Source organism: Shewanella sp. NKUCC06_TVS (assembly GCF_019345515.1).
Lineage (GTDB): Bacteria > Pseudomonadota > Gammaproteobacteria > Enterobacterales > Shewanellaceae > Shewanella > Shewanella oncorhynchi.
In genome coordinates this window covers 1-57,671 of the sequence record NZ_JAHKQX010000011.1, presented here as the reverse complement: position 1 = coordinate 57,671, position 57,671 = coordinate 1, and the positions used below count along the sequence as shown (strand labels likewise).

Below are 57,671 nucleotides of genomic sequence, written 5' to 3'. Positions count from 1 at the left end.
TATCGATGGCATGACCATCGAAGCCTTCCCGCTTTGGGTGCAGCAAGGCGGTTGGCAACAGTGTAAATCTCAACTTGAGTTAGGTGAATATCAACCCTCAGCAGTCAGACGCGTAGAGATCGACAAACCCAATGGCGGTAAACGCAAACTGGGTATCCCTAACGTCATTGATCGTGTGATACAGCAATCAATTGCTCAAATTCTCACGCCGTTGTTTGACCCGTCCTTCTCGGCTAATAGCTTCGGCTTTAGACCGAATAGGAATGCCAAACAAGCGGTCTTGCAAGTCAGGAATATCATCAAACATAAACGCAAATTTGCCGTCGATGTTGATCTGTCCAAGTTCTTTGATCGAGTAAATCATGATCTCTTAATGACTCAGTTAAGGATCAAGGTACAGGATAAGCGTCTGCTGGCGCTTATTGGTAAATACCTGCGTGCTGGCGTGATGATCAACGACCAATTTGAAGCAAGCTTCGAAGGCGTACCTCAGGGCGGCCCACTCTCACCATTACTATCAAACATCATGTTGGATAGTCTGGATAAAGAGCTGGGAAGCAGAGGGCATCACTTCGCCCGCTACGCGGATGACTTTATCATCTTGGTCAAGTCTCAACGAGCGGGCGAACGTGTCCTCAAGAGTATTACTCGCTATCTTGCCACTAAGCTAAAACTGGTTGTTAACGAACAGAAAAGCCAAGTGGTTAAGGTAGGCCAAAGCAAGTTCCTAGGGTTTACCTTTAACCGCGGAAAGATCCAGTGGCATGTCAAAACACTGCACATCTTCAAACAAAAGATAAGACGACTGACAAACCGCAATTGGGGCGTGAGCATGAGCTATCAATTGTTTAAAGTGCGGCAATACATGCAAGGCTGGATCAACTACTTTGGCATAGCCAACGCTTACCAAGGATGTGTCGATTTAGACCACTGGATCCGTCGTCGAGTACGTATGTGCTACTGGCGTCAATGGCGAAAGCCACGGACTAAGGTACAAAACTTACTCAAACGTGGCGTCAGGATCCAAGCGGCCGTTGCTTGTGGAATTACAAGCAAAGGGCCGTGGCGAAGCTCGAAAACACCAGGGATACAGCAAGCGCTGAGTAATGAGTATCTTAAGAAAGCAGGATTGTATTCACTGAGAGATGGATGGATCGCGGTTCACTATCCGAACCAGAAAACAGGTTAGGCGTTCTAAATGAACCGCCCTGTGCGGAGCCGCATGCAGGGTGGTGTGGGGGCTGGAGGCTAAATACCTCCGGCTACCCGATTAGCCATTTTAGACCCACTGATTCTCATAAATCGTTCTTCTCAGCGCTCTAGCGGCAAACAGAGCCATTTCTTCCAACTCTTTCTCCGACTCGTCAGGAGTATCAAGTAACCGCTGATCATCCCATGGATCATTTACGTGAACCCACTTATTCCGATACTTCCGTAGCTTGTGTAAATCAGATCGAAGATCGTCAGCAATGGGAGCACCGTCGATTAACTCAAAAAGGCTACTACGTCCTTTATCGCCATACTCGGAGCGCAGATAGGTTTCGATACCAGAAACTGCCGTCAGTATTGATGCCAAGTTCGCCCCATGCACAAACGCCAAGTCAGATTCTCGGACAATGAAAGAGCACCACTCAGACAGAATAACACCGCCCTTTAAGAGCTCTTCATCGAGCGACACTATGTGGTTCCAGAGTTCTTCTTCGTTCATATGGCTAACGTCTTAGTATTTATGCGCTGTGCTGTTTGCAGGGCATAAATCGCTTGTTGGACTTGGCCGCTGCCACATCCATATCAATTGGTATAAATGATGCTATATGAATTTGCTTTTTTGCGGTAGCGGTTTTTTATACAGTTTGATGGGTAATCACTTGATATCGTTTTAGCTTTCTCATTCTTTCAAGCTCACTTTTGACTGACTAAGGCGCGTGGTCCACTGCATTCCAGCCCAGACTCAGGCTAACTCTCGCACCACATCCCCTCATCGGCTTGCGCCCATAAGGCTGGCTGCTTTTCGCTGTCGGTCATTACACTACGTCTTGAGGGCGTGGTTATCCTGACATACGTACTGGCTGACCTTGGATGTTTATCATCACTACCGACTGTGGCCTTATCAGTCCAATAAACTGCAAATGACCTAACTGGCATTGCGGACATGACCACGAACCGTCCTCATTAACCAAAGGACTCGCCAATACCACCTGCGGCTTGCCTAATTGCTGCTGGATGAGCGCGAGCTTTTTGCGGCGGCAAGCGTTGGCTAAAAAGCCAAAGTGCCTGACTCGCATTAACCCTTTGGGCAACACATGCAATAAGTAACGGCGGATAAACTCATCACAGCTTAGCCGCATTTGCTTATGCTGCTGACCATCACGATAGTCTTTGTAGCGAAAACTGACATGCTCTGCGGTCACTTCGGCAATTCTTGACTCATGCAGCATGCCTTTACGGGTATAACGCCCAAAGTATTCCACCACGGTTTCGGCGCGGCTTAGACACGCTTTGCTGTAAACACACCACGGTTTTGCCATTAAGGTGTCAGCCGCTGGAATAGCCAGCTGGCGTTGTCGCAGTGCCCGTAATAGCTTGGCCCGATACACGGTGGACAAGGCTTTAACCGGAAACAGATAATCCGTTTTAACGACATGCCAATCTCCCGCTGACGTCACTACCCCGCCCGGGATTAAGCAATGCAAGTGGATATGTTGACTCAAGGTCTGCCCCCACGTGTGCAGCACCATAGTGCAACCCAATTGACCCAGAAGGTGTTTCCGTTTCATGCCAAACTGCGCAAGCGTCTGCCACACAGACTCAAACAGGGCGCTGTATAACGGCTTGGCAGCGTAGTGCGCCAAGATGTTCAACTCGTGGGGTAAAGTAAAGACCAAGTGGAAATAGCGACAAGCCAAGACTTGCGCCTGCTGCGCAGCAATCCATGCTTGCGTCTGCCTTCCCTGGCAACGAGGGCAATGCCGGTCACCACAGGAGCAAAACACCTGCTGCTCATACTGGCAAGTATCACAACGCCAGTGCTGTATGCCTAAGGTTTGCGTGCGACACTGCTGAATATGCTGGCAGACTAAGGCTTGCTGTTCGGTCAGTTTATGCTGCTGTTGGTAGTGGGCTAAGTGCTGCTGAAGGATATCGCTTACATGGTAGGTGGTTGCCATGGCATCCCCCCAAGACTTGCTAGCAAGTCACAGCCTTGATGACCTAATTCCGGCGACCAATGCAAGTAGCGCTCGGTAGACTTTATACTGTGATGCCCAAGTTGGGCCTGTAATTGATGAAGGGGCATACCCGCTTGCAATTGGTGAGTCGCATAAGCATGCCTTAGACTGTGTGGGCTGCACGGCTTAGTGATCCCCGCTAAGCGAGCCGCCTTCGCTAACGCTTTACGAAAAGTCGACTCATGTAGCGGATAAACCACATCATGATAGGTCGAGGCAAACAGCCATTCGATGGGATGATACGCTTGCCAATACTGACGCAACAGGGTGAGCAAGGTCGGTGAAATAATCACCCAGCGGTCGCAGGCGCCTTTACCTTGACACACTTTGAGTAACTGCCGCTGTCCGTCGATATCAGCGACCTTAATATGGGTTAACTCACTGACGCGTAAACCACAACCATAACACAGCGCCAACATGGCGCGTTGTTTCAGGTTTTGACAGTGATACAGCAGTGCCGCGATATCTTGGCAACTAAGAAGTTGCGGCAGCTTGTGCGGACGTTTAGGTAAACTCAGCTGAACCGTAAAGTCGCGCCCTAGGACATGTTCATAGAAAAAATGAATGCCATTAAGCTGTAACTTTAAGGTGGCTCTGGAATGATGTCGCTCAAGATTCAAATAACGGAAATAAGTCGTAAGTTGCTCATCCGTAATGCTATCGAGCGGTTGGTTTGCATAGTGCTGCAGTTGGGTGATGGCACGCAGATAAGCATCGCGTGTACGGGCTGAGTAACTACGTAAACTAATCTCGTCATGGAACTGTTGCAGAAGTGATGACATAGTAGACCTCCTAGGTAAGGGATTATCCCTAGGAGTAAGTGTGGAGCAGTGGTTCCCTTTAAGCTCCGCGCAGCGGCTTAGTTCAACATTTTATTAGTGCGCATGCGCGTTTACCACGTTAGACCAGTGAAAACGCGCACGGTTAACTCTCTGTATGCAAAGAACTTATCAGCTTTCTGCCAAATACACCATCTGGAAAAACGCGCATGCGCGTTTTTCCAAACCTATTAACTAAAACTTAGCCTCTATAGTCAATTGATTTTATAGCATTTTATTTATTACGTATGGAATTAGTGCGCACTGATTTTGTCTGAAAATCATACCAAAACACCTAAATTTAAATACGACTGTATACCCATACATTGTTAGCCGATTTCTGGTAAGGCCAAACATAGTAAATAGATAAGAATTTGTATGGCAGCAAATGTGGGAATTTTCGGTAGAGCTAACGAGCCAAAACACGGAATGGAGCAATTTTGATTTAGAAATGGCAGCGTAACTATGCGATCGCTGCCATTTTAGTATCAAACTTATTGCTCCCCCCACAGTTACAGCTGAACAATTCACAGATAGAGAGTCATTAAAGGCCGCTAAAAAATTTGCGCAAGATCTAGGGAAGGATTTAAGAAGATAGGTCGCTAGTAACGAATGCTGGATACTCAGCTAAGCAACTTTTCAATACCCATTTTGATTCACTGGTGGCTAGATTAGCAATACAACCAATACTATTTAGAGCAATTGTCAGTTTGCAAATGCTTAATAGTCATTTGTAGTAAAGTTACATTTTTCACTTGAGTTATTTTGCGGCTGCTCCTATTTGTCAGACTATGGGTACATTTTATGTCGACGTATGGTTACATCATTTAGCTAAGTAATTGTTTCTGTATATGCTGCTATGTCATAGTTTGGTTTCAGCGACACTTTCAGTGACAACGGCTTAGCTCATGTCGATATTTCAGTTTTATGGGCTATTTTCTTTTTTATACCCACTTGTGATTTTTTTATGAAACTCATTCCTCTGCTAAAACAGCCGCGTATTCACTGACTATTCTAATGTGAAACTTCTCATAACATGATGTCTTATATCTATTATTTTGTTTATAAAGAGGATTTACAATGCAGAACAAGCATTGGTCAAAAGTTCAGTTATTGCATGAGGTGGTCACCAATCCCAATATCATAGTCAAAGGCCAACATAGCTATTACAGTGATTGCTGGGATGCTGGCTTTGAGGGATCAGCAGTGAGATATCTTCATGGTGATGAAGTGAGCCGTGAGTGGGAGCCTAAGTGGCCTATCGATAAACTTTATATCGGGAACTATGTGTGTATCGCTGCCGAAGTTGTGATCTTAATGGGCGGAAATCATACGCATAGAGCGGATTGGTTTTGTTTATATCCCTTTATGGATTTCATCGAGGAGGCCTATGTAGGCAAAGGCGATACTCATATTGGTGATGGGGCTTGGTTAGGTATGAGATGTATGCTGATGCCTGGGGTGACGATAGGTGAAGGTGCGGTTGTTGCCGCAAATAGTGTCGTCACTCAAAATATCGAACCCTACAGTATTGTGGCGGGATCACCTGCGAAATTAATCAAGTATCGGTTTGATAAAGACGTCATTACTGAGTTACTGGCGTTAAAAATCTACGATTGGCCTGCCGAAAAGTTTGAAAGCTTAAAGCGGTATTTGTGTTCGGCGGATTTTGACGCGCTCAGCAAAGCGATCACTCTCTATGACCAATCCATACATCAAAGCAAATAACCGTTAGTCCCAAAGTGAAAGGTCGCGCTCAGTCGAGTCCTTTCACTTATTCTGCCTTAAATCTACTTTTTGGAGTTTTGGCTAATTCGGCCAGTTCTTCGATGATCACCCGTAGCTTGGGTTGGAGGTAAGGGGTTTTAAGCCAAATAAGGTGGATAGGTGTGTCGTCACTGGCGAGTTCGTCCAGTACCGAGATGAGTTCACCGGTTTTAAGATAGTCCTCAACTAGCCATATAGGCACTTGCGCTAAACCTACTCCCGCCAGTGTGGCCGCTAAAATGGCTTCGCAATCAGCGATTTCGTGGCGCACTGGAATATCATAGGCCTCGATGATCCCATCCTCATTTTTAAGTAACCAGCGATGTTGCTGCCCGAGCGGCCAGCCAACAATGCATTGGTGCTGGCTAAGATCTGCTTTGTCTTTTGGTGTGCCAAGTCGAGCAAAATAGGCAGGAGATGCGCAGATCACTCGGCGTTGTTCCCCTAATCTACGGGCGACTAAATCCACAGTGTCGCCGAGTTGTCCGACACGCACCGCCAAATCAATCCCATCATTGAATAGATCTGTCGCTCTATCGTTAAAGGTAATGGATAACTCGAGCTTGGGATATTTTTGCGATAGTGATAATAGGGTTGGCAGTATATATCGCCGCCCAAACGTGACGGGTAAATCCACTCGCACTCGACCTGAGGGAATTTGCTGTTCGCTGCCGAGGCGGCTCTGTGCATTGTCTAGGATTGCCATGGCATTTTGGCAGTCTTTGAGGTACGAATCGCCATCATTGGTTAAGCTCACACGCCTTGTGGTGCGGTGCAGCAGCTTAGTACCTAAGCGGGTTTCTAATCGTACTATGCTTTTACTGAGCGCCGAACCTGTCATGCCTAACGCCTGCGCCGCTAAGGTAAAACTGCCGAGCTGGGCAACTGTGACGAAATGGCGTATCTCAACAAATTGATTATTTATCACGGCAATTAATTCCTTGAAGGACTTAGTGATGGTCATTTTAGTGACTTAATCATGGGAAGTGAATCGCGTAAGCTACTACCACAGTATGAAAAAGAGCGTTAACTAACGGGCGATCGCCATTTTGTGATTGATTAACAACGCTTTTTTATACCATAGATTTTTATCCCTATTGAGTGAGCTAACTATGAAATCGTCGAATAATTTGCAAGGTAAAGTGGCTTTTGTACAAGGTGGTAGTCGTGGTATCGGTGCCGCCATCGTTAAACGTTTAGCGAGTGACGGCGCAGCAGTTGCCTTTACCTATGTTTCATCTGAAGCCCAATCACAATTGCTTGTTGACGAAGTTATCACCCATGGTGGTCAAGCCATTGCCATTAAGGCCGACAGCACAGAGCCTGATGCGATTCGTCGTGCCATCCGCGAGACCAAAGAGCATTTCGGTGGCTTAGATATAGTGGTCAATAATGCGGGCACGTTGATTTGGGATAGCATCGAGAACCTGACGTTAGAGGACTGGGAGCGAACAATTAACACTAATGTGCGCAGTGTGTTTGTGGCGAGCCAAGAAGCCGCGCTGCACATGAATGACGGCGGCCGGATCATCAATATCGGTAGCACGAACGCTGAGCGTATTCCGTTTGTAGGTGGTGCGATTTACGGCATGAGTAAATCGGCCTTAGTCGGTTTGGCCAAAGGACTCGCGCGGGATTTAGGCCCTCGAGCTATTACGGTGAACAATATTCAGCCTGGACCTGTGGATACCGATATGAACCCTGATAACGGTGATTCATCCGAGCCCGTTAAGGCGATAGGCGCACTAGGGCGTTACGGTAAAGCCGAAGAGATCGCCAGCTTTGTCGCCTTTATTGCGGGCCCAGAAGCGGGCTATATCACAGGGGCGAGTTTGATGATTGATGGTGGGTTTTCTGCATAAGTTTTGCCTGTATTTATCTTTTAGGCAAAAAGTTTGATTCCAATCATTAATAAGCCTGCACAAGAGTCACTCTGGCGGGCTTTACTTAAGCTGTGGCTAGTTATGAAAAATCAATATGTTAGAGCATAAAAACTCGTTGAGTATGATGGTAAGACCTTAGGTCGTTGTTACTCAAATTATCCGTCAGCAAAGCGTGGTTTTATTGAAATGGTGGACTATGGCTTGACTCAGGCAAGGCAAAATAATTTGCTTGTTGATGAACTATTGTTACAATCCGCCGGTCTTATCTTCAGCTATCTGTTGAAAGACACTCATTTTTTATCTTTATTATCAAAGAATAAGACGAAGGGAAATCCAAATTTCTAAGTTATCGACTAAGCAAACAGGCAACTTATGGGGCGTGATGGTGTTTACCATTCTGACCTTGTTCTGTTTGACTCAAAATAGTGGAATACTTAACTTGTTGCTCAAGGAGTCGAGCGCGCAAGCGATGTCGGCTACGTCTTTTTCTGGTGCTGGTTTTAGCGCCAACTCAGTTTTAAACTCAAGTTCAGCTTCAAACAATATGGCTAGCCACGCCGATGCTCAAGCGGCAGGTACTGAGCTGGTCAAAAGTGAACCTAAAAAATGTGAATTGTCTGAGAAATCGATCCGAACCTGTATCGACACTCCGAGTACCATCCCATTTCTTATCCTGCTGTTCCTACTGCCGTTACTTCCCCGCGCCTCCCGCGTGATAACACTGTTACCCATACAAGGTTATCAAGCTAAACCTAGGCGAATACATCTCACACATTGTCGCTTTCAAGAATAAAAACTTATTTATCAATTTGATAGGTGGGTTTGTTTAGGCATGCTTTCTCTCAGTCAATATTTGACTTTTCTCGCCAGTTTGCCGGTAGAAAAGAAAGTTAAGCGGCTGCAGAACATCCAATTTTACACATCACACCTCCCTATCTGACTGCTTGAACTTAAGCCTTCTATCACGCTGATGTTTCTTAAGCCATAACGATATTGGTAACCAGAACATAGCGTTAGCCAATATTTATATGGCCTAAAAGCAAGGTAAGCATGCACGCAGCATCACAGAGTCTTGTTTAACTTAGCTTGGTCTAACAGCGCTTAAGTATTGCAATGGCAAATGCTGACGACATATCGAAGAGATTAATATGCAATTGAATAACAAACAGTTAATGCATATTTGGGGGACAAAATGAGTACATTAAAATCCATGTTAACCAGATTCTGGATACTCGCCTTGATAGTGACGAGTCCGTCGCTAATGGCCGCATCGACGGGGTGGTTGGTTAATGATAATCACCCGCCAGCCAAAGTACGTTTTATGCTAACGGGGGAGGTTGATCCTGCAACGAATACTTTGCCCGCTGTGCTTGAAGTACAACTTGAGGGCGATTGGAAAACCTATTGGCGTAGTCCTGGGGAAGGCGGTATCGCGCCGACGATAAAATGGGATGGCTCACGCAATCTACAGCAAGTGGATTGGAGATGGCCTGCGCCAGAGGAATTCTCATTATTGGGATTACAAACCTTTGGTTATAAAGGCAATACCACCTTTCCATTAACCCTAAAAGTCGATGATATCGCTGCGCCAACTCAGCTGCGTGGCAAAGTGACCTTGTCGACCTGTACCACCATCTGTGTACTGACGGATTATCAGATTAGTCTCGACTTCACGCCCAATGCGCTGCAAGCGGATACCGATGCCATGTTGGCCTACAACAAAGCCGTGTCGCTTGTGCCGCAAAAAGTGTTGACCCAAGAGGGCCAAAATCCTGCGATGACAATGGGTTGGGATACCGCCAAAGGTCAACTTGAAGTCAGGCTTAATGATGCCAACTGGCAGCAACCCACAGTGATTATCGATGGCGAGCCAGATACCACATTTAAGCTAGTGAGCTTAAAACTGAGTGAAAGCGATGTTAACGGCAAGCAATTGGTCGGTATTTTTAGCGGTAAAAGTTGGCTGGGCGAGCCTGAAGTTTTAGGTAAATCGCTGAACATGACTGTCGCCGATAGCGAGCGGGCGTTGGAATACAGCGCCGAGGTTAAGCCTGTGGTAATTACCCAAGAAAGCACCTCGATATTCGGCATGATACTGCTGGCGCTTATCGGTGGTTTGATTTTAAACGTCATGCCCTGCGTGTTACCAGTACTCGGCATGAAGCTCAGTTCAGTGGTTGCCGCGCCTGATCTTAAGCGCAATCAAATCCGCCAACAGTTCATCGCATCAGCGCTGGGGATATTGGCCTCATTCTGGTTACTCGCTGGCTTTATCTTAATGCTTAAGCTTACGGGGCAGGCGATTGGTTGGGGCGTGCAGTTCCAAAACCCTTGGTTTATCGGCTTTATGGCGCTGGTGACCACAGTGTTTGCCTTCAATATGTTAGGTGTATTTGAGATTAACTTACCCTCTAACGTGCAAACCAAGTTGGCGACGACGGGCGGCAATAATAACAGCGGCCACTTTTTACAGGGCATGTTTGCTACGCTACTGGCGACGCCGTGCAGTGCGCCATTTTTGGGTACTGCGGTCGCCTTCGCCTTGGGCGCCGATGTACTGAGCTTGTTTGCCATCTTCACTGCGTTGGCCGTGGGTATGGCGTTCCCTTGGTTGATTGTGGCGGCATTTCCGCAAGTGGCGGGTTATTTCCCTAAACCCGGTCGCTGGATGAACACAGTCAAAGTGTTTTTCTCCGGCATGTTACTACTCACCAGTTTGTGGCTCATTAGCCTGTTGTCCAGCTTCATTGATACAATCTACCTGTGGCCATTAGCTGGCATTATTACACTGATATTTATGGTGTTTATGGCTAAAAAATATGGCGCGATTGCCATTGTGAGCTGCTTAGGTATCGGTATTTTACTGTCGGCAATCATCGCCTTTATGACGGTGAACCAGTGGGCTAAACCTTTACCTGCGGATCTTGCTTGGACGCCATTGGATCAAGCATTGATTAATCAGCAGGTCGCCCAGGGCAAGACAGTATTTGTCGATGTCACTGCCGATTGGTGCATTACCTGTAAGGCCAATAAAGTTGGCGTGATCTTGCAAGACCCTGTTTATAGCCTGTTGCAACAGCCGCATATTTTGCCGATGAAGGGCGATTGGACTACGCCTTCTGAGCCCATTACTCACTACCTGCAAAGCCATCATCGTTTTGGGGTGCCATTCAACGTGGTTTACGGCCCGGGTGCACCGCAGGGGATTGAGCTGCCGGAAATTCTATCGACTGACCTTGTGCTCGCTGCGATTGAGCAGGCCTCAGCGTCCCTTGAAAAGTCATCAGTAGCGGCAGAGAAATAACGCTAACGAACAGCCATTCACTCGGACATGTCATTCGGCAATATCACTGGCGAGTCTCATTCAATAGCGAGTCGAGTGGCACTCAACAAATACTCAGGTCAGGGATAACTCTGACTTAAGACAATGGAAATCGATTATGAAACAGACAATTGAAGCACAAAACATCACTGAATCAATGCAGAATACTCAAGTCATCGGAGGCACTAAGATGTCGAAATTTAGCTCTTTATTCAAACATCGCAAGTTGCAGATGTTTGCTGTCTCGGGTGTCGCCATGGCAATGCTGGTGGTTTCCTTGCCTTCGGTGAGCACCATGGCCTATGCCAAAGACAGCAGTTTATCGGCGGCCCAGCAGCAAGAGGTGCGAGCGATTCTTAAAGATGCCTTGATCAATGATCCTGACCTAATGAGAGAAGCAATTATTGCGTGGCAAGCAAGGGAGCAAGAGGGGGCCAATACCGCCATGCAAACGAGCCTAGTGACCCATCATAAAGCCATGTATGAGACCAAAAGCGATCCGTGGAAGGGCTCTGCGACACCTGAGATTGAGATGGTGTATTTCACCGATTTTAACTGCCCATACTGCAAGAAAATCGAGCCTTCGCTGAACCAGCTGATTGAAGAATTTCCGCAGTTAAAAATCATAGTTAAAATGGTGCCGCTGCAGGGCGAAGGCTCCAAAATGGCAGTCGATTTTGCCCAAACGGTTTGGTTAAACGAGCCTGAAAAGTATCTCAAGGTGAAGGATATGTTGATGTCGAGTCCGCGTGGACTCGATGCCGCCGCCATCGCTAAGGTCGCTAAACTGACGGCAACCGAGCGTTGGGTTGGCAACACAGATGAGCGCGTGGCTAAAATGGTCGATGACAATGTTAATTTAATGAATGAGTTAGGCATAGGTGGCACTCCAAGTATGGTAGTGGCCGATACGCTTATTCCCGGATTAGTGCCTTACGAAGTGTTAAAAGAGCAGCTTGAAGCCGCGATTGCCGCTAAAGATAAGACGCAGAAGAGCAGTTAAGATGCCGCCAAAGGAAACTGAAAATATGAGCGCCGAACAGGTTTCGATATCTTTACCTAAACGCATATTGGGCTGGATTAAGCAGCTGGCACTTTGGCTGCTCATTGCTCTTATCGTGACCAGCGTGATGGACATCTGGCGCGGCAAAGATATCCCGCGGGATAATTTGCCGCAGCTCCAAGGGACGACGTTGGCAGGGGAAGCGCTTGATATTGCCACGTTAAGTCAAGATCAGGCGGTATTAGTGTACTTCTGGGGCACTTGGTGCCCTGTGTGTAATTTTGTCAGCCCGGCAGTCAATCAAATGTCGGCCTATTACCCCGTGGTGACGGTTGCCATGAATTCGGGGGAGGATGAGAAACTGAGAAAATATCTTCAGCATCAAGGCTATGGCTTTGACACTATTAATGATAGTGACAGCAAGATTGCCCGTGATTGGTCATTGCAGGCGACGCCAACCATTATGATCTTTAAAGAGGGTGAGCTAAAACACTATACGACAGGCTTTACTAGCCTACCCGGTATGTGGTGGCGAATGATGTTCACTTAGAAGTGATGCTTCAGGGGCTGTTTTAGGAGAGAAAAAAAGCGCTAATCTTGGTTAGCGCTTTTGTATTATCAACTTATTTCAGGACTAGAGAACTAGCTGAAAGCTTAGGATTTACTTCACTAAAGTGAGCAGTGGTGCCTGACTCACAACTTGGAAGTCGAGCGCCATAGTCACACTGAGCGCCGTAATAGTGATGATTGAAAAACCAAACACTTGGCGAGCCCAGCGTTGCATGTCGACGCCGTGGCGATAACCTTTTAGTGCCATGGCAAGCCACCACAGGCTGGTCGCGCAGGTGACCGCCATAAAGGCGATACCTGTATAACCCGCGAGTGGCAGCAGCGCACTGACTAAGGCGAACACTGCAATATAAAGCACGATATGCAGTTTTGCTTTGGTCATGCCTTCTGCAACCGGCAGCACAGGAATATTAGCGGCCGCATAGTCATTAAAACGGAAAATCGCGATGGCATAGGAATGTGGCATCTGCCATAGACTAAACATCAACAGCAAAATAGCTGCACCCATGTCCATTTGCCCTGTCACGCTGCAATAGCCAACCACGGGCGGTACTGCGCCCGAGAAGCTGCCAACCAAAGTGCCATACACTGAGTTACGTTTCATGTAGAGGCTATAAACCCCCACATAAACGATGTAACCAATAACGGCAAATAGCAGGGCTAATGCATTGGTAAACAAGGCTAAGATGCTAAAACCTAACACACCTAAGGCGAGTCCAAATGCAAGTACGTTACCCACGGCAATTTCGCCCGTGACGGTCACGCGTTTGCAGGTTCGCTGCATTTTGGCGTCGATATCACGGTCAATACAGTTATTGACAGCGCAGCCCGAGGCTACAACCAAGGACAATCCTACTAAGCTCGCCAGCATCAAGACCAAATTTACGTCGCCTTTGGCGGCTAATAAAAAACCGCCAGCAACGGAAATCAGATTCCCGAAAATGATGCCAGGCTTAGTAACCTGCACATACCCTTTGAAGCGTGCTTTCCATTGCGGTGACATAAATCTGTCTTGTGTTTGCATAGACTGTTTCTCGTTACATCATCAAAGCGTTGGCTTCGAGTATGATCCACACCGACAAGCCGACGACCATGACAATAATCAGGGCGGTAAACAGGAAGGAGAAGGTGTTCACTTTGCCTTCTTTCGAGAAATCTAAGTGCAAGAAGTACTTAAGATGTACCACTATCTGCACTATCGCCATCACTAGCACTAAGCTAAGGGTGGTCGCTTTCTCGAAGTGATGGGTCATTACCGCCCAAAATGGAATGGCAGTTAATACCACTGACAGCACAAAGCCCATTAGATATGACTTAATGCTCGCGGCCAGATCGTCAGTGCCATGGCTAGGCTTATCAGTATGACTATGTGCGCTCATTACAGTGCTCCCAATAAATACACGACCGTGAATACACAAATCCACACTATGTCGAGGAAATGCCAGAACAGGCTTAAGCAGCTCAGGCGGGTGATGCTGCGATGACCTAAACCGGTTTTCGCCACTTCAATCATCATGATCGCCATCCAAATCAGACCTGCGGTCACGTGCAAGCCGTGCATACCTACCAGAGTGAAGAAGGACGACAGGAAAGCGCTGCGCTGTGGGCCATTGCCATGTTCAATCAGGTGATGGAACTCATAGACTTCCATCCCGATAAACACACAACCGAGGGCGAAGGTGACGAGTAACCAAGCCAAGGTCGCGGCTTTGTTATGGCGTTTAGCAAAAATCAGCGCCATGCCATAGGTAATACTACTGACGAGCAGGGCGGCAGTTTCAATCAGCACAAAGTCCAATTCGAAAATGTCTTTACCCGATACACCGCCGTCCGTGTTCATGTAGAGCACAGCATAGGTTGCGAAAACCGAGGCAAACAAAATGCAGTCTGTCATCAGGTAAATCCAAAAACCAAACAGAGTGTTGCCACTCGTATCATGGTGTTCGTGATGATCTTCTGCGTGAGCTACTTCTAAATCTGCTGGGATTGCAATACTCATATCAGCCCCTTACTACATTGTTTAAGTGGGCATTTTCAATGCGAGCCACTTCATCGGGTTGCACGTAATAGTCGACGTCATTGTTATAGGCACGGAATAAGAACACGATAAACGCGCCCACTAAGCCCACAATGGCTAACCACAGAATGTGCCAAATAGCGGCAAAACCCGCGGCAGTGATCCCCAGCGCCATTAAGATACCGCTTGAGGTATTTTTCGGCATATGGATTGGCTGATAGTGTTTGAGGCCTTGATAAGCCAAGCCTTTTTCTTTCGCATCGGTAAAGGCATCGATATCATCAACCTGTGGCAGCTTAGCGAAGTTATAGAACTGTGGTGGTGAAGCGGTTGACCACTCTAAAGTATGGCCATTCCATGGATCGCCCGTAGTATCGCGGTTTTGGTCGCGGTCACGGATACTCACGTACAGTTGGATAAACTGCAGAATGATACCGACCATGATGATGCAAGCACCCACAGCGGCTAAGTAGATCCACAGGTTCCATGCTGGGTTATCCGTATGGCTAATTCTGCGCGTCATACCCATAAAGCCTAATACGTACAGCGGCATAAAGGCCACGTAGAAACCGATTTGCCAGCACCAGAATGACGCTTTACCTAAACGTTCATTCAAGTGGAAACCTGTCGCTTTAGGGAACCAGTAAGCAAAGCCTGCTAAGTAACCAAATACCGCACCACCAATAATAGTGTTATGGAAATGCGCGATTAAAAACAAACTGTTATGTAGAACGTAATCGGCTCCTGGTAAGGCTAATAGCACACCTGTCATACCGCCTATGGTGAAAGTCACCATAAAGCCTAGCGTCCACAACACAGGTACAGTTAACCTTAGGCGGCCACGGTAGATAGTGAACAACCAGTTAAACAGTTTCACCCCGGTTGGAACGGCAATCACCATAGTCATCACCCCGAAGAAAGCGTTGACGTTGGCACTGGAGCCCATAGTGAAGAAGTGGTGTAACCAAACGATGAAACCTAAAATTGAAATCGCACCGCTCGCCCACACCATAGAGGTGTAACCAAACAAACGCTTAGCCGTAAAGGTTGAGATCACCTCGGAGAAAATACCAAAAGCAGGCAAAATCAGGATGTACACTTCAGGATGTCCCCACGCCCAAAATAGGTTGATATACATCATGGCGTTACCGCCACCGTCATTGGTGAAAAAGTGGAAATCCATATAACGGTCGAGCGTTAACATGGCTAACACGGCGGTTAATATTGGGAATGACGCGACGATCAAAATGTTCGCCCAAGTACAAGTCCAAGTGAAGATTGGCATTTGCATCAGCTTCATGCCGGGGGCGCGCATCTTCAGTACGGTGGCGATAAAGTTCACCCCGGTTAAGGTTGTCCCTATGCCTGAAATTTGCAGTGCCCAGATATAGTAATCGACTCCAACCCCCGGACTGTAAGCCAGCTCTGAGAGGGGGGGATACGCCACCCAACCTGTTTTAGCAAATTCACCTAAACCCAATGAAATATTGATCAGCACAGCGCCAGAGGCGGTCAGCCAGAAACTAAGGTTATTCAAGAAGGGGAAGGCAACGTCGCGGGCGCCAATCTGCAGCGGCACCACTAAGTTCATTAGACCTATCATAAATGGCATCGCCATAAAGATAATCATGATCACGCCGTGGGCGGTGAAGATCTGGTCGTAATGTTCTGGCGGCAGATAACCTGCGGCGCCGTTGGTGGCGAGTGCTTGCTGGGTACGCATCATAATGGCATCGGAGAAGCCACGAATGAGCATCACCAAAGCCAACACTATGTACATGATACCGAGGCGTTTATGGTCAACTGAGGTTAACCAATTATTCCAGAGTACACTCCATTTTTTGTGTTTAGTGATCAAGGCTGCGATATACAAACCTACCACAGCGACGACCGCTAGGGTCACCATGATGATGGGCTCGTGATAGGGAATCGCATCTAAGCTTAATTTACCGAGAAATGACATGATTACTCCGCCTCCACTTTGTGAGTGGATGAGTGCTCTAAGGATGAAGGTTCTGTGGATGAATCCTGTGTTGATGACGGTACAGAAGGTGTTGAGCTATCCATGTCGGCCATGTTCTGTGTATGTTCCATCGCGTGCTCGCCTGCCATATGTGCCATGTCGTGCATACCTTTCATGTCTGCCATGTCAGATGTGTGCTCAGTGCCCATGTGTTCCATGCCTGCGTGAATGTCCATTCCTTCGTGACCTTTCATGCTCTCATGTGAGTCCATGTGCATGTATTGCATCACGATTTGGTCAAACATCCCTTTGCTCACTGAGCCAAAGTATTCAACTGGATTGTATTCACTCGGTTTAGCCAGTGTGGCGTAGGCCGCTGAGTTCAATGTCTTGCCCTGTTGTTTTAACTTGGCAACCCATGCATCGAAGTCGGCAGGTGTTTGAGTGGCAATTGCTTTAAACTTCATGCCCGCAAATCCGGCGCCGCTGTAGTTAGCCGAAATACCGTCGAAGGTGCCGGGCTCGTTAGCGATCAAATGCAACTTAGTGGTCATGCCCGCCATAGAATAAATCTGGCTGCCTAACTGCGGGATGAAGAAGGAGTTCATCGCAGTATCAGAGGTGATCTTAAAGTTCACTGGCACATTGGCTGGGAACGCCAACTCATTGACCGATGCCACGCCTTGTTCTGGATAAATGAATAACCATTTCCAGTCCAGCGACACCACTTCAACCGTGACGGGTTTCGCTTCGTGCTCTAAAGGTTTGTATGGATCAAGATCATGGGTCGAACCCCAAGTGATCACACCTAGCACTATCACGATCACAATCGGCACTATCCACACTACGGTTTCAATCGCTGTTGAGTGTGCCCATTTAGGCGCATAGATTTCCTGATCACGGCCATCGCGGTATTTCCACGCGAAGTACAATGTCATGGCAATCACAGGGATAACGACAATGAGCATGAGTAGGGTGGCGACGATAATCAGGTGTTTTTCATCGATACCGATTTGGCCCTTAGGGTCCAATACTCCGCCATCACAACCCGCGAGCATGAGTGCTACTGCCGCGATTGCTGCTTTACTTAATTTTCGAATTAACAAAGGAAGATTCCTCTAACCCTAAGGTTTACAACTCTGCCAAGCGTTAACCGGCAGTCGCACTAAGCGGCGTTATCTGAGCGCAAATCCTGAGACCCAAGAGGTATGACACAATAATGTGCCGCCATCCCGAGGCAAATCTAAGATCCGCTTTCAGCGCTTAATGCTTAATTTGAATTTAAAAACAGAGGGTTAAAATGGCGGAGCGCGACAACCGTGGGCGGTATGTTCGAGGGATTTTAGCCTTGGGGGTGCTAAAAAAAGTGAAGCGTTAGTTAAATCGAGATGATTGAAAAATTTGAAGCAGCAGTCGATTAAATGCCATAACTGCAGAATAACGAGGGGATTGAGTAATAACAGGCTGAGCAAACTAGCGCCGATAAACTCGACCAAAAAGCCATTGCTGAGGCTGATGAGTTCACTAATATCAACACAACCGCCGATTAATACGTATAAAACGTCAGCTACAGGCAGCACAAACAATAACCCGAAAAACAGGGTTAGGTTTGTCATGCTAAAGGTTGAAAGCCGAATAGTTAGGTTCAATCTTTCAACAATGAATTGGCTAAGAGCTAATTTCAATTAATGAGTCCGGCTGAACGGGAAAAGGAGTCAGTTGGCAGAACAAAAAATATTCAGCATGTAACTTTTTTATGCGGCAGGAGGATACCAAGAAGCGGCTATTGAATGAAAGCGGATCCCCGTAGTAAAAGGGCTTAAGTATTAAAAAAACCTTAATTAAAACCAAATGCGATCGTTAATTTTACAAAATTAACGGTATTTAAACTGATTTTGTTCTCATAAAATAAAAAATTGTGAAGCCTCTCATTTATTCATTTTGACTAAAGTTGATTTGCTTGTGGTGTCATTGAGTTGATTATAGCCCCTATAAACATGTTAGCTTTACCCGTAAAAAGACTAAGCTTAACTTCTATGGCGGGGCTAATGTTGCCGATAGTTGTCTTGATGGGTTAGCTTGTTTGTCGCAAGATTGGGCTCGCCAAGTTTGGCTGTGTGATTAAGTGCATTTGAGATCGGCATCCCAAATAAAAACATCACGTTAAATGAGTGATTGTGTCAGTCATTTACGCTATTTACATTAGATAAACCGATTATTAAACTGTGAACTTATCTCGCCCCTGATATGTGCTTGAGATTGAGCCTGTGAGTAGGGCATGATGCTTCTCAATTCTCGAAGTGCGTCAGCATGAAGGACTACACATAAAGTCATTTATCCCATACCTTAAGGTAAACATTTTCATCGCCTTAGCTTACGTTATTGTAGGTAAAATTGGTTTGATGATTGCTTTGCCGCCTGGATATTCTGCTGCAATTTGGCCTGCCGCAGGTATTGCTATTGCCGCTTGTGTTTTATGGAAAGAATATGCGCCTTGGATTGGCGTGTTCATTGGTTCTTTGTTGATTAATCTCAACATCAGCGGACATATCCATTGGGGGTGGTTGCCCTTTGCGATTTCAATTGGCTCATCTATACAGGCAGTGCTTTCTGCCTATGTTCTTGGGCGGGTCGATCATTTATTCACCCTAGATAATCCTAACGCCGTCATTAAATCCTGCTTGAGTTTAGCTTTAACTTGTACTGTAGCGACTGTTTTTGGCAATTTCTCCTTAGTGATTAACGGTACGATTCCACAGTCCGATTTACTGGGTAGTTTAATAAATTGGTGGACTGGGGATTTGCTCGGTGCCGTGATATTTATCCCTCTGACTATGTTGCTATTTGATAAGCGAGTTATTTGGCGTTCTCGCCGCATTCAGACGGGTGTGCCTCTGCTGGTGGGCTTTTTATTTTGCGTGGGGATTTATTACTACTCAGATATGAATCAGCGCCAACAGTTACAGGATAAGTTTCTGGTTCAATCTAATGCGATTATTAGCAATATTGAAAGTTTTCAAGATGCGAACCTCCAACAAATTGTTGCCTTAGCAAGCTTGTTCGACAATAGCGAGCAGGTTTCTGAGGATGAGTTTGTACAGTTTGGCAAACGCAATATGTTGATGAAGGATGGCTTTAGAGCTTGGTCTTGGTCACCGCTTGTGGCGGCAGCCGATCAGCAAAGTTTTGAGGCATCCATTCGTTCTGTGGTTGGTGGTTCCTACAAAGTGACCCGTCCCGAAGGCTGGCAGGCGAATACTGATGGTTGGCTAGTCCCTGTGATGTATATTCAGCCGCAGATAGGTAACGAAGCGGCCTTGGGATTAGATCTCAATAGTGAGCCGACGCGAGCCGCAGCCATCGCAAAAGTGCGTGCGACGTTAGCACCCGTGATGACAGCCAAGATTCAATTAGCACAAGATCCCAATGGCCCTGGTGGCACCTTACTCATTGCTCCTGCTTTTGACAGATTGGGTAAGATCTCAGGGTTTTGTTCTGCCGTAATTGATTTGCAAGGCATTATTGATGATGTTGATAGTGTAAAAGGGTTGCAGTGGCAACTGACAGATATGAGTGCGGGCGGTACCTTACTTTATAGCAATACTCGAAAATCGTTTCCCGAATTTAGCAGTAAGCTCTTCAGCGATAAAACTGGGCAGTATTTTCAGGCAAACCTGATGTTAGCGGATCGTCATTGGCACATAGTGATTTATCAATCCTATGCGGTGCTGATGGGCGATACTTTTAGCTTATCGCTACTGATGCTTCTGCTCGCCTTTATTACCTGTGCCGTTGTGGGTGGTATGACATTGGTTTCCTCCGGTGAGCGTCAACGTATTGCCGCGAAAGTGACGGAAAAAACCATGGCCTTGTCAAAGGAAATTGCCCGTCGTCAGGCTTTTCAGGCCACTTTAGTCGAAAGCGAGCAAAGATATCGTAATTTGTTTGATAAGGCACCTGTAGGGCATGTGCTTAAACGTTTAGACGATGGTCAATTTGTGGCGATTAACCCTGCCTTTCAAGCGATTACGGGTTATTCACTCGATGAGCTTAATCAACTTGATCCTTGGGATCTTACCCCAAAGCGTTATCAATTAAGTGAAACTGAGCAATTAGAGCGCTTAAAGCAGACGCGCCGTTACGGTCCCTATCAGAAGCATTATTTACATAAAAATGGCCAATTAGTGGCGGTGCGCCTCAACGGGGCTTTAGTTACTGGTGCTAATGGTGAACAGCTCATTTTGTTTATTGTCGAAGATATTACCGAGCAGGAGCGTACCGTTGCGCGGGTAAATCTCTTGGCGCAAGTATTTCAGCAGAGTGGTGAAGGCATCACGATTATGGATGCCAACGATATCATTGTGGATGTGAATAGCGCATTTTCTCAGATCACGGGTTATTCCCGAGAGGACATTATTGGTAAAAACTGCCGTTTTATAGAGGCTGAACGAACGGATAAAAGTATCGATTCTCAAGTCCGTGCTGCCCTCGAGCAAACGGGTTTCTGGCAAGGTGAAGTCTGGGATAGGCATAAACAAGGCTACGATTTCCCGAAATGGTTGATGATGTCTGTGGTGCGGGATGATTCTGGTGCCGTGAGCCACTATATTGGCAGCTTTACCGATATCAGTGAGCGTAAAGTCAGTGAGGAACGCATTCATTTCCTTGCCCATCATGACTCTTTGACCTTATTGCCTAATCGACTGAGCTTGCAGTCGCGCCTCGAAGTGGTGTTTAAGGATGCTCTGGTATCCCACAGCCAAATAGCGGTAATGTTTATCGACATGGACCACTTTAAAAATATCAACGATACCTTGGGCCATCATGTGGGCGATCAACTGCTGCTAGAGGTGGCCCGACGTTTGAAATACATCGTTGGTGATAATGATACTGTGGCGCGTTTGGGGGGCGATGAGTTTGTGGTTGCCTTGTCCGATACAAACCATGATGAAGTGGCCAGTTTGGCCGAGGCGCTGCGTAGTGGTTTGAGTCAAACCTATGTGATTAATAATCAAGCATTACATTCATCGCCAAGTATAGGGATCAGTTTATTCCCCAATGATGGTGACAGTGTTGAAGCCTTGATGAAAAATGCTGATATGGCCATGTACCGCGCAAAAGCGGCTGGACGCAATAACTATCAATTCTTTACTGCGGCAATGAACACTTTGATCACTGAGCGCCAGCATATTGAAACTGGCCTAAGGCAAGTGTTAGCAAACGACGAATTACGACTTCATTATCAGCCACAAATTGATATTAGAAGCGGGCAAGTGGTCAGTGTCGAAGCGCTTGTGCGCTGGCAGCATCCCGAATTTGGCATGATAGCGCCTGACCGTTTTATTCCCATTGCCGAAGAGATCGACATGATCATCCCAATTGGCCAATGGGTGTTAGAAACGGCGATGGCGCAACTTGCTGTCTGGCGCGCAGCGGGTGCCACTGAGTTGCGAATGGCGGTGAATCTGTCAGCGCATCAACTCCGTAAGGATACGATAGTCGCCGATATTACCAATGTGCTGGTGAAGCATAAGTTGGGCAAAGGTGCACTGGAGCTGGAGATTACCGAGAGTGTGGCGATGCAATATCCTGAACAGAATGCGCGCCTATTAGCGGAATTGCGCCAACATGGTATCGAGCTCGCCATCGATGATTTTGGTACAGGATATTCCTCTTTATCCTATTTGAAACTCTTGCCCTTAGACAGGTTAAAGCTCGACCGATCCTTTGTGAAGGATATTGAGACCGACCCGAACGATGCAGCCATTAGCGCTGCAACTATTTCTATGTCCCATGAATTGGGGTTAACTGTGGTCGCTGAAGGGGTTGAAAACGAGGCGCAATTGGTATTATTGTCGAGCATGGGGTGCGACTTAGTGCAAGGGTTTTACTTTAGTAAACCCTTAGCGGCAGAAGAGTGTTTCCGCTTTATCCAGCGTAATTTATAACGGCAGAGTGTTGTTGTTTTTCTAATGCTGGCGCAGAGTTGGACTATACTTGAGTTCGCATTATGCATGCGTTAATCAAAATACTAAGGATGGTTTTATGCAAGTCATCTTCACTAAAGGTACTCAGCGTTATGGCCAGTTGCGCTGTGTGCGCATGGACGGTAGTGCGACCCAAACCCAAATGCCAGAACAAGGTATAGCACCTCACGATATGATCCACTATGTGGTTGAAAAACGCCTGCATATTCAAGGCGCTTTTTTCTCGCAGATCAGAGCTGGCGCCGATATCAGCTTTACCTTAGAGCATAATGAAACCTCCCGCGCCATCGCTGATAAAACGGAGGTGTGGCAAACCGAATCCATAGTTGAGACCCTGCAGTCGCTACTGTGGTCGGGTGAAACGCCAACCTATGACGGCTTTATTTATCTGTTAGAGCAAGCCTGTAGCAGTCGAGACTTAGCCGTTCCTACTGTTAACCAAACAGATTTTGATCATATTCTCAATGAGATTATGGATTTGAGTGTTGAGTGGCAGGGAATGGGAGAAGGTCAGTCCTTGACCTTGAAGTTCTAATCTATTGATTAGGGCGGTGAGTGGCTAAATACCTTCCCCTAAAAAGACTTTGGTATAGCGCGGCTGGATCCAAGCGCTATCACCTTTGTTTATGCCAAGCTGTTTAAATTGCACTTTAGATAATTCAACATGGATCAGTTGGTTATCTAGCTCAGTTAGGACTTCTAATCTCACTGCTGGGCCAACTATGGTCACTAAGTCTAAACTGACTTTAAGGGCATTTTCAGTTGGTTGTGTCAGTACCTCGATTTCGTGTGGGCGCACATAGGCTAAGCCTTGTTGCTCTTCGCTAATTGTGTGTTCAGGTGAGGGAATGTGGATATTGCCTATAGTGCTATGCCCTTGTTTTACCCGGGCATGAAATAGGTTCACATTGCCGAGAAACTCGTACACAAAAGGATTGCTTGGATTATCATAGACTTCTTCTGGCGTACCTTGCTGCTCGATACGACCTTGATTCATCACCACGATTTTGTCTGCGACTTCGAGTGCTTCTTCCTGATCATGGGTTACAAATACGGTAGTGACATTAATCTCATCGTGTAAGCGTCTTAACCAGCGGCGTAATTCTGCGCGGACTTTTGCATCGAGCGCGCCAAAGGGTTCGTCTAACAGTAGAACCTTAGGTTCGACCGCAAGCGCGCGGGCGAGTGCGATGCGTTGCCTTTGACCGCCTGAAAGTTGTGATGGATAGCGATTAGCAGTCCAATCTAATTGGACGAGTTTGAGTAATGAATGCACCTTATCGGCAATTTCTGCCTTAGTCGGACGTGTCTTTCGTGGTCTGACTGTGAGTCCATAGGCGACATTTTCGAATACAGTCATATGTTTAAACAGGGCGTAATGTTGGAATACAAAACCGACACCGCGTTCACTCACATGCTGTGTGGTGATGTCTTCGCCATTAAATCTGACTATGCCACTGTCGGCCTGTTCGAGTCCGGCAATAATCCTGAGTAAAGTTGTTTTGCCTGAGCCGGATGGACCTAAAAGGGCCGTCAACTCTCCGGTTTTGATCTCTAAATTGACCGAGTCCACGGCAACAAAATCACTAAAACGCTTATTAACTTGTTGAATGTGTATGCTCATAATGCTCTGTTCCTAAGGACTTTGCGTTTAGTTAATTTGATGTTTGCGCTCATCTTTCCACTCCACAAGGCCTTTCAGCACGATAGTGACCAGTGCTAAACCTGTGAGTAGGGATGACACGGCAAACGCGGCCGTAAACATGTATTCGTTATAAAGCACTTCTATGTGTAGCGGCATAGTATTGGTCTCACCTCGAATGCGCCCTGAGACTACTGCTACTGCCCCAAACTCGCCCATAGCGCGGGCATTACACAGGATCACGCCGTAGAGTAAGCCCCACTTAATATTCGGTAAAGTGACGTACCAAAAGGTCTTTAAACCACTGGCGCCTAAGGTGAGTGAGGCCTCTTCTTCATCTTTGCCCTGTTGCTGCATCAGTGGGATGAGTTCACGGGCAATAAAGGGTAAAGTGCCAAACATGATGACAATGACTATGCCCGGAACGGCAAAAATCACTTTTAAATCATGGGCAGCAAGCCAAGGCCCAAACCAGCCTTGGGCACCAAAGAGGATCACAAAAATCAGCCCGACCACGACGGGTGAAATGGCGAAGGGCATATCGATTATCGAGATCAGTATGGTTTTGCCTCTAAACTCAAATTTAGCAATAGCCCAAGCGATGGCGACACCAAAAATAGCATTGGTGGGTACAACAATAATTAACACTAATAAGGTGAGGCGAATGGAAGCGAGCGCATCGGGATCGGTCACGGCTTGCCACCAGATCTTGAGACCCGCTTCAAAGGCGCCGTAGAGCACAACCGCTAATGGCAAAACCAGAAACAGTGCGAGAAAGCTTAATGCGATCCCGATTAAACTCCACTTTATCCAAGGTGCCTCAGTGGTAGCTTGATAATTTACAGTCGATATTTGGCCCATAGACTTAACCTCTTTTACTCGCCCACCACTGTAGGCTATTAATTAATAACAATAAGAGGAAAGCTGCTGCGAGCATGACCACTCCGATAGCCGCAGCGCCGTTATAGTCATATTGCTCAGCTTTGGACACTATCAGTAGCGGAGTAATTTCGGTGCGATAGGGCAAATTGCCCGAGATAAAAATGACGGAACCATATTCGCCTACTGCACGTGCAAAGGCTAAGGCGTAACCCGTTAATAATGCAGGTAATACCGCAGGTAGGATCACTCTTCTTATGGTGGTTAATCGATTAGCACCGAGGGATGCAGATGCTTCTTCAAGTTCCTTTGAAAAATCAGCCAAAACCGGTTGTACTGTTCGTACGACAAAGGGCAATCCAATGTAAGTTAAGGCGATCACAACACCAATTTGACTGTAGGCGACTTTAATACCCCATAAGTGTAAATATTGACCTACCCACCCGGTAGTCGAATAAAGCGTTACGAGCGCGATACCTGCGACAGCCGTCGGTAAGGCAAAAGGCAGATCGACTAAAGCATCGACGACTTTTTTACCAAAAAATTGATAACGTACTAACACCCAAGCGACGAGAGTCCCAAAAATGGCATTAATGCTGGCGCCAATAAAAGACGCCGTAAATGACAGCTTGTATGAGGCTACAACCTGAGGATGACTAATTGCGACCCAAAAGTCAGCCCAACTCATTTGCAGCGTAAACAGAACTAATCCGGCTACAGGAATAAGAAATAGCAAACTTAAATATAAAACTGAGAAGCCTAAGGTAATACCAAATCCAGGTAGCACAGATTTTATGACAACCTTGCTCATATCATTATTCCGTCGCGAGATAAGTGAAACTCATGGGCGGTTTCGTATGAGTGAAACCGCGTAAAAGATTACTTGCTAATCTTGGTTAAAATAGAATCGAATTGACCACCATCATTAAAATGAGTTTTTTGTGCTTTGTTCCAGCCACCAAAAACCTCATCAATGGTAAAGAGCGTCAGTTGTGGAAACTTGTCTTTGTATTGCAACGCAACGTCTGGGTTTGTCGGGCGATAAAAGTGTTTTGCTGCTAGGTGTTGTGCTTCATCAGTATAGAGATGTGCTAAGTAAGCTTCTGCTAACTTACGTGTCCCTTTGCGATCGACATTTTTATCTACCACTGTCACTGGTGGCTCGGCAAGAATACTGACACTTGGAACAATAATTTCAAATTCACCTTTTCCTAACTGCTCAACAGATAATATGGCTTCATTTTCCCAAGCGATGAACACATCGCCAATGTTACGCTGTACAAAGGTATTGGTTGCGCCACGGGCGCCTGAGTCCAGCACAGGTACGTTTTTATAAATCTGAGTGACAAACTCTAACGCTTTTTCTTCTGAGCCGTATTGCTTCAGTGCATAACCCCAAGCAGCGAGATAGTTCCAGCGTGCCCCGCCTGAAGTCTTAGGATTTGGGGTAATGACTTCTACACCTTCACGAACTAAGTCATTCCAGTCATGGATATTTTTGGGATTTCCCTTGCGAACCAATAGCACTATGGTCGAGGTATAGGGCGAGCTATTGTGTGGCAGGCGACTTTGCCAATTTTCAGGAATTAAATCCGCTTTTTGTCTTAATGCATCAACGTCATAGGCCAGTGCTAGGGTGACAACATCCGCTTCTAATCCATCGATAACTGAGCGAGCTTGCGAGCCTGAACCACCGTGAGATTGACGTATGGTTGGGGCTTTATGGCCTTGTTTTTGCCAATATTGGCTGAAGAGTTGGTTATATTCCCGATAGAATTCACGGGTTGGATCATAGGAAACATTCAATAGCGTATCTTCAGCGAGTGCGAGAAAACTAGCAGAGGCCAAAACTAAGGTGAGTGTTGCTTTTTGTAGGTGAGATAAAATATTCATACCGAAATCCTCATATTATTTAATAAGGCTTCCGGTTGACCGGTCAGCGATGTGGTCTAGCTGTGTTGATTGGGTGGTAAATTTCGTTTTTATTTTGACGGCGTAACTTGGTCTAAACGAATTTTTTCTTTCTTTTCTAATTGCACTAATTTCCCATGGTGAAAGGTTAATTCCACTGTCCCAAACTCAATTCTACCCAGTAGTTTTTCTAAACTATTGACGAGCACGGGGATCACGGTTTGTAGATCTTCTTTGGTTGCCATATAAGTCCTCATGTAATTGGTTTTTGACAACGTAATTGGAATTATAATCAAATATTGATAACTAAAAAGTTACATTTTGCGATTTGATATTCTTTTATGTAATAATTGTGTCTTTTGTGTGTTTGAGTTTGCGAGATCGTTAGGCTAGATCTGAGTTGCACTTTCTATTTGATAGATAAGATTACCAATAAGCACATCAATGAGGGGCCACTGTCCATGTCCGGAATCGACATTAATGTGGCCACTTAACCCTAAGTTGATTGTTGGGAATCCAAATTTTTTTGCCAGTTTTGCAGCTTGATTAAAGGGCATCCAAGGATCGTTTTCACTGGCAATGACAAGCCCTGTGACACCTAAGGGATGTTTTGGCAACAAGTGTTTGATCGTTTGAGTGCCATCGTGTTCAGGCAGAATGTGTCCATTCTCAGAAAATCGTGCTGGTGATGCTGGCGCGACTAAAATAGCTGCTGCTACCCGCTGTGGATGATGAGCGATGGCAAGGCTTGTCGCTAAACAGCCAAAACTGTGGGCGAGGATGAGGATTTCACCTTCGATTTGATCGATTGCGCGGCAAATGGCATTGGCCCAGATATGAATCTTAGGCTCTAATAGTGGTAAGTCATTGACCCATATAGCTGATTCATATTTTTGTGCAATCCAACTTTGCCAATGTAAAGGGCCACTACCACCAAACCCTGGCACAATTAATAAGGTTGCCATATTTCATCCTCCAAGATGTGAGTTTATAAGAGAGCCAAATGACGACCGGATGAAGCCAGTTTGACTCGCACTCTGACTATATCTACAAATTTGGTTATTAAAATTATTATTTGTAGTTCATTTTGGAATATGAGATATATTTAGGATATTAATTCTGGAGGAAGTTGCCTTTGTGAGGTGATGTTACAGATAAATAATCCATAAAAATGCCCAGTAAGAGGGTGAGTCTTCTGGGCACTCGTTTTCAGTTTATATCTTGTTATTCCCTATGGCGACGTTCTTGGCTTTGAGTTGATCGACCTTGGTTATGTTCTACCGAGCGAGCGGTTTGCGCATTTTGGCGTGGCTCACTTTGTCTCACTCTCACTTCTTCGCGTTGTCTAGGCGCCGCTTGTCTTGGTTGTTCAATCCGTTGTGGCTCTGTACGTCTTGTTTCAGGTCGTGGCGTTTCAACTCTTGGGGTCATAGTTCTTGGTTTTTCTTGCCTTTGTGACTGTGCCCTTTGTTGATCGACATTACGCGGCTGTGACTCCCGAGTTTGGTATTGCCTTTGCTGAGGCTCCTTTGATGACATTGGCTTTGACTGCACGGGTCTTGATTGCATGTCATTACGCTCCTTGTGGGTTGGTGTTTGTACCATAGGGGCGGAGCGACGCTCCTTTAACTCGGCTTGTGTTTTCTGATAACTCGGCGTGCGGTTATCACGTTCACGGCTGACGTTGTGATAGTCTTTATTATCACGACTTTTATTGCCCTGATTACTCATATTACCCAGATTACTATGGGTATCTTGGCGTTCTTTAGACTTCGAATATTGGCTATTGAAGTGCTGTTTACTGCCGCTTGAGTGTGAATCTCTGCCGCGATATTTATCATCACGGTAATAGCGTTGTTTCACCACTGGATTGTGATAACTCACGCCGCGTCTATGTTCGGGTTTATGTTTCCAAGGTTGTGCTCCATGGCTAACACTGTACCTTTCCCGTGGGCGATATCGGTGTGAATGGCGATAGTCGATCACCACCACTTTATGGTTGTGCCAGTGGAACGAACTGAAGAAGTAGTTAAAGGAAATATGGATGCCCGGTGACCAGTAGAAATGGTTATGACTCGGACGATAGGGATAGCCAGCATAGCCGCCAAATTCCCAATATACAGGTGGATAAGCCACACCCCAACGCCATGTGCCGTAAACCACGCGTGGATCGTAATAGGGGACGTAGACGATTTCTCGCTTCGCGGGTTCTATGATGATCTGATTGTTGGCGCGTGTAATTGCCATGTTATCCATGTCCGCTAAGCTATTCGCTTTATCAGCCTGTTGTCTTAGGGACTGAATGCTGTTCATCACTTGGCCTTCATCTTCTAAGAAGGCTTCACCGAGTCTTTGAGTCCATTCGAGATCTTCACTCATTTTTTGTAGCAGCGTCGGGAAGGCCAGCAAGGCTTTGACGCTCGGGTCCCAGTCCTGATCTTCGGCTTGCGACATAATTTGGTCGATCGATGATTTGGGGCGCTGGGTTAACCAACGCTGTGCCTGCACTATTTCGAGTGGATAAGTTGAAGCGATAAGTATGTGGGTCAGTAAGCTATCGGGATACAGGGCAATAGGCGCCAGCATTTGTTCGAGTTCGGCTTGGCTTGCCGCTGTGCTCGATCCTTGGCTCACAGATACGCCCGCAGCTTGGGCTGTGGTAGTGAAAGGCAAGGCCACTAATGCCGCCGTTAACACTAGCCAATTCCATCGATGTAGTCTGTTCATGGTTTGCTCCAATAATCCTGTTCGAGGATGTTATGGGCATATTAGGCGTGTGAATATGAACATAAGCTGAAAGTGTTTTGCGGTTAAATATTTATCTATATCCAAGTTTTAAGAGAAGTAATAAATCTATCAAATTGAAAATAAAGACTTAAACTGAGTGTGCAAAGCTGATGCTAAATTTGGCACCACCTAAGGTTTCTGAACGAGAGACAGAAATTCTGCCGTTATAGCTGTCGACTAAATCGCGCACGATAGCAAGCCCAATACCATTACCTTGAAGGTAGGAGTCTGCGCGAATACCACGTTCAAAGATTTGATTTTGCAGGGCTTCACTGATCCCTGGGCCATCATCTTCGATACAGATTAGCAGTTGATAGGCATCGCCTGTGACCGTTAATGTCACCGTAGACTTCGCGGCTTTACAGGCGTTGTCGAGTAAATTGCCTAGAATTTCAGTCAGATCTGCTTCATCCCCCTTGAATACTGCGTGTTCTACCATCTCGCCGCTGAGATTGATTTGTGGCTCTCGATAAATTTTAGCTAATGTGCGTAATAACTTAGCGGCGACTTCATCGACACGAATACCTAAATGCCACGAGGCCGCCGCTGCGGTTTGGGCGCGTTTTAGCTGGTGGCCAATGATCCGGCTGATCACTGATACTTGCTCACTGGAGGATTCGCTTAAGTCGGCCTGACTCTTGATCACCGCCAGTGGTGTTTTGAGGCTATGGGCTAGGTCGGCCAAGGCATTACGATAGCGTTTTCGTTGGGTTTGTTCGGTATTGAGCAAAATATTAAGCTGCCGAGCAACCGCTTGTAATTCAGTGGGGTACTGGCTACTTAGCTGCATCGACTTACCTTGCTCGACGGAATGTAACTCTTGGGTAAAGCGTGCTAAAGGTCGCAACGTCCACAGTAACCAACTCAATTGAAACACTAACATGACTAACATTAAGATCAGCAGCCAAGTCCAAAGCTGTTGATTAAACTGATCAATTTGCTGCTGAAATTCTCGCTCGTCTTTAATGATGTGGATTGTCACTGGCACGTTTTGATTTTGGCTGGCAAAACTGACACTAAAGCTATAAATCAAATGGAGTTGATCGGCGAGCTCGATTTGCTCAAATGCGCTTTGACCTGTGGCCGGGATGGTAAAATGTGGCGGTGGCGTAATCCCCATAAAAGATTGCGAGTGCCACACTATATCTTGTTTGCCGCTGGCGTCTTCAGTGGTTGCAATGGCATACAGCCCTGATTGAATGAGGTTAAAACGATTCTCTAACACTAACTCTGGGATGGAGATTTGTTTGTTTTCGACTTCAGTCACCGCGAGAATCGAATAGACATAGGCACTGAGTTCATTCTTGGTTGCGCTTTTAACTTGTTCGGTAAAGGCATCGTTTAAGGCAACGCCGATCAAAGGTAATAACACTAAGATAAATAATAGCGCGCTGGCAACTAAGCGTGCTTTTAGGGAGTTCAACACTTGCCACGCCATGGCGCGTTTACTCATCGGCTGCTTGCCCGGACGTTAACGCTTTTAGGCGATAACCTTGGCCGCGCAGAGTTTCAATTAAGTTGTATTGATTATCTGGGTCGAGTTTTTTGCGTAACCGGCGGATAAAGACTTCGATGACGTTAGAATCTAAATCAAAATCCTGATCGTAAATATGCTCTGTGAGTACAGTTTTTGATTTGACTTCGCCTTGATGCAACATAAAAAATTCGAATAACTTGTATTCAGAACCACTGAGATTAACCAGTTCTTCGCCTTTACGTACTTCTAGACTGCTGGTGTTAAGGCTAAAGGGGCCGTTGTAGATCAGGGGGCTGGCCTTACCGGCAGAGCGACGGATCAGGGCTTTTAGTCGTGCGATGAGTTCTTGGGGATGGAAAGGTTTCGTCAGATAGTCGTCGGCACCGGCATCGAGTCCTTCAACCTTATCTTGCCAACTGTCCCTTGCGGTTAAAATCAGGATAGGAAAGTCGCGTTTTTGTTCACGCACGCTACGGATCAAGGCGATACCATCGAGTTTAGGTAAACCTACATCGATAATTGCTGCATCATAGTTGTATTCGAGCGCTTGAAATAAGCCTTCTTCACCATCACTCGCCACATCGATACTGTAATGGGCATCGAGGAGATGTTGCTTTAAGTTAGTCTGTAGTTCTATATCATCTTCAACTAGTAACAATCGCATCGTTAGTTCCTCGAGACTCGGCCCGTTGCGGCATCTACTGAAACAGAAAATACTTGGCCATCATTATTGAGGATTTTAATACGATATCCCGATCCGCTGGATTGTACGCTCAATACTTTGCCTTGAAATTGTCGTTGCGCCATTGCCACCGCTTGATCAGGGCTATTGACCGCTAGACGGCGCTGCTCATTCTTCGCACCTTGGTTACGAGGCTGATTGCGATCATCATGTCTATCATTACCTGCTATGCAACCAAAGGAGGCTGATAAGCAAGTGATTAGGGCCAAGGTCAAACCAAGTTTCATATCGGGTACCCGCAATGTTCAGCGATCTTAAGTTAATGAGTGAGATGGATAACTTATCGAGTCGACTAAGAATACCTCATCACCTTAACAAACACATAGAGATCAGCCAATTGGTTGGCACAATTCCTTCAAAATTAACTTTGGCAGTTATTTTGTTATTCGTGACAGAACTGAGGTTCTGTTGGCGAGTCTATCTCTATGCTCGCGCTTGTATCGTTTAAGTTTTGTAAGTGTTACCCATTCCAGATGAACTCGGGCTGAACGTATCTTCTGGCTGAGAACAGTGGGCGTTGATGTTCAGCTTATGTTCACCTTCATTGCACTTTAATAGCTCCAATTTGAACGGGTTATCCATAGGATATTCAAGATGAACACACTCAATAAGCAAGATATGGCAGCCACAGTTAATGTTAAGCTGTTTATGGCAACGGCTATTGCTGCGCTGTTTTTAGCGTCATCTGTCGCTAGCGCTCAGCCCCGCGAACTGGAGTCATCGCAAAGCTTAACGCCATTTACTGCAGCCAGCGTTGGTATTGCCAAAAAAGCAGAAAATAGCGAGCAAGCTGCCGAGCAGGAACAACAAGCCTTAACTTTGTTACAACAAGCCGCGCCCGCAAAAAATGTCACTGAAGTCGCCGCTGCGGCCGTGAAATCCTTGGCGCCAGCCTTATCATCCAAAGCGCCGACGGCAAACCGAGTGCAACTTATGGGCGCCTCGCCGATGACGCGTGAGCAAGTGACAGCGAAACATGCGAGCCAAGGGATTCCGAGTTCGAGCGCGACCAGTGACGATCCCTACCGCGCACCTGTGTATCACAGCTTTTCGATTTTTGATGCCAGCAGTCGTTTGTTTGAAGACTTTGACTACGATGGGTTTTATCAAACGTTTAGCGTGACCTTCGACGTTGATGTCAATGGTGCATATCTTAATGAAAGAGCTGATTTATTTGCCGAGCTTTATCTCAGTCGTGATGGTGGCCCTTGGGTGCATTACTACACCACAGACGTATTTACCATTTACGGCGATTCGACACAGGACGATTACGAAGTGTTGACCACGCTCTACACGGGTTATGCGACGGATCACTATGATGTGTTGATTGATGTGTATGAAGTGGGTTACAGCGATATTGTTGCGACCATTAGCGCCGATGAGACCGATAGTTTGTATGCGCTGCCATTGGAGAGTAGCGATCGAGACAGAGAGCCCGACATTATCGTTGTTGAGGAAAGTGGCGGCGCCTTCTCAGTATTAGGTTTGTTATGTCTTAGTTTGTGTGCGGGGCTGCGGTTGAATCGAACTCGAGCCTAATCGCCCTTATTTCTCTCGGTGTTTATCTGCGGTAAATAGGGCTAGTATGGATGAGTTATTTTAACTAAATGGAGAAAGACATGATTGCTCAAGGTCAAACATTACCTGCTGCCACATTAGGTCAACTGACTAAAGATGGCATGGTGAATCACCAAGTTACCGAATTGTTCGCGGGTAAAAAAGTCGTATTGTTTGCAGTGCCAGGTGCTTTTACTCCAACGTGTTCTGAAGCGCATTTACCTGGCTATGTGGTATTAGCCGATCAATTTAAAGCGAAAGGCGTGGATTTGATTGCCTGTGTTGCTGTGAACGATGCCTTTGTGATGAAAGCGTGGGGCGAAGCACAAAATGCTTCTGAATTAATGATGTTAGCCGATGGCGATGCCAGCTTTACTAAAGCCTTAGGTTTGGAGATGGATACTGCCGGTTTTGGTGGAGTGCGTTCACAACGTTATGCCATGATCATCGATAACGGTGTAGTGACTCTACTGAATGTAGAAGAGCCAAAGGCTTTTGAAGCCAGTAAAGCTGAAGTTGTTTTGGCTGCTATCTAAGCGTATTTAAGACATGAAGTTTGGATGTGACCAAAGCCAGCCATTCATTGGCTGGCTTTAACTAAATCCATTTATTGTACGATTTGAATGTTGTCTGCATCTATGGTCACTTCAGACCAATCTTTATCCACTTCACCACGAATAATGACCTGAGTCTCAGGTGTTACTGTGTTGCCGCGCCATAAATCATCATCAATTTCGACCTTAATATCACCCGTAGCGTCACGGAAAATATAATCATCGTGTCCAATGGAAGAAATGATATGGCCCGTTAACTCAATTTGGGCGTCATCACTGGCATTGAGCGCGCTCACCACATCATGAATCACTTGTCTTGCGCTCGGCCCTTGGAAGCCACCCTGTATTTGAGGTTCACCCGTTGTAGGTTGAAAGCCTGCTTGGCTGGCCATAGTCGTGAATGAAAGTGCCATTGCGAAAACGGTAAGAGTCATTTTATTCATCTGTTTGTCCTTTCTATGGTTTTATGTAACTCAGCCTCAATGGCTATTACAGTGTTGCGAGCATAGTGCCAAGACAAGCGTGAAGCGGTTGTGAAGATTGGGTTTGCAACTCAGAATTTGCTAAAACGAGGTCATTTATCCAAGCTAACTTCAGTTAATGGGCATTATCTATAAACTGAACATAAGCCTGATAGCTAGCACCATCGTTTTGGGTTGAAAATGCCCAGCCCATTCGCTCGCAAATACGTTCAATAATAATTAATCCGCAGCCATAGCCTGATGTATCAGTACTTTGAGTGCTTAGTGGATTCAGTATCCATAATTGGTTGCTTTGCATCGTAATTTCAATGTTTCCGACACTGTAATTGAAAGCATTTTTAATTAAATTACCTATCACTATGTCAATAAAGCTCAGTGGCGCCTTGATGCTCAAGCAATCTTTAAGCGTTAAGCTGTAGGTGATTTCTTGCTTGGCAAAGTGTTGTGCCATCTCAGCTAAAATGTGTTCAAGGCGTGGTGCTAAATCAATTTGGCTGTAGTGCTGGGATTCAATGTCTTCTTTTCCGAGAAGTAAAAAGGCCTCGGTGAGCGTTTTCATTTGATGCCCTGCGTAATCAATACGTGTAATGGCTTTTTTGACCATTAATTGTTGAGCCTCGGTTGTCGCATTGGGGATTTTTTTGAGCAATTCGACCGAACCTTGGATCACCATAATGGGCGTGCGTAGTTCATGGGAGGCAAAACGGCTAAATTCTTGTTCCCGAGTGAAGTAGGCGGCAATTTTAGCTTTGTTGCTTAATAGGGTTTGCTCAATCTGGCGGGTTTCACGGTATGAAGTACTCGGTGTTGATGTCGGTCTTTTTGGTGATAGTTGATTGATTTTATTTTCAATCTCAGCGAGTGGACTGGATAGCAGACGTACAAAATACAATCCATACGCCATGATAAACAGGAGCAAACCTATCCCCATAATAGAGATCAAAATGTGCATTCTATCTTCATAACTATCAAGGAAATCGTCCGCGTCATCCTTATAAACCACATACAACAGCCCTTGCCCAGAAGGATGAGCGGATATCAAAAAGTGTTTATCTTCGTCACCCAGTTGATGTTCGTAAAATCCGGTATTTTGATAAGGTTGCAGCCAAGCTGGTACAAACTCTTTGCTCCAATATGTTTTCAATTCATTGATATCGGGGAGCTGTGCTTTATCACCAAACCTTTGATAATTCTTTAGATATTCGCGAGTCTCTGTGGCCAGCGTTTGCTCGAGGCTAATCTTCTCAATTTGTTCTTCGGCGATATAAATGAGGCTCCAAAAAATGGCAAACATCAAGCTAGTTAATACTAAAAAAGTGAGGCGGATTTTTTTATATAAACTCGGAAAATGCTCAGGGGATAAGTCGGTAACCTTGGCCATGGATAGTCTCTAATTTTGAGTCTGAAAAACCTTTATCGAGTGCACTGCGTAAGCTGTATATGTGGCTGCGAAGTGAATCACTCGAAGGTGCATCATCTCCCCATACTGTATCTACCAATTGCTCTTTACTCACGATAGCGGGCGCATGTTTTAGTAACAGTGAAAGAATGGTGCGCTGAATTTTACTGAGCTTAATTTCTTTACCAGCACGGGTAACTTGATGGGTTTGCAAATTTAAACTGATATCACTGAAGCGCAAAATACCCACATCTAAACGTGGGCCACGATTATGCAGTGAATGTAGTCGTAAGCATAATTCTTCCATCGCGAAAGGTTTATTTAAAAAATCATCCCCACCTGATGTAAAAGAATCAATTTTATCCTGCAAACTATCTTTGGCGGTTAAAAATATAATCGGTGTATTACAATAAATTTCTTCACGCAGTTTTTTGACCGTATTAATACCGTCTAATTTGGGCATCATAATATCCATTATGATGACATCGTAATGGTTTTGTTGAATTAAATTGATTGCACTTTCCCCGTGATATGCACAGTCGGCAATAATCCCCTCTAGGGTTAAATAATCCATGATTGTTTCAATAACATCATGATTATCATCAACAATTAATACTTTCATAGGTTAATTCATTTCTTCACATTTGCTTGACGATCTTCATACTAAGATGCCCAGCACTGATTTAACAAGACATAATAGGGAAGAAAATGAATAAACTCTTAGTCTGTATTACGGCCATTTTGCTGGCAGGTTGCGGTGGTAATGATTCATCAACAGATACCTCTAAACCCGATCCTATCGTTCCACAACCTACGTTACCCGCAAAAATTAACGGTACAGTAACAAATATCGCTTCTGACAATAATTCGATTACGGTCAATGGATATAACGTCAATATCGCTAATGCTAAGATTCACTATGGACAACAGCCGTTAGAGGTTAATGCCATTCAAATGGGGATGAGGGTCAAAATTGATAATGAAGGCCAACAGGCTAAAAATGTCATATTAGATCCAAGCCTCGTGGGTGAAATCAGTTCCGTTAATCAAAATACTATTGCCGTTAATGGGATTAATTTAGTCGTTAAACCAGCGGACGCGACCCAGTATAAAGTAGGCGATTGGGTGGCGGTAAATGGTTATCCAACGGTAATGGGAGAATGGCAGGTTAATTCTATAAACCTTATCCCCAATTTTGCGTTTGCTGAAATCGAGGGACGTGTCTCTGGATTAAATAAGGCTGCGCAACAATTCAATATCGGTTCGGCAGTGATTAATTATGCCAACGCACGTTTAGAAGGCAGCTTACAGGAAGGCGCATGGGTCGAAGTGGAAGGCCAGCAAAGTGGTGCTTCATTTTTTGCCTCTGAAGTCGAGGTGGAAGATACGGCGTCTTTTAACGATATGGAGCTAGAAGGGACTATTACTTGGGTCAACCAAGATAAAACGCAGTTTGAGCTTAATGCCCGTACTCGACTCTATGTCACTACAAATACTCAATTTGAAGATGGCAAGCAAGCTAACTTGGTTGAAGGCAAGCTAGTCGATGTAGATATTCAATCTATGCCGCAGGGTTTATGGGCCAGAGAAGTTGAATTTGAAACATCACATGATAATGGTGGAATACCTCCAACCTTAGGTAAAAAGTTCGAGCTAGAAGGTCTGGCGACACTGACTACCAATAATCAGCTACAAATTAATGGATTTACATTTGATATTGATGCCAGAACTCAATTCGATGACGGTTTAACCTTAGCGACACTTGACCAAAAATGGATTCAAATAGAAGGTGTTGAACTCGCAGACAACCAGTGGTTAGTGAAAGAAATTGATCTTGAAGTGCGAAGCAATGAGCTTGATTTGTCGGGTTTAGTGATGCAAAAGACCTTGTGGGGCTATCAAGCGACTGATGCTTCATTAACGCCATTTGAAGGCAAATGGGTTGATGTCGAATGTCAGTTCGATGGCTCTAATATCCACAATTGTCGAATCGACGATTAAACACAAATAGAGAAATTAAGTGAATAAACGTGCGGTTTTAGGCCGCACGGTTTATTTGGCTTTGCCCAATCCCCAAGCTGGTTTCAATATCTTCTACACTCTGCTGTACTTCTTGGGCGATGACCTCACTCTGCAGTGAACTGGTTTGCGCTTGTTCTTTTAAACTATCCATAGTGCGAACAAATTCATCGAGATAATCGACTTGCTCTTTGGCATTGAGCGAGCCTTGTTTGGCGGTATTAGCCATTTCACTTGCTTGGTTTTGCACTGTTTGCGCCACTTGCCACAGACTCTGAGCACGCAGTTTCTGGCTGCTGGTGGCCTGTGCTATGCCATCGACACTCTCACTGAGAGCATGATTTGATTGGGTAAGTTGTTGCAGAATTTTCACGATCTCATTCAAAGACACTTGGGTGCGTTGGCTTAAATTACGCACTTCATCGGCCACCACGGCAAAGCCGCGACCTTGCTCGCCAGCCCGCGCAGCTTCGATGGCAGCATTAAGGGCGAGTAAGTTAGTTTGCTCGGCAATATTGCCAATCACATCAATGATTTTCGATACATCCGTCACTGAGTTATTTAGGCTTTCAAGGGACGAATGGCACAGACCGACCGCGGTTTGTGTTTGCTCGGTCGCGCTCAATACCGCCTCTGCTTGTGCTTGACTCGACTGCATTTGGCGCATGGTTTCGGCTGCGCTGTCTTCCACGAGTGCCGAAGTGTGGCTCACCTCATTGGCGAGGCTGCGGATATGCTCGGTCTGTGTTTGCGTATCGGCCACAATCGTTTGGGTGTGCTCTGTGTGTTGTGATAGCTGAGTAATGCGTGCCACCAGTTGGCTTAATGATTGAGAAACCTTAGTGATTTGCTGGCGCTGTGCCTCGTCTTCCTGTTCAAACCTGTGCAGTAACTGGTTGAAATGACCTGCTATTTGGCCCGTCTCGCAGCGACGATTAATGTCTAAACGCTCGCGGCTGTTCGATTCGCTTAATTTCATAAAAGCTTGGTTGAGACGTTTTAGCGGTTTGACGACGCGATTTTGCTGCAGGATTAAATAACCAATCGCAAACAAGGCCATGATGGAAACCATAGTGTAGAGGATTAGCTGTAACTCATATTTCAGCTGCTGGTTCTTTGCTGTCTGGGCCTCACCTAAGCCAATAAGTTGTTGTTCCACATTGCTAATCGCTTGAATGAGTTGATCTTGCATCTCTTGGTTTGTTTGCAGTAATTGGTGGGTATTGGCGACTTCTTTGTTGTATCGATTGGCGAGACTGAGCAGTTCACTGCGGTCACTCTCGCCGATTTCAATTTGTTCCGGTTCGCTTGCGCCGAGTGCAAATTCATCGGCTTCTTGCTGCTCATATACACCGATTAACGGCAGAGCGCTGAGGGTGTCGTGCCACGTATTTAGCTCTTTGCTGGTGCTGTCTAAAATGCCCTTGAGCTGCTGATTTTTACCGATCAGATAACCATCGGTCAGTTGGGAAAGTTGGTAGACGATAGAAGGTAAATTGCGGCTCAATTGCAGATATTGTTCGGCGACCGCCGCATTTGTGGCTAAGCCTTTATCGGCATAGCTGCCCAGACGACGGTTGTAGTCGAGCATTTCAGATTCCGCGTGGGCGAGCAGTTGCCTAGGATTGCCAGCGAGTTTACCCGCGGCGCGGTACTTGGTATCTAAATCTTGAATGAAGTTGCTTAGGCTGGCTTGCAAGTCATTGTCGGTAGCGCCCATGGCTGCGAGGTTAAGCTGCGTGAGCTGGTTTTTAATGGCGCTGAGTTTGGTTTTCGCTTGTTCAAGTTGGCTAGCGTTGCCACTGGCTAAATAGCCATCGAGATCGCGGCGTACACCGACGAGAAAATCCTGCTGAATAGCTTGTAATGTCAGTGTTTGCTGCTCAATTTGTTGCCGCTGATCACTGCTCCACAGCACTACGGCTGCTAGCAATCCCGCGAGCAATAACAACAGGGCAGAAGCAGAAAGCGACAGCGTTGAAATTTTCATTTTGCAATCTTCATAATGGTCAGAGCCAGTAACTGTGCTGAGTTTATGAATTTAAGGTGACATTAATATGACAAGTGCTCACTTGGATGTCAGCGTTGTCATTTGATTTGCAAATATGTGATCTCGCGTTATTCCAGCGGCAGCCACACTTGGGCTTTTAAACCGCCTTCGGCGCGGTTGGAGAGGGTAATTTGCCCTTGGTGTCTGTCGATAATCCGTTTGATAATGGCGAGGCCTAGGCCCGAACCAACACTACCACGGGCGATATCACCTTGGGTAAAAGGTTGAAATAGTTTGGTAATTTGCGACTCATCGATCCCTGGTCCATTATCTTCAACACTAAAACCGATACGCTTGCCATCGAACTGCGAGCTAATGCGGATCCAGCCTGAACCATAGCGAAAGGCATTTTCGACTAAGTTGCTCAGTACCCGTTTAATGGCAATCGCTTGGAATTGAGCTTCTGGGCAGTCAGTTAACAGCACTTCAATTTCACCAGCGCGATTGGCTTCTGCTTGAGCGATATCTTGAATGAGTTTATTGATTTGGCCTAGCTCACGGCTGGTTTCCTGATCTTGGCGAATGTAAGCAATAAATTGGCTGATGATGGCGTCCATATCTTCGATATCGTTGACTATGCCATCTTTAAGATATTGATCTTCTTCAACCATCATCTCAGAGGCGAGGCGAATACGGGTGAGCGGCGTGCGCAAGTCGTGGGAGATCCCCGCCATCAATAGCGCTCTGTCCTGCTCCAGTTGCTTCATGCTGTGTGCCATCTGGTTGAAAGCATTGGTAACTTCGACAATTTCACTCGAACCTTTTAGCGGCAAGGGATCGGGAAATTCACCGCGGGAGACTGAAATCGCGGCTTTTTGTAGTCGCCTAAGTGGGCGGTTTTGCTGGCGAGCAAACCACCATCCCCCAGCGACACTAAGTGCGCCAATCACCATTAAATAAAGGGTGAGTGGCGAAAGATCTGAAACATTTTGGCCGATAAGTGGCACTTTTATCCAAATCGAGGGCGCTTGTGGTGGACGGATCCAAATCTGTAATACGCTGCCATGGGTGACGCGGACTTCGGCATCGCCACCAAGATATTCCGACATCTGCGATGACCAGAAACCATAGTAAGTGGCTTGCTCAATACCTGCTTCATGCGCTTGCTGTTGATTGTAGATTTTCATGCCATCGTCGTGGACTTTGGCATTAAGGGCATCGACTATGGTTAAGTGTTCGCGGCCAATATCTATGCCGTCGACAAACAGTAATTTGACTTGGCGAGCGATTAACTGATTGATTTGTTGGTAACTTGGCTTAAGTACATATACTGCGACCGTGACGTAAGACACCAGCTGATTGATCAGTAATAGACAACCAATCAGCATCACGGTTTGACTAAATGCGCTGCGAGGAACAAACCGCCACCAAAACTTAGCTTTCATCGTGGGCTCAATAACCGCAGGAGATTAAGATGGCAACGCGGCTCATCGACGCGCGGCACCATCGGGTACAAACACATAACCTAAACCCCAAACCGTTTGAATGTAGCGAGGATTCGCGGGATCTTTTTCGATTAAGCGGCGCAGACGTGACACTTGCACGTCGATGGAGCGTTCTAGCGCCGAATAATCGCGGCCACGGGCGAGGTTCATTAACTTATCCCGAGACAAGGGCTCGCGTGGATGGGTGACGAGCACTTTAAGTACGGCAAACTCACCGCTAGTGAGTGCGATGGATTCGTCGCCGTGGTACATCTCACGGGTGGCTAAATCTAGCGAGAACTCACCGAAGCTAATCTGTGCTTCCTGCTGGGCTGGCGCACCGGGCACATCTTGGGTTTGGCGACGCATCACGGCTTTGATCCGCGCGAGCAATTCCCGTGGATTAAAAGGTTTTGGCAGATAATCGTCGGCGCCTAACTCTAGGCCAATAATACGGTCGACTTCATCGCCCTTGGCCGTCAGCATCACGATCGGAATAGGATTACCTTGCTGGCGCAAACGGCGGCAGATAGACAGGCCATCTTCACCGGGTAACATCAAGTCGAGCACGAGTAAATGGAAGTTTTCGCGTTCTAATAGGCGGTCCATCTGCTCGGCATTGGCCGCGCTACGCACCTGATAACCTTGCTCCATCAGGTAACGCTCGAGTAACGCTCGCAGGCGCATATCATCATCGACGACGAGGATTTTCGAGGTTTCTTGTCCCATGGGATGTCCTTTAATTGCTCAGATTGGTGCTTACTTCTACTGATGAGAAACAGTTAAGATTAACCAACTGGCTGAAATTGAAAACGAATCTGCCTAATATAGCCGCATTTAACCAAGGCGACTAGCTCACCTTAGTAACTTGAATGCGATAAATGCTGACATTGATTGCCCAATGTTAATATTAAGCAAATGAAATTGCATGGGAATACTCGCGTTTATTCACGCTATAGCTGAAATTGTAACTAAATTGGCATCAGTAAAAGAGGTGATTTAAAAGCCATTATGCACAGAGATGATTTAGTGGATAGAAATAGTACACATACTTTGATGAATGTACTATTTGCACGTTCAGCTCATAAAGTCATCACAGAACTAAGAACCGTTGTTAGCTCCATAACCATAAAAAGTGGTTATGGAGCCATCTATGGAAATAGAGCTCCAATCATTGATTGTTACAAGCGGTTTGAGACAGTTTACTTCCAATTAATCATATCGATTAAGGGCGTTGAATCGCTATTGGTTCCTGGACACTTAAGTAATGCTCCTGCTGTCGCTTGGTACTCAGGCTTGATGTGCTCTTGTATCCAGCCTTGAGCTCTTATTAGATCCTTACCCATGAGCCCGAAAATACGTTGTGGGTTTACAACTGGGGCATTTGGGAAGAAGTCACCGCTAGTGGCTTCAATCATGCTCAATAAAATGGCGTAGTTATCGTGGTTTTGGTCTGCGAGTGGATCCCCGTTTAAAATCGCATTTGTTAAATGCGCTGTGGTGTACTCTGGCGTGCAGACAATACCATTCTCGCCATCGTTATAATCCGCCGCGACCAGATTTTCCACATCAATATGATGCACATGGCTGCCTTTATAGGTTAGATTTTCAGGTTTAATATCGTGCAGGAATATCTCCTCGCTATGTAAGGAACATAAATCTTCTAAGAGTGATTTAAAGTGAATTAAGGGAATCTTGTCCCCTTGTTCAATTAATTGCGCTACTTCAATGCCACCATTATGGGCAATCATGGTCGAATCGTTTACATAAATAGAAGGACAAATTGAAGGATGCGATCTAAGTTGGTTCATTGCTAATTGGTTGTATTTATTTTTATCTATATCAAACGTGTCATTATGAATATGTAATTGCACAAATTGACTATCTTGGCGTACTAACTGTTTGTAGGTTCCTTTCCCAGCAGGTTGAAACTTAGTTGGTGTTTTTGCGACTAATTCGGTTTGTGCATTATAGAAGTAGCTACGTCCTGCCTTAGCATTTGTGAGTGATTTAATACCTACTGTATTGAGCTCTTTTTCAGCTTTTTTTTGTTGATAAGAGCGATAACTTTTTTGTATTAGCTGAGCCGCTTCGATTTTCACTCGATGGAGAGATTTTTTGACATTGTTGATCTCTGCGAATGAACTTATCGTTTTCACAGGCTTTAGCGTATCAGCTCTACGTTGGGAAAGTTTTACGATATTGAGCGTGTTAGGTATAGCTGCGAATTGATTGTAGCTTTTATAGCTGGAAAAATTAGAATAATTGCTTGTATGAATCGGCATTATCAAATCTCTGAATGGAATATTAATACTAAAATAAATGAAAATTTTATTAATGGTTAATGGCAAATGATGAATAAAAAATGATTAATTTACTTGCACAATCCTAATTTTTAACTAACTAGTGATTACTTTTACTTGTCTAAATAAACAGAGTGATTAAGTCATTCCACTTTTACTCAGAATATTTCAGACAAAGTCTGTGTGTCCCTCTTCTACTTATTTATATAGTGATGGAGTAGATAGTTAATTGCTCACACATTTATAACATTAGTGAGCCTATGATCAGAGGAGTACCGGATGCCAATTTCCAATCACATCATCAATCCACCTTCATCAGATATCAAGAGTGAGGGCGTCAGTAACGCCGCAACTGATAAACTCGAGATTAAGCAGGTGAGTAATAGGCCTAGTATAAAAAAGCGTTTTTTATCGCTGTTTCAATCTATCCGTCTTAAATCTCGCTCGAAGAATGGCAAAGAAAAGTCAGTTGCGAATAAACCGCTTCAGTTAGCCAAACCAGCCCAAGTTGCCAAAATGGCAGTTACAGCGCCGAAGCAAAATGCGGATTCTAGACTGTCATTAATGCAAGCGATTCGTGATGGCGTTGAGTTGCGATCGGTAACGGCAGATCAGAAAGCGCGACCTGTGACGCCCAATGCCGATACTTCATTTTTACAAGAAGTATTGAAAAAAATGCAAGACGCTCGGATGGTTTTATCCAGCCAAAGTACTGCACCATCCACAGTGCAAGGAGATATTCAGCCTCCTGTCGCATTAACTATGGCAAGTGGTACATTGCCACCGCCACCGCCACCTTTGCCGCCACCGGCTCCGATCCTGCCAGTAGGTGCGATGGCAAGTGACGTGGTTGCGCCGTCAGGTGGAGGAAAGGACGCTTTGCTAAATGCAATTACAGGTTTCAATAAAAACAACCTTAAAAAAGCAGTTACTGGAATCAAAAATGACGATGTTCAGGCACCTGCAACAAAAAATGAGCCCATGGATGAACTCTACTCTGATGAATTACTTAAAACAGCGCCCAATATGAATCAAGCTAATAGAGAGTTGCTCTGCCAACAAATTAGTGATTATGTTGTCAATGCTATGGAGGTTAATTGGGAAGGCATTTTACTCGATCAATATGGGCAGTATGCGGATATTGATGCGTTAGAGGCGGCAATGAACGGGCAGTCTAAATCGATTTCAAGTTATTGGGCCGAAGTGAAACGTTTTCCTGATCTATGGAAGCGAGCCGATGTTGTGTCTGATCAGCCTTTCCAGACGCAGCGTAAAGGTGTTGCCACTGAAACGATGAGTCGCCTCGATTCAGGAAAAACACGGCTTTTCCGCTCGGATAGTAGCCGTGGCGCCATTGAGATGAAAAAAGGGGAAGCCATTTTAGATGGGGCTCGTCGCACAGCCAATCAACTGACGACAAATGAAGAAAAATTGAATTTACTAGGTAGCAATTACCGTCAGTCAGCACTCAAAGTTCTTACAGAAATGCCTTTTATGGAAGGATTCGCTACTAAGAATGGTAAAGATGCGCAGGCAAAATTGGAAAAGCAATTCATGGAAAACATCCATGGAGCCGACAGTCTTAAAGCAGATATATCAAGATTTCTATCGATTCATATGAAAACTGGATTTGAAGACTTTACCTTTTTAGGACAGGAGGCTTTGGTCAAAAAACAGAGTGAGTTAATAAAAACATTACAATTAAAACTGGGTTATTCTAACAGTTAAGCTAAAAATAGTAAGTCGGGTCTAAGTAGATATTTTGGGCCTGGCTTATGACTTAATGTATATAGATTTGTAAACATAAACATATGTGTACACATTAATAAATTAAGTTTCAACACTAAACTTTCCTAAAGGTAAATTTTTAATTTAAAATAATTAAGGTGAGTATAATAAAGTGTGTCATATTTTAAAGTATGAATATTTAGGTTTTTGTTAGTTATATTCTCTGTGGTTCCCGTAGTTCCTTATCACCTTCTAAGCATATCAGCACAATGTACTGTAATCTTAATAATTAGTATTTACATTCGGCAGCTTGATACATTTGGTTTCGTTTGTTTTTCCATTGTTTTCAAAGCTGCAAAAGGTCCGCACCTTGTTTTTTGAGTGTGTTTTTTTCGATTTTTTTCTGGTTAATTCATCTTTTTTTGGCGATTTTTTATTACTTTATTCTGAAAAAAAGACCACAATGTAACTCTGAGTTAATTTTGTGATGAACGAGTAATTCTTAGGAGGAATAGCAATGGCAAGAAACTATGCGTTAGGAAATCAGATGGTTTTTGATGTGCTTAAAAGACAGGTTAGCACTGAGGATAATGTAGTTAGCATAGGTGGACGTGAGGCTGTAATATTAAAACTACTATGTGATCATGTAAATGAAGTTGTAGGTAAGGAGTATATACAAGAAAAAGTTTGGGGTAAGGTTTTCGTGAGTGAAACATCATTGACCAAAGCCATTTCTAATTTAAGAAAATCTCTTGCGCAATTTGATAACTTAGCGTGCGAAATAAAAACCATTTCTAAAGAAGGTTATATACTGATTCTGGATGAAAGTGTTTCAGGCGTTTTAATTGAAGAGGAATATCCGATTTTTGAGATAAAGAATATTAAGCAGAGTCGTAAAGAATCCTTAAGTAATATCAATGTTTCTCCATATTCAATCGAACGAAATTTATCAATTCGTACTGACATACCAATGAGAAATATATATTTTTTATTGGTATGTTTTTTCTCTGCTCTTCTTGCATCTATGTTAACAGTAGGAGCAATAGTCGTTTTCAATAAGTTTTTTTAAAATTATATTTCACGTAAATTTAAACTTATGCGTGCCAAGATTCATATTGGTTGACTTTTGTTTTTTAAAATAAGAGTTGATTCAATCTAAAAGATTTTTAGTGTAATTTTTCACGTTCAAATTCAACCTTGAAACGAAATGAAATCATACGCAAGATTGTCTTAAATATTCTACTAGTATTCTATAATTTATGGGCTTCTCTACAGAGATTTGAGCCAAGGATAAGGCTTTTTTTGCTCCTTTAAAGTCACTTTTACATCTTGGTATAAGCGCGACTGTTGGTTGTTATACATGTCGTTCGGTGATAGTTATTTTTTACGGATTTTTTCATAAGTAATCTGGTGATATTGATGTGCAGGATGATGGATAATTAAAGCTCAACCTCTAGGAGATATTATGCTTTCATTAAACAAACTAGCTGCATGCGGACAGACTGAAACATCTGAAATCATGGATAAAAAAAATATTGATTTAGATGTCAAAAAGATTTCCCACATTGAGAATAAAGATCCCATTGTTTCTTTAAGTAAATTGTTGAGTCCAAAACCTTACCAAAAAGTAAAAGTAGAACTAAAAAGCGGCAGTGAAATTTTTTCTTCTTTAATTAAAAATAAATTAATAAATGGTAAAAGTACTGCTTCTGAACGGGCTCTCGATGCAATGGCATCTAGTTTAACTAATATTCTTAATACGGCAACAGATGATGTAGATCTAAGTGGGAAGAAGGTATATGTGAAAAACTTTCTTCAATGCGATCAAAGTAAGCCTGTCAAAGTGACATCTGATCAATTTACATTAGTGCATAAAGCAGAGATCTTTTCACGGTTATCAGTATGTTTTGATGGGTTTATGAATTCTAATCAAAGTGAGTTATCTGAACGTTTGAACACAATCAGAGACAAATTATCAAAAAATGAAAAATTGAATGAAAGTGAAGAGAAACACTTATTTGAAAAATTAACTAAAGATGCATTGAAGGACACTCAAGGTAATAACCTTTATACAAACAAACTCTTGAAACCAGAAAATTTAGTGTTAGAGTTTCCTGGTGATGCTGCGGTTGTTAAAAATGAAACTGAAGCAAGAAATAATAAGATATTAGTTGAGAATTTTGGCTTTCCTAGCAGCCTTTTAGATAGACCAAGCGCTAAGCTCCATGAAACCTATGCATTAAACGCATTTATGAGTGAAAAAGGTGAGCCAGTTGATTTAGGTCAGCTTTTTGGTGGTGCCTTGCAAGGTATTATGCGGGACCCTGTCGATTCCAGTAAAAGTAAAAGTGGCTTATTTAATGAGGGGATTTTAGCTTCTGGGGGGTTACATTTTGATTTTAAGCCTAACGAAAAAATGTATCAAAATAATATCGATACGTTAGGCCAAGATATACTTGATTTAGCTGTAAACCTCAATATGGATAATTTCAGCCGTCCTGATATGGAGGGTTTCACTGCAGGTGTATCTGGAAATGCTCTGCATTATACCATTCAGACAGCTAAACTCTGTCGTGCCACCAATGCTACATTTAATTTCGAACAAGTGCTTGATGTATGCTTAGACCACTTAGTTGGTGATAGCGTAAAGCAGCCTATGCATCATAGTTTACCTGAAGTGATACAGGGGGCATATATAGCCAATATGCTAATAAATAAAGGTGTATTGGATAAAAATGATAAAATTATGAAGCATGATGAAATGTATAGTAGTTTAAAGAGTGCCATTTCTGATGCAGATAAAAAAATCACAGACTTGATGGCAACGACTTATCGTAGGTAATGAGTTTGTCTCTGGCATTAATTGATATCACAATGTCTCAGTGTTAATAAAAAACCACTTTTAAAAGTGGTTTTTTATTGCAGATGTTATTTAAGATGTGGTTAATGTTTTTATATTTATAAACTAAAGCCATTTGTAGTATGAGAATAATATTAATGTATATTTTGCATAGTCATTGATTGCATTCTTCGTGGAAGATGGTGTGCTTTTCATCAACAAATTTAGAGGTGTATATGTCACTTATTATAATTCCTTCCCTTCGAGAAAAGCTTGGGTTAAATATATCATCGAGTGAATTAAAAAATTTGGATGTAAAAAGTGTTCGTAATGTGGATATTTTACGCTTAAAGCAAACTTTGATAAGGAGCCTGAATATACAAAAAAGGGAAGTAATAGCCACATTTTTAGCTAAGCTAGCTACACCACAAAAACTACTACTACCAAGACCAAGGTTGAAGCCACAACTGCAGCATGAAGTTCTGCCATTGCATCTAGCACTGTCAAGTCATGTTGACTCAATAAACATCCGTCATCCAGAAACAATATCTCAATTAAAAGAGGAGGCTAAGGCGGGAAAATATGAAAAATTTGAGGGGACAAATCGAGAAGTATTTATCGATAAAAAAACAGGGAGAGGGTATAAGATCTTTAAACAAGATAGTACGTGGGGAGCGTTAACTAATGCCGACTTAAGAGTAAATGATGTATATCGTAATCATAATTTCTATGATGGTAAGTATGCAATTTTTGCGAACAATGACCTTATTACTATGAGGGATGATAGAGTATGTGGCTCTCCACGAGTAAGAGTGTTTACTTTTCAAAAAATACCAGGTGCAAAGCATCTAGATAATCATGAAAAAATTCCATATTCAGTGCTGGTTATGATGGAACAAGCAGGTTTTAGACCTTTTGATGTAAAGCCTGATAATTTTATGAAAGTCAAAAATTCACATGGAAGATATGACTATCTGCCTATTGATGCAAAACAGATAGGATTAACGAGGAGCAATAGCGAACGCTCTAGGGAGGTTCGTGAGTTTAAGCAACAACATGGTCCTTATTATTATGGTCAACGTTATGTTGATTATAATAAATAAAACTCATTAATTTGAATAGTCATTGGGTATTGGTTAGTGTTAAACGGCTGGACAAAAATGGTCGGGAAGTGAATGGTTACTCAATATCCTCACTATAAAGCTGCGAGCAACCAATTGAAGTGAAAAAGGCTAGGTTAATATTTCTCCATTAAGAGTTGCAGATAGTGGAGGTCGCAATGACGACCTCCTTCTTTGAAAAGTGGATTTTACTGGGAAATCAGAGAAATGTTCGGAGCTATGCTAATTATTTTCTTCAACTGCAGTTAATATTAAGTCTTGATCCAGCTTTAAGTCTGTATATATTCTGGTCGATGAAGTTAGAATAAATGACTTCATTTTTTCTGACGTTGAAAAAGAAAACTCTCCAAGATTAGGATCGAAATATTTGTACTGTTTCGCTTGGTCGTCGATAAATGCTGCGACTTCATGTCCATAACCTTTATTTTTGGGAGAAAGACCCAATAAATGGAAACCTGCCTTTTTTATATTAAGGTTTGTTTCATTTTCCGAGACAGCTAACCCACTAGATTGCAAATATGATGCTACTTCTTTGTTTATTTTTAGGTTAACAACTTCTTCTAAACCCTCTTTTGTGTCCATATCATTAAAAAAGTGAACACCCTGATGTTTGTCAGCACACCATTTTATGGCGAGCGTTGAACATAGCCCATCTTTACCTACTTGAATATTCTTCAGTATGCTCGATTGATCCCAAGTGACATCAAGACATCCACCGAAATAATTGGCAAGCAGTTGTTGATTTTGTGGTAATGAAAAAAGTATCGAGAGAATTTTTTTAGTCGCGTTAGGTTTTAAAGCTTCATCAAGTTGACCACGATTTTCATATTTTTTGAAAATGCCATCAACCACACTATTATCTGAGAAGCTTGCTCTTATGAATTCAAATAATTCTCGATAATTGCTAGGGAGAGTGGTCAGCTTAACCCCTACGAGCTGGAAATCTCTAATGATAGCAGATTGGCCAATCGTTTTATCATTAGTCTTATGAATGATGCTTGCAAGCCGTTTATCTTTATTGAATGCTTTTAATACACTTTTCGTTAATCCTTTAGTACTAAGTGTTGATACTTCATTTTTTATTTCTTCTCGTTTTACATCAAAAATTCGACCATATTTTGCATCACTAATTTTATCCTTCAATATTATAACTTTTTCCCGTTTAACAGGCTTTTTTGTTACTAATAATGTTTTGTCTAACCGAGAAATGTCGACTTTATTAATGCTTTTCACATCTATATTTTCAAGATTACTCAATTCGATCGATGAAACACTTAATCCAAGATTAGATCGTATTGAAATTGGAACAAGAGACATAGACACCTAAAATTTTAATTGCAATATTTATAGTGAATATTAGTATATTTAGTTAGATATAATTGTAAGATTGTTTATGAAATATTAAGGTAAAGGTTACCATGCAAGTCTTATGAGTTTAAATTGTCGATTCAACATATAAATGACTATAAGTCATGCAGCTTGATTTAACTTAAATTAAATGTATGGGAAGAGATAATATCTATGCAGAATGTTCGGCGCGGCCTACAGCTTAAAGGTTCAGAAGATACAGGTCATTGTGATTTACGGTAATTTGATTTTTTAAAAAACCATATTAATCAGTGGTTTTTGGCCGTGTTCAACAGACGCGCAAAGCGCCAAGGATAAATTAATACATTAGCTGATTGTGCTTTTAATGAGCTTTTTCCGTGTTTTATCAGAAGTTTTCACTGGCTTGGCCTGGCGCAGATGGCTTATATTTTGCGCATTCTAGAGCTATCTAGAAGTTTGTGCATGTGTGCATGTATGTAAAATTAAGTAGGCATGTTAAGTATAAGTAGGCATGTTAAGCATTAGAAATAAACGTATGAATAACTAGGGATGTATTAAATGGCTCAACAATTATCAACTGGGTATATAAGTGGTGTTTTTGGCGGTTTAGTTAATAATGCCGACGATAAGGTCAGTACATTCATTACCGATCATACTGGAAGTGTTGATAAAGATGGAAAATTTACACCAGATAAAGATGGTACACTTATTTTGAGTGCATCTGATTCTTTATCGCTACAACAGTTAATGGCAGATCAAAGCATTACCGCTCAAACCTCAACAACTACATTAAAATCAATTAAAGACTCTATTTCTGCAGCGGCAAGAAACATTTAACTTTAATTTTATAATGCATTATGGGCAATAGAGAGTGCTATAGATGTTGCAATTATTGAATCCAGATAATGCATTTTCAGGAGCAAATTTAATTTTGCTCCTGACTCTGATCTTGTTGTCTACCGTCTTTTTTATCTGTTTCTCTGGATATGTTAAATATAATATTGTACTTAACATCATTAAAAATGCGGTGGGTACACAACAAATTCCACCTACAATAGTAGTGAATTTACTTGCGGCATTAATGGCGCTTAATAGTATTTGGCCTGATATAAAACCCGGATTAGAGAGGGTTAAGCCATATTTTATTGAGCAGATTAATGGAGGAATAGACCCTGACGTCTTGCAATCATCCTCCCTATTTGAGGATAAAAAGCCAGAACAAGTGACTATGTATTATCTGGTCAGCAATGTATTTGAGTTTTTCCCTGAACTGTTGGCGAGGGCGCAGCGTAAAACTAATGAACTAACTGGCATTATTGACATTCCACTTAATTTTGACTCAGGGAGTGATACACTAAAATATTTTCTTGGTAATCTGATTTTAGATTTGTATCAAGGTTTCGAGTTTGGCCTAAAGCTATACATGATATTTGTGAGTATTGATTTTTTAATTGCCGTGATTCTCAGTGGTGTAGGTATGACTATGTTATCACCGACGGTAATATCGACACCTGTAAAACTCGCAGTATTTTATTTTTCTGATAGTTGGACTATTTTATTTAGAGCGCTCCAGTGATATGGACATGCTTTTATTTCCTAACTGGCTGTTATTTGCAGGATTATTTTTATTTTTAAAAATTTATAATCCAACACGTCTTTATCTTGATAATTCTACGGCACTTGCTATTGCTGTTGGACTTGCAATTGTTATAGATTCTAGTGATTTAGGAAATATTCCAACTCCTTTTTGGGTATTAAGCGTTATTATTTTTGCTATGTTTTCATCTGTACCTTATTGGCTCAGTGGTATGGTTGGCAGTGTTATACAACAGCTATTATTGCTTAACGAACAGTCTGTACAAGATAAACGTTTTACTGATGAGTCTGAAGCGCTATCTAAGATTAGTTCTTTGATGTTTTTGATGTATGCCTTGGACTCTGGTGTGGTTTTTAGACCTTTGCTGGCGGTAATCTCAGAGAATATTGAACAAGGTGCTAATGTTGGTTTTGATACTTTGTATTTTTACATCACTGATAGCTTAACTATGATGGCTATGGTGACTGGTAAATACATGGTTTTGTTGTTGTGTATTACTATTTGTTGTGGCTATGTTGACCTTTTTTTCAAAAAAGCTTCTTTATCTATTAGTACAACAGCAGATATTAAAGCTATCACCATAATTATTATTCTTAACCTATGGCTGTTACAAGATCAGTTTTATGTTTTTAAACAAATAATGAAAAAGGCAGGGTATGAGTAACATTAATTTATTGAATGTCACATTGAATAGTCAGCAAATTAAAACCACTTCAGAAAAGGATGCCCTTCAGTTTGAGTCAGAACTCAAAGCTGCTGGTGAAGTACATTTAAGTGAACAATTTTCCGATAGCCAAGTAAAAGTACACGCTAGTAAGCAAAATGATTATGTTACTGAAGAAGAGTTTACGATGAAAATAGTAGAGCAAGCCATTATTAATCAAAGTATCAGACAAATGAAAGTCAGTCAGGAACGTATGAAGGAGATACTTGATGAAGTCTAGAATCTTACTTATTTTCCTTTTGTTTACGGCATTTACTTGTCAGGCAAAGGTATTTATCAAGCAGTCTGATATCGATTTGAAAGGTGCATTGGCGGCAATAGCTAAGGATATGCAGCTAAAGTTAGTTGATGATATTGAAGAAAAAAAGGCTAAACAGCCTATTACTCAAACACTCTCTGGTGACGGTCTCGATTTGTTGGACCAGCTTTCTGATGTTTATGATTTTGATTGGTATGTATATGGCGGGACACTAACGGTTCACTCTGGTCAGGCTTATATAAATCATGCATTTAAACCCAGAAATATTACACCAGCTAGCCTGCTTAAAGAATTAAAGAGTACGTTCAGAGCCAATAATACGACGAAAATTGAACTCGTGGGCAGTGGCAACTCTATCTTTATTTCAGGAACACGTAAGTTTGTTAATGACGTTGTTGTCTACTCTAATATGATTGATAAAAATCAGTTTTTAGAGAATGGTAATAATTTGGAATTGGCACGGATCGAGTTTGATTATATATCTGTTATGGATCGCCAAATTGATTCATATGACGGTAATGTTATTTTTCCTGGTGCGCAGTCTTTAATCTCATCGGCAATTGAGAAAATTGGTCAGTTTGAGAATATTAGCGATGGAGAAATGGTTAAGCGCGCTTATAAACTAAAACTTAACCAAAATGATAAACAACAGCTTGAAGAGGATGAGTTTACCTCTAAAGTCCAGGTATTACCTGGAAGTAATGCATTGCTAGTTCGTGGTACCCCTGAGGAGATCCAGTTAGCTAAGCGTATTGCCACTCTTATTGATGTTAAACGGCAGCAGTTGCTATTTTTCCTTCGGGTTTATGATGTTTCGGTAGAACGAACTGAAGCACTAGGTGTTAATAGTTCATGGTTGAATGGCAGTCGAGGTCTGTACGATATTATCGTTCCACCCTTTACGGATACAGTAGATTTTTTCAAAAATTTTCAAGCTTTGTATACTAATAATATGGCTAGAGGAGTATATGAAACTAATCTCTTAGTCTTAGAGAACCAGCAAGGGCATTTTGGTAAAAAAGAAACGGCTACAGTTGTACTTATATCTGATAAGCAAGTATCAACTCAAAAAATTGAGGCCGAAAATAGTTTGTATGTCACTGGCCGTTTATTGCCATCAGGAAAAGTGCAGGCGAAATTTAGCTATATAGAAGAGTCACTGAGTGATGATAAGACAGAAGGCGGAGCGACTCAGGCGCCTAGAGTTAACTCTCAATCTTTGACATCAGAAGTCTATATTGAACCAGGGCAGACCGTTATTCTTGGAGGATTTGACAATACAGTGACTGATAGTGTCGAGAGTGGTGTCCCTATCCTTTCAAGTATTCCTTGGTTAGGTGAATTATTTAAGAGTAAGAAGGAAACTAAACGTAAATATAAACGTTACGTATCAGTGTCATTTAAGGTTATCTAGTCATGATCAAACATTTTTTTAAGGTTAAAGAATCTTATCAAGATACAGTGATTTGTCATGTCAGTATAAATACTTTTGTGGGGCAGGAGTGCTTCATTATCACAGTCGCTAATGAGCGTATTCGTGGTGAGATAATGAAAATTACTGGTAAAAGAGTAGAAATTAAGTTGCTCCAGCCTGGGGCTATTCAACGGGGAAGTAAAGTTGAAATTACCCCACGGCGCTTCTGTTTCCCGCTGAATGAAACCGCTCTTATTGGTAAGGTCATTAATTGCTATGGCGAGTCATTGTATGGTGAACAATATTTGGGCGGTGAGGGTGATTACTATGATCTACCCATTATCGATAAGCCTATACCGCTTAATATTCGCGCACCAATCGACACTGTCTTTCCAACAAAAATTAAAATTATTGATGGCTTATTCACCATTGGAGTAGGGCAGCGTTTGGGCCTATTTGCCCCCGCAGGTGCTGGCAAAACTACTACGGTTTCGATCATGGCAAATAACATGGATGCCGATGTGGTGATTTTCGCCATGATTGGTGAGCGTGCAAGGGAGGTGGTTGAGTTTTTGGAGGGGGAGATTGGTCCTGCTGTGATTCAAAAATCGATCACTATAGTGTCTACATCCGAAGCAAATCCGTTGGAGAAAGTGAGATCGGGTTTAGTCGCTGTATCTATTGCTCGGCATTACATGGCTCAGGGCAAGAAAGTGGTGCTCTATTTCGATTCATTGACACGTTTTGCACGTGCACAAGCCATGTTAGATGGTACTCCCATCGAGGGCGGAATTCCGATCGGAGTCTCTTTGGCACTGTCACGACTGGTAGAGAATTGTGGTAACTCTATTCATGGCTCTGTGACTGGAATTTTTACGGTATTGATTGAAAAAGAAATTGATGAAGATCCTATTGCACATGAAGTTAAGTCACTGATTGATGGACATTTGGTCTACTCAACGACAATTGCTTCTACTGGCCGTTATCCTGCTATTGATGTACTAAAGAGTAAGAGTCGTCTACAAAATAAAGTTCAGGATCCTCAATATGTAAGTCTTTCTGAAAAGTTCAAAGATATGGTGTATCGCTATTTTAATGTTGAATTGTTAATCCGAGTCGGTGAGTACGAGAAAGGTAACGATTTGGCGACCGACGAAGCGATAGAGCGCTTCCCATATATCATGGAGTTTTTGAAGCAAGGTTACGACGGGGTCGAATATGAAGAAACCCTCCAAGCAATGGATCGAATTTGGTCAACTTATTGATGTAGTTGACATCAGAATTGGCAAGCAACAACGTAAATTAGCCAAACTAAATTTGAAGCATCAAGAGCTATTGGATTCGATAGATGCCTCATGGGCATTAATCGCCAATGAGCAACAAAAGTTAAAAAGTCTAGTCGTTAAAGACGAATTAAATGGGCTTTCTCGTTTGTTTCAGCGAAGAGAAAGCGTTAAGTCTCATATCGAGTCTTTATTCTTCGATGCGTCTGTGACCCAGCAAAATGCTAATGAATTAGCTGCCGAGATTGCCCTTGTTATCGCTGAAAAGCGAAGGCAAGAAAAACGAAAGGACGCTTTAGCTGAGATCCAAGAACAGTTAAGAGATGAGTGACAAAATGACAAAGATGGATAGACTTGCCCCAGTTGCCCAAATAGCCTGTTTGAGCCCAGTAGAGAGCGAATTTGAACAGTTTTTGAATCTATCAAAACGGCAGGCTTCTTCTCATGATACATCAACATTTGATGGTGAAAAGGAGGCCATTGAAAGCCATGAGGCTGAGTATGAAGAGGGTTTTATTTGGGGGCATGTTGTACCTGTCACGGCTTATGTACCACTTCGGCAGCATATATTTTCGGCGAGTAAAGCTATCAGAATCCATTCGTCTGATGCAGTTAGTGGCAGTCGGCTTAAACTAGAGACCAGTGAACCATTGGCAAATGCGGCTAATTTGCAGCGGCCTAGACGTGCAATACCAGTAGCGAATCATGTTCAATCTCAGTTAAAAGTGAGCAACACTGATGAGGTTGCGATGAATACCCAGGTGTCATCTTCAACGGTGCCAGTCAGCAAGTCTTTGAATACAGCTCAGTCAACAGTAGGTGCGGATAAGATTACGCTCCCTCTGAGGGCAAAGTCTGAACTTTCTCAGCCATTACTCAAGTCGTCACTAATAAAGCAACCTACTACGGCAATGGGGTTTGAGTCAGTAGGGAATGCTCAAGTGTCAACGACGCTGGTTGGCAAATCCTTGATAGTAGGGCAACCAGTTGTGAATTCAGAACAGGCTACGCGCTCACAGACGCGATTACCTCAATCTATTGCGGCAGTGCCTCAACCGACTCAGTCGTCACCAATTAAGTCGCCACTAATAAGTCTGCCGCCCGCTGTTATCGGACGAGAGTCTGGAGCGAATGCTCAAGTGTCAACGACGCTGGTTGGTAAATCCTTGATAGTAGGGCAACCAGTTGTGAATTCAGAACAGGCTACACGCTCACTGACGACACCACCCCAGTCTATGGCGGCAGTGCTTCAACCCACTCAGTCGTCACCAATTAAGTCGCCACTAATAAGTCAGCCGTCCGCTGTTATCGGACGAGAGTCTGGAGCGAATGCTCAAGTGTCAACGATGCTGGTTGGCAAATCCTTGATAGTAGAGCAACCAGTTGTGAATTCAGAACAGGCTACGCGCTCACTGACGACACCACCCCAGTCTATGGCGGCAGTGCCTCAACCTACTCAGTCGTCACCAATTAAATCACCACCAATAAGTCAGCCGTCCGCTGTTATCGGACGAGAGTCTGGAGCGAATGCTCAAGTGTCAACGATGCTGGTTGGCAAATCCTTGATAGTAGAGCAACCAGTTGTGAATTCAGA

The 57,671-nt window shown here is 43.8% G+C and carries 52 protein-coding genes (1 of these 52 running past the window's edge); 24 read left to right on the top strand and 28 right to left on the bottom strand.

Annotated elements, in window-relative coordinates:
• Nucleotides 1-1,189 carry the 3' portion of a group II intron reverse transcriptase/maturase gene (gene ltrA / locus KO531_RS13425; RefSeq protein ID WP_219251412.1) on the top strand. The gene continues 161 nt to the left of window position 1, outside the view, so the window shows 1,189 of its 1,350 coding nt (coding positions 162-1,350); the start codon falls outside the window, past its left edge; it ends in the stop codon at nucleotides 1,187-1,189.
• Nucleotides 1,190-1,279: 90 nt separating this feature from the next.
• On the opposite strand, the gene KO531_RS13420 is transcribed toward ltrA, so the two are convergent.
• The 3 genes from KO531_RS13420 to KO531_RS13410 form a co-directional block, all read right to left on the bottom strand.
• On the bottom strand, nucleotides 1,280-1,708 hold the full coding sequence (locus tag KO531_RS13420) for a hypothetical protein (protein ID WP_219251411.1): 429 nt from the start codon (nucleotides 1,706-1,708) through the stop codon (nucleotides 1,280-1,282).
• 340 nt (nucleotides 1,709-2,048) lie between these two features.
• Nucleotides 2,049-3,167 carry an IS91 family transposase gene (locus tag KO531_RS13415; RefSeq protein WP_219251410.1) on the bottom strand — a complete coding sequence of 373 codons (1,119 nt, stop codon included), beginning with the start codon at nucleotides 3,165-3,167 and terminating at the stop codon, nucleotides 2,049-2,051.
• A complete protein-coding gene (locus KO531_RS13410; RefSeq protein WP_219251409.1) occupies nucleotides 3,146-4,009 on the bottom strand; it encodes a site-specific integrase in 864 nt (287 codons plus the stop codon). The genes KO531_RS13415 and KO531_RS13410 overlap by 22 nt, the downstream gene beginning before the upstream one ends.
• A 1,116-nt stretch (nucleotides 4,010-5,125) precedes the next feature.
• Here KO531_RS13410 and KO531_RS13405 point away from each other — a divergent pair.
• On the top strand, nucleotides 5,126-5,773 hold the full coding sequence (locus KO531_RS13405) for a CatB-related O-acetyltransferase (protein WP_012197821.1): 648 nt from the start codon (nucleotides 5,126-5,128) through the stop codon (nucleotides 5,771-5,773).
• Nucleotides 5,774-5,819: 46 nt separating this feature from the next.
• On the opposite strand, the gene KO531_RS13400 is transcribed toward KO531_RS13405, so the two are convergent.
• The gene (locus tag KO531_RS13400) at nucleotides 5,820-6,740 is read right to left on the bottom strand and encodes a LysR family transcriptional regulator (RefSeq protein WP_041412513.1); all 921 of its coding nucleotides are present in this window, start codon (nucleotides 6,738-6,740) and stop codon (nucleotides 5,820-5,822) included.
• A 184-nt stretch (nucleotides 6,741-6,924) separates the two neighbouring features.
• Between KO531_RS13400 and KO531_RS13395 the strand changes: the two genes are divergently transcribed.
• The 5 genes from KO531_RS13395 (at nucleotide 6,925) to KO531_RS13375 (ending at nucleotide 12,570) form a co-directional block, all read left to right on the top strand.
• Entirely contained in the window at nucleotides 6,925-7,674 is a 750-nt protein-coding gene (locus tag KO531_RS13395) for a 3-oxoacyl-ACP reductase family protein (RefSeq protein WP_168826273.1), read from the top strand.
• Nucleotides 7,675-8,077: 403 nt separating this feature from the next.
• Complete coding sequence (locus KO531_RS13390; RefSeq protein WP_168826275.1) at nucleotides 8,078-8,488, top strand: hypothetical protein; 411 nt, start codon at nucleotides 8,078-8,080, stop codon at nucleotides 8,486-8,488.
• A 399-nt stretch (nucleotides 8,489-8,887) separates the two neighbouring features.
• Nucleotides 8,888-10,999 carry a protein-disulfide reductase DsbD domain-containing protein gene (locus KO531_RS13385; RefSeq protein ID WP_219251408.1) on the top strand — a complete coding sequence of 704 codons (2,112 nt, stop codon included), beginning with the start codon at nucleotides 8,888-8,890 and terminating at the stop codon, nucleotides 10,997-10,999.
• 136 nt (nucleotides 11,000-11,135) lie between these two features.
• Nucleotides 11,136-12,020, top strand: coding sequence for a thioredoxin domain-containing protein (locus tag KO531_RS13380; protein ID WP_219251407.1), 885 nt, complete (start codon nucleotides 11,136-11,138; stop codon nucleotides 12,018-12,020).
• 25 nt (nucleotides 12,021-12,045) lie between these two features.
• Nucleotides 12,046-12,570: a protein disulfide oxidoreductase gene (locus tag KO531_RS13375; RefSeq protein ID WP_219251406.1), complete on the top strand. Its 525-nt coding sequence runs from the start codon at nucleotides 12,046-12,048 to the stop codon at nucleotides 12,568-12,570.
• Nucleotides 12,571-12,681: 111 nt separating this feature from the next.
• Here the strand turns inward: KO531_RS13375 and cyoE are convergent, their stop codons facing one another.
• The 6 genes from cyoE to KO531_RS13345 all read right to left on the bottom strand — a co-directional run bounded on the left by cyoE (nucleotide 12,682) and on the right by KO531_RS13345 (nucleotide 18,255).
• A complete protein-coding gene (gene cyoE / locus KO531_RS13370) occupies nucleotides 12,682-13,614 on the bottom strand; it encodes a heme o synthase (RefSeq protein ID WP_131525506.1) in 933 nt (310 codons plus the stop codon).
• 13 nt (nucleotides 13,615-13,627) lie between these two features.
• Nucleotides 13,628-13,969: a cytochrome o ubiquinol oxidase subunit IV gene (cyoD, locus tag KO531_RS13365; protein WP_011787512.1), complete on the bottom strand. Its 342-nt coding sequence runs from the start codon at nucleotides 13,967-13,969 to the stop codon at nucleotides 13,628-13,630.
• Entirely contained in the window at nucleotides 13,969-14,589 is a 621-nt protein-coding gene (cyoC, locus tag KO531_RS13360) for a cytochrome o ubiquinol oxidase subunit III (protein WP_011787513.1), read from the bottom strand. The genes cyoD and cyoC overlap by 1 nt, the downstream gene beginning before the upstream one ends.
• Nucleotide 14,590: 1 nt before the next feature.
• Complete coding sequence (cyoB, locus tag KO531_RS13355; RefSeq protein ID WP_198572439.1) at nucleotides 14,591-16,570, bottom strand: cytochrome o ubiquinol oxidase subunit I; 1,980 nt, start codon at nucleotides 16,568-16,570, stop codon at nucleotides 14,591-14,593.
• A gap of 2 nt (nucleotides 16,571-16,572) precedes the next feature.
• Complete coding sequence (cyoA, locus tag KO531_RS13350) at nucleotides 16,573-17,676, bottom strand: ubiquinol oxidase subunit II (RefSeq protein ID WP_219251405.1); 1,104 nt, start codon at nucleotides 17,674-17,676, stop codon at nucleotides 16,573-16,575.
• A 189-nt stretch (nucleotides 17,677-17,865) separates the two neighbouring features.
• Complete coding sequence (locus KO531_RS13345; RefSeq protein ID WP_168826289.1) at nucleotides 17,866-18,255, bottom strand: hypothetical protein; 390 nt, start codon at nucleotides 18,253-18,255, stop codon at nucleotides 17,866-17,868.
• Between the two features lie 615 nt (nucleotides 18,256-18,870).
• Here KO531_RS13345 and KO531_RS13340 point away from each other — a divergent pair.
• Both KO531_RS13340 and KO531_RS13335 read left to right on the top strand, forming a co-directional pair.
• Nucleotides 18,871-22,518: an EAL domain-containing protein gene (locus KO531_RS13340; RefSeq protein WP_219251404.1), complete on the top strand. Its 3,648-nt coding sequence runs from the start codon at nucleotides 18,871-18,873 to the stop codon at nucleotides 22,516-22,518.
• A 97-nt stretch (nucleotides 22,519-22,615) separates the two neighbouring features.
• A complete protein-coding gene (locus tag KO531_RS13335) occupies nucleotides 22,616-23,092 on the top strand; it encodes a cytoplasmic protein (protein ID WP_113940220.1) in 477 nt (158 codons plus the stop codon).
• Between the two features lie 24 nt (nucleotides 23,093-23,116).
• Here KO531_RS13335 and KO531_RS13330 read toward each other — a convergent pair whose 3' ends face one another.
• The 10 genes from KO531_RS13330 to KO531_RS13285 all read right to left on the bottom strand — a co-directional run bounded on the left by KO531_RS13330 (nucleotide 23,117) and on the right by KO531_RS13285 (nucleotide 32,222).
• Nucleotides 23,117-24,181, bottom strand: a complete 1,065-nt coding sequence (locus tag KO531_RS13330) for a sulfate ABC transporter ATP-binding protein (protein WP_113940221.1) — start codon at nucleotides 24,179-24,181, stop codon at nucleotides 23,117-23,119.
• A gap of 27 nt (nucleotides 24,182-24,208) precedes the next feature.
• Nucleotides 24,209-25,060 (bottom strand): sulfate ABC transporter permease subunit CysW, encoded by an 852-nt coding sequence (gene cysW / locus KO531_RS13325; RefSeq protein WP_219251403.1) that lies wholly within the window; start codon nucleotides 25,058-25,060, stop codon nucleotides 24,209-24,211.
• 4 nt (nucleotides 25,061-25,064) lie between these two features.
• On the bottom strand, nucleotides 25,065-25,889 hold the full coding sequence (cysT, locus tag KO531_RS13320; protein ID WP_011790693.1) for a sulfate ABC transporter permease subunit CysT: 825 nt from the start codon (nucleotides 25,887-25,889) through the stop codon (nucleotides 25,065-25,067).
• Nucleotides 25,890-25,957: 68 nt separating this feature from the next.
• Nucleotides 25,958-26,971 carry a sulfate ABC transporter substrate-binding protein gene (locus KO531_RS13315; RefSeq protein ID WP_198572435.1) on the bottom strand — a complete coding sequence of 338 codons (1,014 nt, stop codon included), beginning with the start codon at nucleotides 26,969-26,971 and terminating at the stop codon, nucleotides 25,958-25,960.
• An 89-nt stretch (nucleotides 26,972-27,060) separates the two neighbouring features.
• On the bottom strand, nucleotides 27,061-27,234 hold the full coding sequence (locus tag KO531_RS13310) for a YezD family protein (RefSeq protein WP_105250676.1): 174 nt from the start codon (nucleotides 27,232-27,234) through the stop codon (nucleotides 27,061-27,063).
• A gap of 144 nt (nucleotides 27,235-27,378) precedes the next feature.
• A complete protein-coding gene (locus tag KO531_RS13305; RefSeq protein ID WP_198572434.1) occupies nucleotides 27,379-27,954 on the bottom strand; it encodes an alpha/beta hydrolase in 576 nt (191 codons plus the stop codon).
• 259 nt (nucleotides 27,955-28,213) lie between these two features.
• Nucleotides 28,214-29,716 carry a DUF3300 domain-containing protein gene (locus KO531_RS13300; protein WP_219251402.1) on the bottom strand — a complete coding sequence of 501 codons (1,503 nt, stop codon included), beginning with the start codon at nucleotides 29,714-29,716 and terminating at the stop codon, nucleotides 28,214-28,216.
• 148 nt (nucleotides 29,717-29,864) lie between these two features.
• Nucleotides 29,865-31,229 (bottom strand): ATP-binding protein, encoded by a 1,365-nt coding sequence (locus KO531_RS13295; RefSeq protein WP_105250673.1) that lies wholly within the window; start codon nucleotides 31,227-31,229, stop codon nucleotides 29,865-29,867.
• Entirely contained in the window at nucleotides 31,222-31,917 is a 696-nt protein-coding gene (locus tag KO531_RS13290) for a response regulator transcription factor (protein WP_105250672.1), read from the bottom strand. Before KO531_RS13290 ends, KO531_RS13295 begins: the two co-directional genes overlap by 8 nt.
• A gap of 2 nt (nucleotides 31,918-31,919) precedes the next feature.
• A complete protein-coding gene (locus KO531_RS13285; protein ID WP_105250671.1) occupies nucleotides 31,920-32,222 on the bottom strand; it encodes a PepSY domain-containing protein in 303 nt (100 codons plus the stop codon).
• Between the two features lie 367 nt (nucleotides 32,223-32,589).
• On the opposite strand from KO531_RS13285, the gene KO531_RS13280 reads away from it, so the two are divergent.
• Together KO531_RS13280 and KO531_RS13275 are read left to right on the top strand one after the other, a co-directional pair.
• Complete coding sequence (locus tag KO531_RS13280) at nucleotides 32,590-33,534, top strand: choice-of-anchor H family protein (RefSeq protein WP_219251401.1); 945 nt, start codon at nucleotides 32,590-32,592, stop codon at nucleotides 33,532-33,534.
• 80 nt (nucleotides 33,535-33,614) lie between these two features.
• Entirely contained in the window at nucleotides 33,615-34,088 is a 474-nt protein-coding gene (locus tag KO531_RS13275) for a peroxiredoxin (RefSeq protein ID WP_113940228.1), read from the top strand.
• Nucleotides 34,089-34,159: 71 nt separating this feature from the next.
• Here KO531_RS13275 and KO531_RS13270 read toward each other — a convergent pair whose 3' ends face one another.
• The 3 genes from KO531_RS13270 to KO531_RS13260 all read right to left on the bottom strand — a co-directional run bounded on the left by KO531_RS13270 (nucleotide 34,160) and on the right by KO531_RS13260 (nucleotide 36,609).
• Nucleotides 34,160-34,549, bottom strand: a complete 390-nt coding sequence (locus KO531_RS13270; RefSeq protein WP_113940229.1) for a NirD/YgiW/YdeI family stress tolerance protein — start codon at nucleotides 34,547-34,549, stop codon at nucleotides 34,160-34,162.
• A gap of 154 nt (nucleotides 34,550-34,703) precedes the next feature.
• A complete protein-coding gene (locus KO531_RS13265; RefSeq protein ID WP_198572429.1) occupies nucleotides 34,704-35,969 on the bottom strand; it encodes a HAMP domain-containing sensor histidine kinase in 1,266 nt (421 codons plus the stop codon).
• Nucleotides 35,941-36,609, bottom strand: coding sequence for a response regulator transcription factor (locus KO531_RS13260; RefSeq protein WP_131525518.1), 669 nt, complete (start codon nucleotides 36,607-36,609; stop codon nucleotides 35,941-35,943). Before KO531_RS13260 ends, KO531_RS13265 begins: the two co-directional genes overlap by 29 nt.
• A gap of 86 nt (nucleotides 36,610-36,695) precedes the next feature.
• Here KO531_RS13260 and KO531_RS13255 point away from each other — a divergent pair, with 86 nt between their 5' ends.
• Nucleotides 36,696-37,988: a DUF5666 domain-containing protein gene (locus KO531_RS13255; RefSeq protein WP_131525519.1), complete on the top strand. Its 1,293-nt coding sequence runs from the start codon at nucleotides 36,696-36,698 to the stop codon at nucleotides 37,986-37,988.
• Nucleotides 37,989-38,025: 37 nt separating this feature from the next.
• Here KO531_RS13255 and KO531_RS13250 read toward each other — a convergent pair whose 3' ends face one another.
• The 4 genes from KO531_RS13250 to KO531_RS13235 form a co-directional block, all read right to left on the bottom strand.
• Nucleotides 38,026-39,996, bottom strand: coding sequence for a methyl-accepting chemotaxis protein (locus KO531_RS13250; protein ID WP_219251400.1), 1,971 nt, complete (start codon nucleotides 39,994-39,996; stop codon nucleotides 38,026-38,028).
• A gap of 128 nt (nucleotides 39,997-40,124) precedes the next feature.
• A complete protein-coding gene (gene envZ / locus KO531_RS13245) occupies nucleotides 40,125-41,441 on the bottom strand; it encodes a two-component system sensor histidine kinase EnvZ (protein WP_219251399.1) in 1,317 nt (438 codons plus the stop codon).
• A gap of 42 nt (nucleotides 41,442-41,483) precedes the next feature.
• A complete protein-coding gene (gene ompR / locus KO531_RS13240; RefSeq protein ID WP_006079507.1) occupies nucleotides 41,484-42,209 on the bottom strand; it encodes a two-component system response regulator OmpR in 726 nt (241 codons plus the stop codon).
• 473 nt (nucleotides 42,210-42,682) lie between these two features.
• Entirely contained in the window at nucleotides 42,683-43,765 is a 1,083-nt protein-coding gene (locus KO531_RS13235; protein ID WP_173497855.1) for a hypothetical protein, read from the bottom strand.
• Nucleotides 43,766-44,062: 297 nt separating this feature from the next.
• Between KO531_RS13235 and KO531_RS13230 the strand changes: the two genes are divergently transcribed.
• From KO531_RS13230 to KO531_RS13215, 4 genes are all read left to right on the top strand, one after another.
• Nucleotides 44,063-45,511, top strand: coding sequence for a WH2 domain-containing protein (locus tag KO531_RS13230; RefSeq protein ID WP_168826323.1), 1,449 nt, complete (start codon nucleotides 44,063-44,065; stop codon nucleotides 45,509-45,511).
• A gap of 517 nt (nucleotides 45,512-46,028) precedes the next feature.
• Entirely contained in the window at nucleotides 46,029-46,580 is a 552-nt protein-coding gene (locus KO531_RS13225; protein WP_173497857.1) for a winged helix-turn-helix domain-containing protein, read from the top strand.
• Nucleotides 46,581-46,976: 396 nt separating this feature from the next.
• Nucleotides 46,977-48,353, top strand: coding sequence for a hypothetical protein (locus KO531_RS13220; protein ID WP_219251398.1), 1,377 nt, complete (start codon nucleotides 46,977-46,979; stop codon nucleotides 48,351-48,353).
• Between the two features lie 233 nt (nucleotides 48,354-48,586).
• Nucleotides 48,587-49,453 carry a hypothetical protein gene (locus KO531_RS13215; protein WP_219251397.1) on the top strand — a complete coding sequence of 289 codons (867 nt, stop codon included), beginning with the start codon at nucleotides 48,587-48,589 and terminating at the stop codon, nucleotides 49,451-49,453.
• Nucleotides 49,454-49,693: 240 nt separating this feature from the next.
• On the opposite strand, the gene KO531_RS13210 is transcribed toward KO531_RS13215, so the two are convergent.
• Entirely contained in the window at nucleotides 49,694-50,788 is a 1,095-nt protein-coding gene (locus KO531_RS13210) for a YopT-type cysteine protease domain-containing protein (protein WP_173497859.1), read from the bottom strand.
• Nucleotides 50,789-51,358: 570 nt separating this feature from the next.
• On the opposite strand from KO531_RS13210, the gene KO531_RS13205 reads away from it, so the two are divergent.
• The 8 genes from KO531_RS13205 to KO531_RS13170 form a co-directional block, all read left to right on the top strand.
• Complete coding sequence (locus KO531_RS13205) at nucleotides 51,359-51,637, top strand: hypothetical protein (protein ID WP_014620520.1); 279 nt, start codon at nucleotides 51,359-51,361, stop codon at nucleotides 51,635-51,637.
• 43 nt (nucleotides 51,638-51,680) lie between these two features.
• On the top strand, nucleotides 51,681-52,376 hold the full coding sequence (locus tag KO531_RS13200) for an EscR/YscR/HrcR family type III secretion system export apparatus protein (RefSeq protein WP_168826332.1): 696 nt from the start codon (nucleotides 51,681-51,683) through the stop codon (nucleotides 52,374-52,376).
• Nucleotides 52,377-52,383: 7 nt separating this feature from the next.
• Nucleotides 52,384-53,061, top strand: a complete 678-nt coding sequence (locus tag KO531_RS13195) for a type III secretion system apparatus protein VscT2 (RefSeq protein WP_251068951.1) — start codon at nucleotides 52,384-52,386, stop codon at nucleotides 53,059-53,061.
• Nucleotides 53,054-53,341, top strand: coding sequence for a hypothetical protein (locus KO531_RS13190; RefSeq protein WP_173248293.1), 288 nt, complete (start codon nucleotides 53,054-53,056; stop codon nucleotides 53,339-53,341). Before KO531_RS13195 ends, KO531_RS13190 begins: the two co-directional genes overlap by 8 nt.
• Entirely contained in the window at nucleotides 53,331-54,794 is a 1,464-nt protein-coding gene (locus KO531_RS13185; RefSeq protein WP_168826338.1) for a secretin N-terminal domain-containing protein, read from the top strand. Before KO531_RS13190 ends, KO531_RS13185 begins: the two co-directional genes overlap by 11 nt.
• A 2-nt stretch (nucleotides 54,795-54,796) precedes the next feature.
• A complete protein-coding gene (vscN2, locus tag KO531_RS13180) occupies nucleotides 54,797-56,059 on the top strand; it encodes a type III secretion system ATPase VscN2 (RefSeq protein ID WP_168826340.1) in 1,263 nt (420 codons plus the stop codon).
• Nucleotides 56,013-56,408, top strand: a complete 396-nt coding sequence (locus KO531_RS13175) for a hypothetical protein (protein WP_219251396.1) — start codon at nucleotides 56,013-56,015, stop codon at nucleotides 56,406-56,408. The genes vscN2 and KO531_RS13175 overlap by 47 nt, the downstream gene beginning before the upstream one ends.
• 4 nt (nucleotides 56,409-56,412) lie before the next feature.
• A partial coding sequence (locus KO531_RS13170) for a hypothetical protein (RefSeq protein WP_219251395.1) occupies nucleotides 56,413-57,671 on the top strand: 1,259 nt, incomplete at its 3' end.

What these genes read in the sequence shown, in the direction of transcription:
- KO531_RS13420 (WP_219251411.1), bottom strand. Translation starts at nt 1,708, where the DNA reads ATGAACGAAGAAGAACTCTGGAACCACATAGTGTCGCTCGATGAAGAG.
- KO531_RS13415 (WP_219251410.1), bottom strand. Translation starts at nt 3,167, where the DNA reads ATGGCAACCACCTACCATGTAAGCGATATCCTTCAGCAGCACTTAGCC.
- KO531_RS13410 (WP_219251409.1), bottom strand. Translation starts at nt 4,009, where the DNA reads ATGTCATCACTTCTGCAACAGTTCCATGACGAGATTAGTTTACGTAGT.
- KO531_RS13405 (WP_012197821.1), top strand. Translation starts at nt 5,126, where the DNA reads ATGCAGAACAAGCATTGGTCAAAAGTTCAGTTATTGCATGAGGTGGTC.
- KO531_RS13395 (WP_168826273.1), top strand. Translation starts at nt 6,925, where the DNA reads ATGAAATCGTCGAATAATTTGCAAGGTAAAGTGGCTTTTGTACAAGGT.
- KO531_RS13390 (WP_168826275.1), top strand. Translation starts at nt 8,078, where the DNA reads ATGGTGTTTACCATTCTGACCTTGTTCTGTTTGACTCAAAATAGTGGA.
- KO531_RS13385 (WP_219251408.1), top strand. Translation starts at nt 8,888, where the DNA reads ATGAGTACATTAAAATCCATGTTAACCAGATTCTGGATACTCGCCTTG.
- KO531_RS13380 (WP_219251407.1), top strand. Translation starts at nt 11,136, where the DNA reads ATGAAACAGACAATTGAAGCACAAAACATCACTGAATCAATGCAGAAT.
- KO531_RS13375 (WP_219251406.1), top strand. Translation starts at nt 12,046, where the DNA reads ATGAGCGCCGAACAGGTTTCGATATCTTTACCTAAACGCATATTGGGC.
- cyoE (WP_131525506.1), bottom strand. Translation starts at nt 13,614, where the DNA reads ATGCAAACACAAGACAGATTTATGTCACCGCAATGGAAAGCACGCTTC.
- cyoD (WP_011787512.1), bottom strand. Translation starts at nt 13,969, where the DNA reads ATGAGCGCACATAGTCATACTGATAAGCCTAGCCATGGCACTGACGAT.
- cyoC (WP_011787513.1), bottom strand. Translation starts at nt 14,589, where the DNA reads ATGAGTATTGCAATCCCAGCAGATTTAGAAGTAGCTCACGCAGAAGAT.
- cyoB (WP_198572439.1), bottom strand. Translation starts at nt 16,570, where the DNA reads ATGTCATTTCTCGGTAAATTAAGCTTAGATGCGATTCCCTATCACGAG.
- KO531_RS13335 (WP_113940220.1), top strand. Translation starts at nt 22,616, where the DNA reads ATGCAAGTCATCTTCACTAAAGGTACTCAGCGTTATGGCCAGTTGCGC.
- KO531_RS13330 (WP_113940221.1), bottom strand. Translation starts at nt 24,181, where the DNA reads ATGAGCATACACATTCAACAAGTTAATAAGCGTTTTAGTGATTTTGTT.
- cysW (WP_219251403.1), bottom strand. Translation starts at nt 25,060, where the DNA reads ATGGGCCAAATATCGACTGTAAATTATCAAGCTACCACTGAGGCACCT.
- cysT (WP_011790693.1), bottom strand. Translation starts at nt 25,889, where the DNA reads ATGAGCAAGGTTGTCATAAAATCTGTGCTACCTGGATTTGGTATTACC.
- KO531_RS13315 (WP_198572435.1), bottom strand. Translation starts at nt 26,971, where the DNA reads ATGAATATTTTATCTCACCTACAAAAAGCAACACTCACCTTAGTTTTG.
- KO531_RS13310 (WP_105250676.1), bottom strand. Translation starts at nt 27,234, where the DNA reads ATGGCAACCAAAGAAGATCTACAAACCGTGATCCCCGTGCTCGTCAAT.
- KO531_RS13305 (WP_198572434.1), bottom strand. Translation starts at nt 27,954, where the DNA reads ATGGCAACCTTATTAATTGTGCCAGGGTTTGGTGGTAGTGGCCCTTTA.
- KO531_RS13300 (WP_219251402.1), bottom strand. Translation starts at nt 29,716, where the DNA reads ATGAACAGACTACATCGATGGAATTGGCTAGTGTTAACGGCGGCATTA.
- KO531_RS13295 (WP_105250673.1), bottom strand. Translation starts at nt 31,229, where the DNA reads ATGAGTAAACGCGCCATGGCGTGGCAAGTGTTGAACTCCCTAAAAGCA.
- KO531_RS13290 (WP_105250672.1), bottom strand. Translation starts at nt 31,917, where the DNA reads ATGCGATTGTTACTAGTTGAAGATGATATAGAACTACAGACTAACTTA.
- KO531_RS13285 (WP_105250671.1), bottom strand. Translation starts at nt 32,222, where the DNA reads ATGAAACTTGGTTTGACCTTGGCCCTAATCACTTGCTTATCAGCCTCC.
- KO531_RS13280 (WP_219251401.1), top strand. Translation starts at nt 32,590, where the DNA reads ATGAACACACTCAATAAGCAAGATATGGCAGCCACAGTTAATGTTAAG.
- KO531_RS13275 (WP_113940228.1), top strand. Translation starts at nt 33,615, where the DNA reads ATGATTGCTCAAGGTCAAACATTACCTGCTGCCACATTAGGTCAACTG.
- KO531_RS13270 (WP_113940229.1), bottom strand. Translation starts at nt 34,549, where the DNA reads ATGAATAAAATGACTCTTACCGTTTTCGCAATGGCACTTTCATTCACG.
- KO531_RS13265 (WP_198572429.1), bottom strand. Translation starts at nt 35,969, where the DNA reads ATGGCCAAGGTTACCGACTTATCCCCTGAGCATTTTCCGAGTTTATAT.
- KO531_RS13260 (WP_131525518.1), bottom strand. Translation starts at nt 36,609, where the DNA reads ATGAAAGTATTAATTGTTGATGATAATCATGATGTTATTGAAACAATC.
- KO531_RS13255 (WP_131525519.1), top strand. Translation starts at nt 36,696, where the DNA reads ATGAATAAACTCTTAGTCTGTATTACGGCCATTTTGCTGGCAGGTTGC.
- KO531_RS13250 (WP_219251400.1), bottom strand. Translation starts at nt 39,996, where the DNA reads ATGAAAATTTCAACGCTGTCGCTTTCTGCTTCTGCCCTGTTGTTATTG.
- envZ (WP_219251399.1), bottom strand. Translation starts at nt 41,441, where the DNA reads ATGAAAGCTAAGTTTTGGTGGCGGTTTGTTCCTCGCAGCGCATTTAGT.
- ompR (WP_006079507.1), bottom strand. Translation starts at nt 42,209, where the DNA reads ATGGGACAAGAAACCTCGAAAATCCTCGTCGTCGATGATGATATGCGC.
- KO531_RS13235 (WP_173497855.1), bottom strand. Translation starts at nt 43,765, where the DNA reads ATGCCGATTCATACAAGCAATTATTCTAATTTTTCCAGCTATAAAAGC.
- KO531_RS13230 (WP_168826323.1), top strand. Translation starts at nt 44,063, where the DNA reads ATGCCAATTTCCAATCACATCATCAATCCACCTTCATCAGATATCAAG.
- KO531_RS13225 (WP_173497857.1), top strand. Translation starts at nt 46,029, where the DNA reads ATGGCAAGAAACTATGCGTTAGGAAATCAGATGGTTTTTGATGTGCTT.
- KO531_RS13220 (WP_219251398.1), top strand. Translation starts at nt 46,977, where the DNA reads ATGCTTTCATTAAACAAACTAGCTGCATGCGGACAGACTGAAACATCT.
- KO531_RS13215 (WP_219251397.1), top strand. Translation starts at nt 48,587, where the DNA reads ATGTCACTTATTATAATTCCTTCCCTTCGAGAAAAGCTTGGGTTAAAT.
- KO531_RS13210 (WP_173497859.1), bottom strand. Translation starts at nt 50,788, where the DNA reads ATGTCTCTTGTTCCAATTTCAATACGATCTAATCTTGGATTAAGTGTT.
- KO531_RS13205 (WP_014620520.1), top strand. Translation starts at nt 51,359, where the DNA reads ATGGCTCAACAATTATCAACTGGGTATATAAGTGGTGTTTTTGGCGGT.
- KO531_RS13200 (WP_168826332.1), top strand. Translation starts at nt 51,681, where the DNA reads ATGTTGCAATTATTGAATCCAGATAATGCATTTTCAGGAGCAAATTTA.
- KO531_RS13195 (WP_251068951.1), top strand. Translation starts at nt 52,384, where the DNA reads ATGCTTTTATTTCCTAACTGGCTGTTATTTGCAGGATTATTTTTATTT.
- KO531_RS13190 (WP_173248293.1), top strand. Translation starts at nt 53,054, where the DNA reads ATGAGTAACATTAATTTATTGAATGTCACATTGAATAGTCAGCAAATT.
- KO531_RS13185 (WP_168826338.1), top strand. Translation starts at nt 53,331, where the DNA reads ATGAAGTCTAGAATCTTACTTATTTTCCTTTTGTTTACGGCATTTACT.
- vscN2 (WP_168826340.1), top strand. Translation starts at nt 54,797, where the DNA reads ATGATCAAACATTTTTTTAAGGTTAAAGAATCTTATCAAGATACAGTG.
- KO531_RS13175 (WP_219251396.1), top strand. Translation starts at nt 56,013, where the DNA reads ATGAAGAAACCCTCCAAGCAATGGATCGAATTTGGTCAACTTATTGAT.